Source organism: Bradyrhizobium sp. LTSP849 (genome assembly GCF_000938255.1).
Classification (GTDB): Bacteria; Pseudomonadota; Alphaproteobacteria; order Rhizobiales; family Xanthobacteraceae; genus Bradyrhizobium.
Genome location: NZ_JYMR01000031.1, coordinates 1 through 57,450 on the forward strand (window position 1 = coordinate 1; position 57,450 = coordinate 57,450).

Below are 57,450 nucleotides of genomic sequence, written 5' to 3' on the forward strand. Positions count from 1 at the left end.
TGGCATCAAGGACCGCCTGATGCATCGGCCCAACAAGCATCATCCCGAACTGCCGCCGCGGCAGAAGCTGCGCAACAAACTAATCGCCAAGGTGCGCGCCGCCGTCGAGCGTCCGTACGCCGTGTTCAAGGAGCATTATGGTCTCCGGCGGATGCGCTTCTTCAACTTCGAGCGCAATCAGGTGCACATCGTGCTGGCCTGCTGCGCCTACAACCTACGGCGTGCGGCCGGCGCATTGGCCGCACAACGCCAGGAGTCCGTCTCCGCATGAAAAAACAGAGGACAACAGGGGATGAAATGAGCAAAATGCCGCTCACTGTAGCGGGCTGACATCAAAAAAGCCCGCGACGCACCTCAAGCGCCCGCTCGCCCCTCTGTGCAAAGCCCTCACAAGGGGAGAAGGAAGAAAGGTCACCGCTTCTTCTTCTCTTTCGGAGCTGCCGCAGGCTTGCGCGGCGCGGCGGGGCGTTGTGCGCCTGGCAGGCGCTGCAAGCCGGGCTGGCGTTGCACGCCGCCTTGTTGCGGCTGGACCGCCGGCTGTGCGCCGGGCTGCAATCCGGTACGCGGTGCCTGCGGGGCCGTGCCCGGTTGTGCTGGCGTGGCTCCGCCAGGCTGCTGCGGAGTCTGTCCGCTGCGCTGGGGCTGCGTCAGCCCTGTGCCGCCGGGCTGCGTGCCTTGTCCGGTGCGCGGCTGGCCTGTCGGCTGTCCCGTACCTTGCTGACCTGGTTGCTGCTGACCCTGGCCCGCGCGCGGCGTGCCCGGTTGCGCGGCGCCGCCTTGCCGTTGCGGGGTCTGCGTTCCCGGCGGTTGCTGACCCGGACGGTTGTTCTGACCGGGCTGGCCGTTCGGCCGTTGCGGCTGTTGGCCCGGCGTTGTCGTCGGCCGCAATTGCTGCTGTTGTGGCGGCTGCGCCGGTCGCGGAATGCGGCTGCTTGCGGCAGGATTGGCGCGGCGGAAGTCGCGCTGCTCGGTGACGATCTGCCGGCCCGTGGCCTGCGCCGTATGCACCTGGCTGACGAAGCCGCGGTCGCGCGCAATCTGCTGCGGCGGAATCGTGATCGGCACCGCGGCAAAGCGCATGCCGCCGGGGCCGCCGGCACCTGGCCGGATCGCAAAGCCGCTCGAGGCCTGCGTCAGTGCGCCGAGCCGCGTGCCGCTGGCACGGTCATTGACGTCGATGTGCCCGACCCGGCCGTCGGCGTCGGGATAGAGCTTGATGTTGACGTTGTTGGCGGTGCTCGCGGCCGCGCCCTCGGGGACGTCGACGACGCCGGTGGTGCCGCGGATGCCGAGCGTTGCGGTCGGCGTCGCGATCTTCATGTCGCCGGTTTTCGCCACTGCCGCTGCAACGAAGGCGACCGTGCCCTTGCCGATGTCGAAGATCGCCGAATTCTGCTTGCCGCCGTCCTCATAGACGTAATTGTCGATGGTGATCTTGGCGCTGGCCGAGAGGTTGAACGTGGTCGCGTCGTTGAAGGTGATGCCGAGCGCGGAGTTCGAGGAGGTCTGCACGACGTCGTTGAGATAGATGTCGTCGCGCACTTTCAGCGGATATGAATTCTTGTCGCGGATCACGGTCGCGATCCCCGTGACGGTCGCGACGTTGCCGATCGGCTCGACGGCGGCAGATTGCGTATCCGCAGCCGGCGTCGGCGAGACTGATGGTGCCGGAGAGGGCGAGGGCGCCGGCTGTGCTTGCGGCTGCACCTGCGCAAGCTCGATCGCATCGGATGCGTACGCATTGCCCGCGTCGGCCAGCGGCAACGCCAGCAGCGGAACGACAAACACGAAGCGGCGCCAAGCCACCATCAAAGCCACAATGAAGTCCCGGTGAGAACGCGAGGCGAGATCGACCGATATCAGCCGGGGCCGGCTGAACGGCGGATGAACATCTGTCGCATGGGAGGGCCGAACGTTCAAACGCCACGTCCCCGTGTCAGGGACGTGGCGCCATTATAAAAACAAGAAAGCTTGTCAGCCGCGGGGGATGAAGCGGTCGCCTCAGCTCACCCGCTTCCAGGTCTGGCCGCCGCAGAACATGCCGCCGAAGGCGCAGCCCTGCACGCGCATCGTGCTCGGGCTCTTCATGGCGATCGTCGAGTCGTAGTTCTTGCCGGACTCGGGATCACGGATGGTGCCGCTCCACTTGGCGCCGTCGGGCTTCATGTTGATCAGGATGCGCTCGTTGTTCTTCTCGGCGTAACCGCAGAGATTGGTGCCGCACTGCTCGACGCGCACATTGCCCTTGTTATCCTCAACGGCCCACACGCCGATCGGTGTGTTCGTGGCCTGCACGGGCGCGGCCGCCACCGGAGCGGGCGCCGGCGCGGTCGCGGCCGGCGCGGGAGCCGCAACCGGCGCAGGCTGTGCGACCGTGTCGACGGACGACGCAGCGGCAACGGTGGTGGCCGGGGCAGCGGGAGCGGCCGGCGCGGCTGGCGCGGCCGCCTGCTGGACGGGCTGCTGCTGCACCGGCGCCGGCTGCGTGGTCGTCGTCGCCGGCGTGGCGTCGTCGTCGTCGTGCTTGGAGCCAAGGCCGTTGAGGTTGATGTTGCTCAGCTTGATCGGCTTGTTCGACAGGCCCGGTGCCACGATGGTGACGCAGTCGAGCGAGGCGCAGTTGCGCGATGTCTCGATGCGGATGTGCTGGCCTTCGATCTCGAACGAGATCGAATTGCCGGCATGGGCTGCGGCGGTCGAAGCGAGGAAGAGCGCGGTGGTGGCGATGTAGAGCTTGTTCATGACAACCTCCCAAAATTCGTGGTCCCGATCACCCAAAGTCGGTGAACGACTGGATGTGGTTCGACCCTATGCCGAGCCCGTCTCGCCTTCTGTGATGGACGTCACAACGGTCGCGCCGCCGCCTGGGTGAGCCAGCGCACATTCAGCGGCTGTTCATCTGCGTACCATCGTCGCGACACAGAGGGAGGCGTCGATGAAGCGGCTTTCGACTTTGCTTGGCACATTGATCGCACTGATGGCGGTCTCGCCCGCAGCCGAGGCCGGCTCCTATTCCTTCTCGATCAGCGGCCATCGGTTCCATGTCGAGGCGCCGCGAAACTGCCGGTCTACCTCGTGTGTCTCGGTGTCTTCCGAACGCGGTGTTCGGCCAACAGACGATGTTGGCGCGACCCCGGTTCCGCCTCCTGCGCCGACGCCGGTCGTCCTTCCGCCGCAGCCGGCCTGCTCTGTTGCTCCGGTCAGGCCGCCGCAAGCGAGCGTCGTCTACGCGCCATCCGCACCGGCTCCGCCTGCGCCCGTCCTTGCGGCTGCGACTTCCCAGCCCGCCGTCCTGCCGCCGGCACCGAGGCTCGAGCCGCCGCGGATCGAGCCGCCGCAAACCACGTCTCTCGATCCGCCACGCGTTGCCGCGCCGGTCGCCGTACCAAAGCCGGTGACGATCTCACAGCATAGCGACGATAAGCCCACGCCGCTTGGCCAATGGGAGAGTACGGGTGCCAAGGGCGTGGTCCGCATCGAGCCCTGCGGCACCGCGCTGTGTGGTTACGCGTTGACTGAAGCTTCGAGCAAGGGCGAGAGCGTACTCGTCAACATGAAGCCGAAATCGGACGGCGTCTGGACCGGCAACATCTACAGCCGCTCCAGCGGCAACACCTATTACGCAACCATGACGCTGAAGGCGTCCGGTAAGCTCCACGTCGAAGCCTGCGCGCTCGGCCACTTCTGGTGTTCAGGCAACGACTGGGCCCGCGTCGACGAGCAGCAGGAGAAGGTGATCACGACGTCGCGGCAATGGAGCGCGCGGTCGTAGTTTTTCGCTCACCCTCCCCTGGAGGGAGAGAGTGGAGCACCCCCTGTCCAATTTGTAATCGTCCTGCACCGAACCTGCCTCTCCCTTGCACGCGACCGATGGCTGACGACGCAAGCAAGGAGAGCTCATATGAAACGTCTCGCCCTCATCGCTGCACTGCTGATCGGCAGCGCGATCTCGGCTCACGCCGACACCGATATCTGGACCAACGTTCTGAAGCAGAAGCGCGGCGACGATGCGCTGAATGTCGACAGCGGGTTTTGTGATGCGCAGTTCGGCGCGCCGCAAAACGGCACGGCGACATCCGCAGACTACAGGCGCTGCATGCGCGCACGCGGTTGGCGCTTCAGCTATACGCGTCACGAGAGGGACGATCGCTATCCCGATCCCGACAATCCCGGGATGATGTGCCGCAGTTTCAAGATCGGCGGCATCACGGGATCGGACTGCTCGAATTTCTGAGCAGCACACAACGCCCGGCGGCCGGATGATCCGGTGCAGCCGGGCGAGCCCGTGATGTTGTCGATGAATGCTCTAGATCATCCCGAGCACGATGGCGCCGACAAAGGCCATGGCGAGGTACGCAGTGATAACGCTCAGTCTCCCGACGAACGTCATGACGTTGCTCCCTGAGATCCCCTTGGGATCACTCCCTCCGCGCGCCGCTTTGCACGCGACCATCATGGTTAACAGAGAGTGACCTTCCAAAAAAGTCAGCCTTGCTGTCGTTCACCCGGCGCGGCGACCTCACGCGTCGCGACCGGCATGGTTAAAGAAAGCTGAAATCAACACGTTGAAGAGTCTTTAAGTAAATTCACCGAACCTGCGCGCATGACGCGCGGAGTTCGTTTGTATCTCGTCGGCTCCATCGTCCTTGTTTCGCTTGCGGGTTGCGGACGCGGCTTTTTCCAGGCCGAACGTGAACCGTGGCGGGCCGAGGCCGAAGCGGCGTGCCTGAAATCCGGCGCGGTCAAGGAAAACGCGGACATCGTCCGCATCGAGCCGATCTCCGGCCCCGGCATGTGCGGCGCCGAGTTTCCGCTGAAGGTCGCCGCCATCGGCGATCCCTCGAGCAGCTATGGTTTCGCCGACGAGGAACTGCGCCCGCCCGGGAATGTTGGCAACCAGCCGCGCTGGCCGGTGAGGCAGCCGCAGTCGAATTATCCGGCGTCGTCCTATCCGCAGCGGTCGAACTATCCCGAGAGCGCGGTGCGCCAGCCGTCAGGCTATGGCGCATCCTCAGGCCCGGTTTCGCTCAGCGCGCCCGGCGTTGCGGCGCAGGAAGACGAGATCGATTTGCCGCCTGATGGCACCGACGCCGCGGGTGCCGCACGCTATATGAATGCGCCGAGCTATCCCGCGCGGCAGCCCGGTCCGTCACCTTACTCCCAGGCCCCTGCGCAACAGCCGCCGCCGCGGCTCGGCCCCGCGCAGGGCAATCCCGTCACCGCCGTCGGACCGGTCGCGATCAAGCCGACCGCGACGCTGGCCTGTCCGATCGTGTCCGAGCTCGACCGCTGGTTCGCCGACACTGTGCAGCCTTCGGCGATGCGCTGGTTCGGCGCCCGCGTGGTCGAGATCAAGCAGATTTCCGCCTATTCCTGCCGCGGCATGAACGGCAATCCGAGCGCCCACATTTCCGAGCACGCCTTCGGCAATGCGCTCGATGTCGCCGCCTTCGTGCTTGCAGACGGCCGCCGCATCAGTGTGAAGGACGGCTGGCGCGGCATGCCGGAAGAGCAGGGTTTTCTGCGCGACGTGCAGTCGGGCGCGTGCGCGCATTTCACTACCGTGCTCGCGCCGGGCTCCAACGTCTATCACTACGATCACATCCACGTCGATTTGATGCGCCGCGCCAGCCGCCGCCTGATCTGCCAGCCCGCAGCGGTCTCCGGCGAAGAAGTCGCCGCGCGCGCCGGCGGTCGCAGCCCTTACGCGAACTCGCGCGATCCCTCTGTGACCGGCGCGCTCGGTGCGCACAAGAGCAAGCACGAGAAGGTCAACGAGGAAGACGAGTTCTCGGACGATTAGCCGGACGCAATGTGCAATCAGATGCCTGCCGACATCGTCCGCTATCTCACCCACCCGCAGGTGCAAATCGATCCCGACGTGCCGGTGCCGCAATGGGGCCTGAGCCCGATCGGACGTGCGCGGACCGAGACGGTCGCGAATGCGAGCTGGCTTGCGCGCACCACGCAGATCGTCGCCAGCGGCGAGCGCAAGGCGATCGAGACCGCCGAGATCATCGCAGGCTCACTCGGCCTCATGATCGAGATCCGCGAGGCCATGCATGAGAACGATCGCTCGGCGACCGGCTTCCTGAAGCCGGCCGAGTTCGAGGAGGTCGCCGATCAGTTCTTCGCGCAGCCTCATCTCAGCGTCCGCGGTTGGGAGCGCGCCATCGATGCGCAGGCGCGCATCATCCGCGAGGCTGAGGCGGTGCTGGCGCGCAATCGGCCGGGCGATGTTCTGTTCGTCGGCCACGGCGCCGTCGGCACGCTGTTGTTCTGCCATACTGCCGGCCAGGCCATCGACCGCCGCCACGATCAATCCGCAGGCGGAGGCCACGTCTTCGCGTTCACACGCGACGGGCGGAAGATCCTGCATGGCTGGCGAAGACTGGAAGACATTTCCCAGCGTCGTCCCGGCGAAGGGGATCCATAACCACGAAATGCAGTTTGGCGAAGACTCGTGGTTGCCGGCCTCGCACCGCAACTTCTCTCTGGGAGTATGGGTCCCGGCCTTCGCCGGGACGACGGTGAGTGTTTGACGACGATCTCGCCTTACTTCGACCGATAGGCCGCCAGAAACATCCGCGTCGCGCTGTCGACGACTTCGGCCATGCGTTCTTCCGACGGCGGTGGTGCGGCCTGGAAGACGAAGGGGAGAAACAGCGAGGCCTTGGACAATTCCATGAACTGCGAGGCGGCGAGGTCGCAATCGTCGATCTCGAGATCGCCGGAGGCGACATGGGCTTTGAGGTAGTCGGACAGACGGTTGATGGTCTGGTCCAGCACGCGCAAATAATAGCGGCGGCCGACATCGGGCATGCGCTCGGCGATCGCCATCACGGTGCGGATCGCCGATCCGCCGCCGGGCCGGCAGAGCAAATGGATATAGCCCTGGCCGAAATCCTTTAGCGTGGTCTCGACGTCGCGCGCGGGGTCGAAATTGAACACGACCTGGCCGTACTGGAAGGCCTCCTGCTCGAGGATGGCTTCGAACAGGGCGGTTTTGTCGGCGAAGTAGACATAGAGCGTGCCCTTGGAGACGGCGGCGGCGCGCGCGATCTCGCCCATGCTGGCGCCGTCAAAACCCAGATCCATGAACACCTTGCGGGCGCCGTCCAGGATCTGGCGGCGCTTGGAGCTGTCCTCCTCTGGGATGATTTGCAGATGTTCGCGGCCGGCTACAACCATTGGTTCAGGGTCTCGGAAGGTTTTTGGATCGGGCCGCGGACAATGAACGCAAATAAAGGATTCGGGCCAGTACGGTTCGCCTGGGAATATTATCTATATTGACCGAACCGTTCGGTCAATGGTATTTGGGATGGGCGAGGGGGAAGAGGCCGTGCGACGGCCGTCCCTGATCGTGCTTTTTATTGGGGAGGCCTTTATGGCCGTATCGAGAGACCAAGCTGCGCGCGTCCTTCGCCAGGAAGCGGTGGAGACGAATTCGGCGAATGATGAAGCTGCGACCGAGAAATCGGCAGCGCTCGCCGAGCAGTTGCGCTCTCATGTGTCCGAAGAGGCCAAGCGCCGCACCAACGAGGCGCCGGAGAAGCCCGTGACCGACAAGCCGGCCCCCGCTGCGCCCACTGCCGCGCCCGCCGCTGCCGCGCCAAAATCCGGCAAGCGCAAATTCGTCATGATGGGCATCGGTCTGGTGCTGGCGCTCGCGGCCGCGAGCTATGCCGGCTACTACACGCTGGTCGGCCGCTTCTACGTGTCCACCGACGACGCCTATGTCCGTGCCAACAACACCATGCTGGGCGCGCGCGTTGCCGGCCATATCTCCTCGATCCTCGCCGGCGACAACACGCTGGTGCACGCCGGTGACACCGTCCTTCGCATCGACGACGGCGACTACAAGATCGCGGTCGATGCCGCCGCGACCCGGATCGCGACCCAGCAGGCCACCATTGATCGCATCGGCCGCCAGGTCGCGGCGCTCGACAGCCAGGTCGCGCAGGCCAGGGCGCAACTCGTCTCCGCGGAAGCGGGCCTCAAGCGCGCCGATCTCGATTATGAGCGCCAGCAGGCGCTGAGCAGCAAGGGCTTTGCCTCCCGCGCCACGTTCGAAACGGCGGAAGCCGGACGCGACCAGGGCGCCGCCGCGGTCAAGGCCGCGCAGGCCGCGTTTGACGTCGCCGTCAGCAATGTCGACGTCGCCAAGGCGCAGCAGGCCGAAGCACAGGCGCAGCTTGCCGAGCTCAAGACCACGCTCGCCAAGGCCGAGCGCGACCTCTCCTTCACCGCGGTGCGCGCGCCGGTCGACGGCATCTTCTCCAACCGCCTCGTCAGCGCCGGCGACTTCATCGCCGTCGGCCAGCGGCTCGGCAACGTCGTGCCGCTCGACGACGTCTATATCGACGCCAATTTCAAGGAAACCCAGCTCAAGCGCATCCGTCCCGGCCAGCCGGTGACGATCAAGGTCGATGCCTACGGCATGCGCAAGTTCTCCGGCGTCGTCGACAGCATCGCGGCCGGCTCGGGCTCGGTGTTCACGCTGCTGCCGCCGGATAATGCCACCGGCAACTTCACCAAGATCGTGCAGCGCGTGCCGGTCCGCATCCGCGTGCCGAAGGCGGTCGCGAGGCAGAACCTGCTGCGCGCCGGCATGTCGGTCTATGCGAGCGTCGACACCAACAAGGGCGCGGCCGACGCCGACAGCGAGATCGATCTCGACGATCCCACCATGATCCATCCGCAGTAGAGCACTTCAAGCGCTGCGAGGTCAGACCATGGCGAACGCCACGACTGCTTCACCTGCCATGATGGCGGCCGCCGCTTCGGAGCGCATTGCGCCGAAGCGGCTGATCGCCTTCATCATCATGGTGTTCGGGATGTTCATGTCGATCCTGGACATCCAGATCGTCTCGGCCTCCCTCAGCGAGATCCAGGCCGGACTGTCGGCAAGCTCCAGCGAAGTCTCCTGGGTCCAGACCGCCTATCTGATCGCCGAAGTGATTGCGATTCCACTGTCGGGATTCCTGTCGCGCGCGTTCGGCACGCGGCTGCTGTTCGCGGTCTCGGCCGCCGGCTTCACCATCTCGAGCCTGCTCTGCGGCTTTGCCACGACCATCGAGGAGATGATCCTCTGGCGCGCGCTCCAGGGCTTTCTCGGCGCCGGTATGATCCCGACGGTGTTCGCCTCGGCCTATACTGTTTTCCCGCGCTCCAAATTCCACATCGTCGGTCCCATCATCGGGCTGGTCGCGACGCTGGCGCCGACCATTGGCCCGACGGTCGGCGGCTACATCACCGATCTGATGTCGTGGCACTGGCTGTTCTTCATCAACATCGTGCCCGGCATCGGCATCACCATCGGCGTGCTGGCGCTGGTCGATTTCGACCAACCGAACTTCGCGCTGCTCGATCGTTTCGACTGGTGGGGCCTGATCTTCATGGCCGGCTTCCTCGGCACGCTGGAATATGTGCTGGAGGAGGGCCCGCAATATGAATGGTTGCAGGATACGTCGGTCGCGATCTGCGCCCTGATCTGCGTCATCTCGGCGATCGCCTTCTTCTGGCGCGTCTTCGCGGCGGCCGAGCCGATTGTCGATCTCCGCGCGTTCAACAACCGTAATTTCGCGGTGGGCTGCGTCTTGCAATTCTGCATCGGCATCGGGCTCTATGGCCTGACCTACATCTATCCGCGCTATCTCGCCGAAGTGCGTGGCTACAGCGCGCTGATGATCGGCGAGACTATGTTCGTCTCCGGCATCACCATGTTCCTGGTCGCGCCGCTGGTCGGCCGTCTCATGGTGAAGCTCGATATGCGCTACATGATCGCGTTCGGGCTGATCGTGTTCGCGATCGGCTCGTACCAGATGACCTGGATCACACGCGACTTCGACTTCTACGAGCTGTTGATACCGCAGGTCCTGCGCGGCGTCGGCATGATGTTCGCGATGGTGCCGACCAACAACATCGCGCTCGGCACGCTGGCGCCGGACCGGGTGAAGAATGCGTCCGGCCTGTTCAACCTGATGCGCAATCTCGGCGGTGCGGTCGGCCTCGCCGTCATCAACACCGTGCTCAACGACCGTACTGATCTGCATATCACGCGCCTCCAGGAGCGCGTGACCTGGGGCAATGCGACCGCGACCGAAACCCTGACCATGCTCACGCAGAAATTCCAGGGGCTTGGCGACGCCACGCTGATGGCGATGAAGCAGCTCAGCCAGATCGTGCACCGCCAGGCCGCGGTGATGGGCTATGGCGACGCCTTCTTCATCCTGACGCTGTTTTATTTGGGCCTCAGCCTGCTGGTCACGCTGCTGAACAAGCCGGCGTCCATGACCAGCGGCGGCGACGCGCACTAAGCCGGCTACACAACCGGTGTCATCGCCCGGCTTGACCGGGCGATCCAGTACTCCGAGACAGCTGTGATTGAACCGACGGGCCGCGGCGTACTGGATGCCCCGCCTTCGCGGGGCATGACGGCGGAAATCAGATCGGCGGCCGACGACGCGCTCAAATTGCAACACTCGCGCGTGATCTCGCGCGGGGCCCGTTGCAAATCGCAAACGACACATCTATAAAACGCACCTCATTCATTTGAACCGGGGAGGATTTGCATGATTTCGTCGCATTCGCAGATCGCACACCCGCGCTCGATGATGTTCTGGCTCGGTATGTGCGCGGCCCTTTAGAGGCCCTTTCCGCCAGATTCGATTGGGTTTTGTGTCCCGATCGCCTCGCTTCCCAAGTCAAAATCAATCCTAAGTGACGCTGTTTCGGCCCGCGCGGCCGGCCTGCGTCCATCGATGGAGCCGGCCCGCGCCAAAGCGGCCGGATGATGCCATGACCGCTCTGTCAAAAAAGCCCGCGGCGATACGCGTGGTGCTGCCCTTCGTGTTCCGGCACTGGCTGAAGCAGCCGGGGCGTACGCTCGCCATCGCGGTCGGCCTGTTGGGTGCGACTGTCGCCGACCTGTTCATGCCGGTGTTTTCGGGACATCTGGTCGACGCGCTGACGCGCGGCCCGTCCGATCCCGCCGCGCGCCACGCGGCGCTGGTGGCGTTGGGCGGCATCGTCATCCTGGGCGCGGCCTCGATGGTGCTGCGGCTGACCGGGCTCCAGGTGATCGTGCCGTTCACGCTGAAGATCATGTCCGATGTGGCGCAGGATGCCTTCCTGCGCGTGCAACGCTTCTCGACCGACTGGCACGCCAACTCCTTTGCCGGTTCGACCGTGCGCAAGATCACCCGCGGCATGTGGGCGCTCGACCTGTTGAACGACACCATCCTGCTGGCGCTTCTGCCTTCGCTGTTCGTGCTGATCGGGTCGATGATCCTGCTCGGCACGCACTGGGCCTCGCTCGGCGTGGTGATCGCGCTCGGCGCGGCCGCCTATGTCACGATGACGGTGCTGTTCTCGACGCGCTACATCGCGCCGGCCGCGCGCATCTCCAACGCCTGGGACACCAAGGTCGGCGGCACGCTGGCGGATGCCCTGACGTGCAATGCAGTGGTGAAATCCTTTGGCGCCGAAGCGCGCGAGGATGCGCGGCTCGCCCGCGTCATCAACCGCTGGCGCGTGCGGGTGCGGCGAACGTGGTTCCGCTATAACTACACTGCGATGACGCAGCTCTCCTTGCTGCTATGCCTGCGCGCGTCGGTGATCGGCGGATCGGTGCTGCTGTGGATGTCGGGGCATGCCTCGCCCGGCGACGTCACCTATGTGCTGACCAGCTACTACGTCATCCACGCGTACTTGCGTGACGTCGGCATGCACATCAACAACCTCCAGCGCTCGGTCAACGACATGGAGGAGCTGGTGGCGATCCATGACGAGCCGATCGGGATCGCGGATGCCGCCGCCGCGCAGCCGATCGCGATTGCGGGCGGCGAGATCGTGTTCGACGACGTCACGTTCCTCTATGGCGGTCATCGCGCACCGCTGTACGACGGGCTGTCGGTCACGATCCGTGCCGGCGAGCGGGTCGGCCTCGTCGGCCGTTCCGGCTCCGGCAAGACCACCTTCGTCAAGCTGGTGCAGCGGCTCTACGACGTCACGGACGGCCGCGTGCTGATCGACGGTCAGGATATCGCGCTGGCGACGCAGCAATCGCTGCGCAGCCAGATCGCGATCGTGCAGCAGGATCCGATCCTGTTCCACCGCTCGCTCGCCGAGAATATCGCGTACGGCCGGCCCGGCGCCAGCCTGGAGGCGATCGAGCAGGCGGCGCGGTTGGCGAATGCGCACGACTTCATCCTTCGCCTGCCCAAGGGCTACGGCACGCTGGTCGGCGAGCGCGGCGTCAAACTGTCGGGCGGTGAGCGGCAGCGCGTGGCGCTGGCGCGCGCCTTCCTGGCGGATGCGCCGGTGCTGATCCTGGACGAGGCGACCTCGAGCCTCGATTCGGAATCGGAGGCGCTGATCCAGCAGGCGATGGAGCGGCTGATGAAGGGCCGCACCTCGATCGTGATCGCGCACCGGCTGTCGACGGTCCGCAGCCTCGATCGCATCCTGGTGTTCGATCGCGGCGAGATCGTCGAGCAAGGCACGCATGCCGCGCTCGCCGGGAAGTCTGGCGGCATCTATCGCAGCCTGTTCGAGCGCCAGGTGGTGGAACTCGGGCACATCGCAGCAGCGGAATGACGCGCGTGTCCGGCAGATGAATGCCGGCCACGCCGCCAGAGGATGGAATGAGATGAAAGACCTGACGCACGGCTCCATCGTGAGACACATCCTGGCCATGGCGCCGCCGATCATGGCCGGGATGATCTCGATCATGATCTGCCAGTTGGTCGATCTGTATTTCGTTTCGGGATTGGGCGATGCCGCCGTTGCGGGTGTCGCCGCGGCCGGCAATGCCGGTTTTCTCGTCAATGCGCTGCTGCAGGTGCTCGGCGTCGGCGCGGTGGCGCTGATCGCGCATGCGGTGGGACGCAAGGATCGGCCGGATGCGAATCTGATCTTCAACCAGGCGGTCGCGCTGTCGGTGATCTTCGGCCTGTTGACCCTGGTCGCGGGCGCGGCGCTGTCGCGCCTCTACATGCGTTCGGTTGCGGCGGACCAGGCCACGGTCGAGGCGGGGACGACTTACCTGTTGTGGTTCATGCCGGCGCTCGCGCTGGAATTCATCATGCAGGTGATTGCATCCGCGCTGCGCGCGACCGGCATCGTGCGCCCCGCCATGCTGGTGCGGGTCCTCGCGGTTGCCATCAACATCGGGCTGGCGCCGGTGCTGATCTCGGGGTGGGGCACCGGCTATGCGCTCGGCGTGGCCGGCGCGGGGCTGTCGAGCTCGATTGCGGTCGCGATCGGCGTTCTGATGCTGCTTGTGTATTTCCGCAAGGTCGAGCGCTATGTCGCCTTCAATGCAACGCAGTGGCGTCCCCAGCCGCGCCATCTGAAGCGCATCCTCAACGTCGGTCTGCCGGCGGGCGGCGAGTTCGCGATGATGTTCATCTTCATGGCGGTGGTCTATTACGTTCTTCGCGATTTCGGCGCGGCGGCGCAGGCGGGCTTCGGGATCGGACAGCGCGTGCTCGGCCTGATCCAGATGCCGGCGCTTGCGGTTGCGCTCGCCGCGGGGCCGATTGCCGGCCAGAACGTCGGCGCCGGGAACGGCGAGCGCGTGTGGGAAACCTTCGTCAAGGCGGCGCTGATCACCAGTGTCGTGATGATCGGCTTCATGCTCCTCGCGCAGTTGAAGCCGGAGCTCCTGCTGGCCGGATTCTCCAACGACCAGGAGACCATGGCGATTGCCTTCCTGTTCTTGCGGATCATCTCGCTCAACATGGTGGCGCAGGGCCTGATCTTCACCTGCTCGAGCATGTTCCAGGGCCTCGGCAATACCAAGCCGGTGTTGTGGAGCTCGGCGACGCGCGTGTTCACCTATTCGCTGCCGGCGATCTGGCTCTCGACGCGACCCGGCTTCCGCATGGAGCACGTCTGGTACCTGTCGATCGCGGCGACCACGCTACAGGCCGGGTTGAGCTTGTGGCTGCTGCGCCGCGAGTTCAGGAAGCGCCTGGTGTCGCAGAAGAAGGCTGGGGAGCCAGCGAGCCCCAAGCCCGTCGCGCCTCTCGCACGCGAGCCTGCGTAACGACAGTCTGTTCCATCCCCTCGGCTCCGGCTAATTTGCCGGGCTGATGGGATGGCGGGCTGTAGTAGAGAGGCGGAATGAACGGAGTGACGAACGAGCAGCAGCCGGCATCTTGGCTTGCCGCGATCTGGGCGGCGCGCTACCGCACGCCGGCTCGTTTCGTCGCGCTGGTTGCGCTGCTGTTGCCGTGGACGACGACCGGGCTGACTTTCGCCCTCATCCCCTGGCTGATCGCTTTCGCCTTCGTCGATCTTCGCGCGTTTCCGCGCTCGCTGCTCCGTCCGGTCTGCCTGCTGCCGATCGCGCTGTTTGCGCTCGCCGTCGTCGGCACGCTCTGGTCGGAGGCAGCCTGGCCCGAGCGGTTGCATGCGATCGGGCCGTCGGCGAAGCTGCTGGTGCTGCCGCTACTGATCTACCAGTTCGAGCGCTGGCCCTACGGCGACTGGGTGTTTAAGGCCTTCCTCGCATCCTGCGCGCTGCTGATGCTGTACTCCTTCGCCGCCGCGATCGATCCCAATCTCTCGCTGAAACTCTATTTGTCGCGTGGGCCCTACAAGGTCGAGAGCGGGGTCGCGGTGCGCAACTATATCGACCAGAGTCAGGAGTTCGCGCTCTGCGCGATCGCGCTGGTCTATCCGATCGTGACGCTGTTCCGCGCCGGCCGTGTTCGTATCGCGGTGCTGCTCGCGGCGCTGGCGATCGGCTTCCTCGCCAACATGATGTTCGTGGTGGTGTCGCGTACGGCGCTGGTGACGCTGCCGATCCTCCTCGTGATAATTGCGCTCCTGCATCTACGCCGGCGCACGGCGCTCGTCGCCGCCGGTGCGCTGGTGCTGATGGCGGTCGTGCTGTGGAACGTTTCGCCGCATCTGCGAGAGACCATCGCGAAATTCCAGGGCGATTATGCAATGAGCGTGGAAGGCAACCAGGTCAGCGGGATGGGTTCACGCCTGGAATATTGGCGCAAGTCGGTGCAATTCATTGCCGACGCTCCGCTGTTTGGTCACGGCACCGGCTCGATCCGCGGCCTGTTCGCAAGCGTGGCTGCCGATGCGGAGATCGATCCGCTGCGCGGCGAGGTCGTCAGCAATCCGCACAATCAGACGCTGAGCGTTGCCGTGCAATGGGGCGCAGTGGGCGTCCTGGTTCTCTACGCGCTTTGGTTCGCGCACCTGTTGATGTTTCGCGGCGAGGGGCTGGCCTGCTGGATCGGCCTGCTTGTCGTCGTGCAGAACATGCTGTCCTCGCTGTTCAACACCCATCTGTTCGACTTCACGTCGGGCTGGATCTACGTGCTCGGCGTCGGCGTTGCCGGTGGCATGGCGCTCGCGAACAAAACGAAGGGTTAGGGCGCACTGAGGCTGTTCCAGACGAGGACGGCACCGGACAGGAACAACAGGCCGAGCACGACATCGCCGAAATGCTTGTCGCTCAGCGCGTGATAGACGCGCGCGCCGGCCCATGCGCCGATCAAGGTGCCTGGAAACGCGACCAGCGCAAGCCAGACCACCTTGAACGCGACCAGGCCTGATGCCGTCTGCAACACCAATGCGGTCGCCAGCACGGTGAAATTGAAGAGCTGGAAGATGCCGCGCCGCTCATGCTTGTTCCAGCCGCGGATGTTGGCCCACAGGATCGGCAGCGGCCCCGACAGTCCGGGAAGGCCGCCCAGAATGCCGCCGGCAAAGCCGATCGCGCCATCGGCGATCCGGCCGCCGAACGTGATGGCGAGCGGCCGCTTGTTCAAATAGAGCGCGGTCGAGAAGATCAGCAACAGCACGCCGACGCTCAGCTTGAATACTTTTGGATCGGCGGCAGCCACCAGCATGGTCCCTAGCGGCACGCCGATCAGTCCGCCGATCAGGAACGGCCACACCAGCGAGAGGTCAAAGCTCTTCCACATCGACGGCAGCGTCGAGGTCTGCGCGATCACCGAACAGATCAGCACCAGGGGCACCGCAAGCGAGGGCGGCAGCACGTAGAGCCAGATGCCCAGCGCCATCAGCGCCGTGCCGAATCCGGCCAGTCCCGAGACGAAGCCGCCGGCCAGCGCGCCGAACAGCAGCAGCGCAGTGTGGGACGTTTCCACCAAACAATTCCTGTCGTTACCGGCGATCCCGAGGCGTTGATCGCCGTTTGGCGCATAGCACAGATGCGGCCGGGGAGGTCAATTTCAAAACCGCACGCAAGCGTGATCCCCAAGAGCGGGGCAAGGGCGGGCGTTCTCGGAAGACGCGCCTACATGATGCTCGTACTTCAATCTGGGGGGCCGCCCGACGCCATCATGCGCTCCGGTTTGCCTGTCCCCGAACGAGATGATGGAGAATGACCATGACCCGCACGAAGATTGCCATTTCGGCCGCGTTGCTGTCGGCGGCGGCCCTGATGCCGACAATGGCGCAGGCGCAGTTTTCCGAGCCCGCTGCCTATCAGGCCGCCCATCCCGATCGCGACGTGCTGAACGGCGGACAGCTCACGCCGGCGGGGCGCGCGGCTCGCGGTGAGCCGGTCGTGTCGAGCGATGCCTACGCGGCCTATCCGTCGCCTGCGGTGCCGGCCCTCCGCCCCCGCCATCGCCGTCAGCATCAGTAATTTCTGCTAGACGATCTGCCTCGTATCGGCGGGCTTGTGCAGCGCGCCGACGAGGATGCGCAGCGCCTCCGTCAATTCCGATCTGTTGCGCGCCGCGCCCAGCGAGACGCGCGCGGCATGAGGCGGTGTCCCGTCGACTGCAAAGGCATCGCCGGCAACGACCGCGAGTCCATGTCGTAAGAGATGCGCCGCGACGTCGGGTCGACTATCCGGCAGCATGAGCCACAGATGATGGGCGGCTGGTTTTGCCCGGAACCGAAAGCCCTTCAGCGCGCGTTGCGCCAGTTGCTGGCGGCCGACGGCCTCGTTGCGGATCGCGGTGATGATGCGGTCGGCGATGCCGCTCTCGAGCCAGTGCGTGACCAGCGCGACCATCAGCGGCGCTGGCATCTGCACAGTGGCTTGCAACCAGCTCCGCATCTCCTGCTGCGAATTGCTGTCGGGCGTCAGCAGATAGGCGACGCGCAACGCCGACGCGATGCATTTTGACAGCGTGGTCGCCAGATACGTCCGCTCCGGAATGAGGTTGGCGATCGGCGCTGCCGCGCGATCGAGCAGCCCGTAGGCGTCATCCTCGATCAGCACCGTGTCGGCATCGCGGATGATCTTTGCAATCGCGCTGCGCCGTTCGGGAGCAAGCGTTGCCGTGGTCGGATTGTGCAGCGTCGGAATGAGATAGACGGCCTTCGGTCTGTGCGTGCGACAGGCTTTCGCCAGCGCGTCTGGAAGAACACCATTTTCATCCATCGCCACGCCGACCAGCTTGACGCCGAGCCGCGTTGCGGCGGCCTTGATGCCGGGGAAGGTGAGCGCCTCCGTCAGCACGACCTCGCCGGGTCGCGCGAGATGGGCGAGCAGATTGAACAGAATGGTCTGCGTGCCCGGAAAGATCACGAGCTTGTCGGCATGCGCATGCGGAACGCGTGCGCGCATCCATCGCGCCGCGACCTCGCGCTCATGCGCGCTGCCGCCGGGGGGCTGGTAGTTGAGATGCGCGGTCAGGCCCGATTGCGCGCGGATCGCCTCCAGCCCTGCGATGATGCGTTCGTCGAGCTGCGCTTCGAGCGGATGTGGCGGCACGTTCATCGAGAGGTCGATCGCGACCGGATGCGGCATGTCGACCGCGCGGCGCGCGCTGGTCTCCGATACGAACGATCCCTGACCGACCCTGGCCTCCATGATGCCGCGGCGCCGCGCCTCGGTGTAGGCGCGCGTCACAGTGGTCAGGTCGATGCCGAGCGCTTTGGCGAGCGCGCGTTGCGTCGGCAGTTGCTGTCCCCGCACCAGTCGGCCGGCGGCGATGTCGGCCTCCATGGCTTCGACGATGCGCTGATAGCGCGGCCCGCTCAGCTCCGAGATTGTAGGGGTCCAATCCATGCAATTTAGGCCCATATCCTTTGAATGTATGGATACAACATATTATTGTATGGATCATCGAAAAGGAAGAGGTGATGTCATGGCGACCGGTTCAATCTCTCTCGCACAGGCGATGTGGCGCGGTTTTCGCGGCAAGTGCCCGAACTGCGGCGAAGGGCACATGTTCGGGCGCTTCCTCAAGGTCGCCGACGCTTGCGATCATTGCGGCGAGGAGCTGTTTCACCAGCGTGCCGATGACTTTCCGGCTTATCTGGTGATGGTCGTGGTCGGACATCTCGTCGTGCCCGCGATCCTCGCGGTCGAGACCGTCTACGCGCCGCCGGTCTGGCTGCAATTGGCGGTGTGGCTGCCGGTGACGCTGTTTGCTTCGCTCGCGCTGCTGCAGCCGACCAAGGGCGCCATCGTGGGCCTGCAATGGCAGATCGGAATGCACGGTTTTGAGGCGAGTAAGCTGCGGCGGGAAGGTGGCCAGCTTGCACCCGTGCTGATGAAAGCGAACACGCGCGCCGCTTGACGCGCGGCGGCGTTTACATCGCGAACTCGGCCGCTACACTCCATCGTATCAACAAAAACGATGGAAACGCCGATGGCCGCGCGCTCGAAGACCTTCCTGCTTTGTCACGGCGCGTGGTCCGGCGGATGGGCCTGGAAGAAGATGTATCCGCTGATGGCGCAGGCCGGCCATCGCCTGATCGCGCCGACCTACACCGGGCTCGGCGAGCGATCGCATCTCGCCAGTCCCGCGATCGACCTCGAGACACACATCCAGGACATCCTCAACGTCATCAAGTTCGAGGATATCAGTGATATCGCGCTGCTCGGCCACAGCTATGGCGGCATGGTCGCGACCGGCGTTGCCGACCGCGCGCGCGAGCGCGTGACGCAATTGATCTATCTCGACGCCTTCGTGCCGCGCGACGGCCAGTCGCTGTTCGACCTCAACGAGAGCGGGCGCGAGCCGATGCGCAAGGCGGCAGCTGCGGGTGACGGCTATCGCATTCCGCCGAACCCGCCGCCGCCCGATACGCCGCAAGCCGATCTCGATTGGCTCAACGCACGCCGCATCAACATGCCGCTTAAATGTTTCGAGACCAAGCTGAAGCTCCAGCACGGCGAGCCGGCAATGCCGCGCAGCTACATCTATTGCAAACGCATTCCGCCCGGCGATGTGTTCGGACAGTTCGCGAAGCGGGCCAAGAGTGAGGAGGGCTGGGGCTATTTCGAACTCGACGCCAGTCATGCGCCGAACGTGACGGCGCCGGAGGCGCTAATGGGCGTGTTGGGCGAGATCGTCGGCTAGCTCCTTCGTCACCAAAAATGGTGAGGGGTCCGATGCGTTAGCATCGAACCCCTCGTCACTTTCTTAGTAAGACGCGTTTCCTTCACGCGAACCGGAAGACCACTTCGCTCGAAAACGCTTTAGAATATCAGCCGGCCTGTAAGCCGGGTTCTGTAAGGCACCGCCCGCTTGCGCGAACGATACGTGACGGCCATTCCTCTGGGACAATGTTTGCACATTGCCTCGAGCAACCTACCCGGACGGCGGGCCTGACATCGCCCCGCGGCGTTATCGCTTGCGCGATCGGCCCGCATTTGCCGTCCCTATTCGGTTTTGCTCCCGGTGGGGTTTACCATGCCGACCCCGTTGCCGGAGCCGCGGTGCGCTCTTACCGCACCTTTTCACCCTTACCCGCCTACGCTGCTTGCGCAGCTTCGGCGTGGCGCGCCTTGCGGGCTTGTCACGCCATAGCCCCGTTAGGGGCGACGGCGGGCGGTTCGTTCTCTGTGGCACTTTCCCTGGGGTTGCCCCCGCCGGACGTTATCCGGCACCGTATGTCAAGGGAGCCCGGACTTTCCTCCCCGGCGGCCTTTCGGCACCTACAGGGGCGGCCGTCCGGCCGACTGACGGCCTACGCATGGGCATTTGTGACGGTTTCGTCAAGCAGAGATCGCCGCGCACGCGGCTTGCAAATAATTTATCCTGAAGATGTCGTTTGGTGTGTGCCCGGTTCGACTGGATGTCGGTGATCCCCCGAACAACAGGAGTTAAGCCATGCAGTATCTGCTGCTGATCTACCGGAACGAAGCGGAATTGAGCAAGATGACTCCCGCAGACCGTCAGGCGATGTCGGCGGAGTACGGCACTTACACGCAGTCGATCGTCCAGAGCGGCCATTTCAAGGCCGGTGACGGGCTTCAGCCGACCACGACGGCGACCACCGTGCGCGTGCGTGAGGGCAAGACCCTGACGACCGACGGTCCGTTCGCGGAAACCCGCGAGCAGCTTGGTGGCTACTATCTGGTCGAGGCCAAGGATCTCGACGCCGCCATTGGGCTGGCTGCGCGGATTCCTGGGGCCAAGGCAGGCTCGATCGAGATCCGGCCGGTCATGATCTACAAGTGATCTCTTCCGCCGACATCGACAAGATCTTCCGCGACGAGGCGGGGCGGGCGCTGGCCACCCTGATCCGCCTCGTCGGTGATTTCGATCTTGCCGAGGACGCGCTCCAGGATGCCTTCGCGGTTGCACTGGAGCGCTGGTCGGCCGGCGAGGTGCCCGACAATCCACGTGCCTGGCTGGTCAATGTCGGCCGCAACAAGGCGATCGACCGTGTCCGGAGGCAGGCCGTCTTCCGCGGCAAGCAGCAGGCGCTCGTGCACGAGCTCGAGCTCAACGCGCAAGCACCCGCCGAGCCGCCGACGATGGTCGATGACGACATGCTGCGGCTGATCTTCACCTGTTGCCATCCGGCGTTCGCGGCCGAGGTGCAGGTCGCGCTGACGCTGCGCACCGTCTGTGGGCTTTCCATGGCGCAGGTTGCGCGCGCCTTCCTCATCAGTGAGGATGCGATGGCGCAGCGCCTCGTTCGCGCCAAGCAGAAGATCAGGCTCGCCGGCATTCCCTATGAAGTGCCGGAGCACGCCGCGCTGGCGCCGCGGCTCAACGGCGTGCTCGCCGTGATCTATCTCGTCTTTACCGAAGGCTATGTCGCAACTTCAGGCGCGGATCTGATGCGGCCCGATCTCGCGGTCGAGGCGATCCGGCTCGGCCGGTTGCTCGACCGGCTCATGCCGGATCGCGCCGCGATCAAGGGCCTGCTTGCGCTGATGCTGCTGCACGATGCGCGCCGCGCCGGGCGCGAAACGGCGGCGGGCGACATAGTCCTGCTCGAAGAGCAGGACCGTTCGCTCTGGGACCGTGCGCAGATCGAGCAGGGATTACGGCTGGTGGACGACGCGCTGCGCGTGCCCGGCCGGCCGCAGCCCTATGTGGTGCAGGCCGCGATTGCCGCGCTGCATGCACGCGCGCCAAGTTACGAGCAGACCGACTGGCCGCAGATCGCCGGGCTCTATGAGGTGCTGATGCGCATCAATCCGTCGCCGGTGATCGAACTCAACCACGCTGCCGCAGTCTCGATGGTCGATGGTCCCGCGCGCTCTCTCGATCTCGTCGATGCGATTGCCGCGCGCGGCGGGCTCGATGGCTACGAACTGCTGCCGGCGGTGCGCGCGGATCTGTTGCGGCGGCTTGATCGCAAGGAAGAGGCGCGCGAGGCCTATCGCGTAGCGACGGAGGTGACGCAACTCGAGCCGTTGCGAAGACTGTATGCGCGAAGGGTGAGGGAGCTTGGTTAGAGCGTGGACGGCAATCAGATGCCGAGCGCGCTCTGGTAGGCGAACAGGGCGGGCGCGCCGCCTGTGTGCAGGAAGATGACATCCTCGTCGTTGCGCCAACGGCCTTGGCGGATCATCGCGATCAGACCGGCGAGCCCTTTGCCCGAATAGACCGGGTCAAGCGCAAGAGCCTCCGATTTTCCTGCAAGCCGGATCGCTTCGATCGTGGCCTCGTGCGGTACCCCGTAGGCTGGTCCGGCATGACCGGCAACGACTTCCACCATGGCCTCGTCGATGCCTGCGCCAAGCAGGTCCGCCGCTTGCCGTGCAAGAGCCACCACATCAGCGCGCACCCGCGCGGGCTCGGCATCGATATCGATCCCGACGATTCTCGTGCCCGGCATGGCCACGGCCGCGCCGACGACGAGACCGGCCTGCGTGCCGGCGCTTCCGGTGCAATGCACGATCGCGGCCGGCGCGAAGCCCGCCAGCGCCGCCTGCTGCTCGATTTCGGAGATCGTGGTGGCATAGGCGACCGCGCCCAGCGCATTCGAGACGCCGTAGGGCACGAAATACGGCCTGCGCCCCGACGCCCGGAGATCGTCGACCAGCGTGCGGATGGCCGCATTGCGATCGCCGGTCCATGGCACGTCGTGCAGGTGCGCGCCGAACAGCCGGTTGAGAAAGGCGTTGCCCGAGGTTTCGTATTCCGGCGTCGGCGGCGCGAGTCGACCGTGATAGACGGCGAGATGACAGGCCAGCCCGAGCTTTGCTGCAACCGCGGCAACCTGCCGCTGGCTATTCGATTGCACGACACCGCCTGAGACGATCGTATCGGCGCCCTCTAGAACCGCATCGTGCAGGACGTAGTCGAGCTTGCGCAATTTGTTGCCGCCAAATCCGAGCCCGGTCGCATCGTCGCGTTTGACCCACAGTCGCGGCCCGCCGAGATGATCCGTTAGCCGCTTCATCGGTTCGAGTGGCGTGGGAAGATCGGCCAAGCCCAGGCGAGGAAAAGCTGCGAGTCGGTCAATCAGCGGCTTGCGATCAATCTGCGTCATTTCGTTCGCCCCGCTCGCACATGACCGTCGGACAATAGCCCGACGCCCGCAATTGCGGCGACGATCGCGTGATCACATTCAAGCGAACAGCGGAAGAATTCTTACCGCGAAGGACGTGCGTTACTTCGCAGCCACAGTCGTCTCCTCCGCCGGCAGGCTGGCCAGCAGCGCCTGTAGCGTCGACAGTGTCGAATGATCGGCGACACCATCGAGCCGTGCTGGGCGAAAATGGCGTTGGAAGGCGGTGACGATTTCCATCGTCGATGCGTCGTATTTGCCGGTCAGCGGCACGCCATAGCCATATCGTGCGAGCGCCTGCTGAAGGCTCAGCACTTCGTCGCTGATGGTGCCGAGCATCAGGCTCTCGCCGCGCACGACCGGCGCGGGCGTCACCCAATGACCGACGCCCGAATTGGCCAACGAATGCCACGGAAACTTTTCGCCAGGGTCCTTCTTGCGCGCGGGCGCGACGTCGGAATGACCGAGCACCCGTTGCGGCGCGACCTTGCGGCGGAGCATGATGCCGCGGCACAGCGCGATCACGGCGGCGATCTGGCGCAGCGGATATTCCGGGTAACCCCAATCGTGCCCGCGATTGATGATCTCAATGCCGATCGAGCAGGAGTTGATGTCGTCCTCGCCGGCCCAGGACGAGACGCCGGCGTGCCAGGCGCGCCTCGCCTCCGGCACGCATTGCACGATGCGGCCGTCCTCGAGCACGACGTAATGGGCCGAGACTTCGGTGCCTGCCGTGCACAGCCGCGCGAGCGCGCCCTCGACGTCGGGCATGCCGGTGTAGTGCAGCACGATCATGTCGGGCTGCCGTCCCTTGTTGCGGTCGCCATGATTGGGCGAGGGGATGATGTCGGAGACGATCGAGGAATCCGGCTCGAACGTCCGTATGTTCGCCGCGGCCTTGGGAACCGGGAGAACGCGTTGACGCTTCGAATCAGTTCCAGATGGCGTGGACGAACCGGACGACATATACCGCTCAAGTCGGACAGAAGAGGTGGGCCAAGCCCTTCTCTTTACTATTCCTTTACCCTTCGCTTCGCGCAATCGCGCGTCACGGTTAACGGGCGCATTTTGGGGTCACTGTGTGGATGAAGCATCACCGCTCCTTCACCTTTTCGACTTGTAACCGAGCGATCAACGCTTTCTTAACGCTAAGGGCCGTTACTGAGAGGTGAAGAGCCGACCCGCGTCCGGAGGCGGCCAAAGCGTTTTTGGCTCGAAATCCCATGGCTGCCCGACAAATTCCACTGGGAACACCGGGGGTGCCACCTGGGACGACCGGGCTCGGTTACCGTGCTGCACAGGGGTTGGGTCGTGGAACCGCCGCGACGCGGAATTATTCGAGGCGTAATGGGCTGGCTCGCCCCCGATTTCACCTGTCCGTTCGACAGGCGTGGCGCATGAGCTCCGCGCCTCACATTCCCGTGCTTGGCCGCGAGGCGATCGATCATCTCGCGCCGCGCGAGGGCGGCATTTATGTCGACGCGACCTTCGGTGCCGGCGGCTACAGCCGTGCCATCCTCGACGTGCCGGGAACCCGCCTGATCGCGATCGATCGCGACAGCACGGCGATCGCCGGCGGTGCCGAGCTGGTCGAGCGTTCAGGCGGCCGGCTGACGCTGGTCGAGGACCGCTTCTCGAATCTCGCCGAGGTCTGCTCGGCGCAAGGCATCGATGCCGTCGACGGCGTCGTGATGGACGTCGGCGTGTCCTCGATGCAGCTCGACCAGGCCGGCCGCGGCTTTTCGTTCCGCCTCGATGGTCCGCTCGACATGCGGATGGGCCAGGAGGGACCGACGGCCGCCGATGTCGTCGCGCGCGCCTCGGAGAGCGATCTCGCCGACATCATCTATCTCTTCGGCGAGGAGCGGCATTCGCGCCGTGTCGCCCGCGCCATCGTGGCGGACCGGCAGGAGACGCCGTTCACGACGACGCGTTCGCTCGCGGATCTCGTCGGCCGGGTGGTTCGCTCGAAACAGGGCGATATTCACCCCGCAACGCGGACGTTTCAGGCGCTGCGCATCTTCGTCAACGAAGAGCTCGAAGAACTCCAGACCGCGCTTGCGGCGGCCGAGCGCGTGCTCAAGCCCGGCGGCCGTCTCGTAGTCGTGTCGTTCCACTCGCTGGAAGACCGCATCGTCAAGAATTTCTTCTCAGAGCGCTCCAAGACCGGCGGCGGCTCGCGGCATCGGCCGGAAATGGCGCAGACTGCGCCGAGCTTCCAGCTTCTGACGCGACGGCCCGTGATCGCCGGCGAGGAGGAGGTTGCGCATAACCCGCGCGCTCGCTCAGCAAAACTGCGCGCCGCCGAGCGCACTGATGCGCCCGCACATGACGATCGCGAGCCCTCGTCATGGCCACAACTCTCCGAAATCATGAGGGGTGGCTAGCGCATGCGCTTCATTCACCTCCTCGTCATTGGCGCGCTGATCTTCGCGGCCGCCTATGTCTACCGGATCAAGATGGACTCCACCGCCCGCACCGAGAAGGTGCTGCGGCTGCATGCGGAGATCCGCGAGCAGCGCGATGCGATCGCGTCGCTGCGGTCCGACTGGGCCAGGCTCGACGCGCCCTTGCGCCTGCAAGGCCTGTCCGAGCGGCATCTGCCGCTCAAGCCCGTCAACGCCACACAATATGACTCGTTGAAGAACCTGCCGGAGCGGCCGCCGCGGATGTTCAGGCAGGGTGAGCCTGATCCGATCGGGTCCATGATCAACACCATCGAAGCCGCAAGCGATCCCGATACGGTGACGGGCTCCGTGCCTCAGTCCGAGGACAAGCAATGAGCCCGGCGACGCCTGCAAAACCGACCGAACCTTGGCGGCAGCGTCTGATCCGCAGCCTGCTTTACGGGCGCAACGTCGATCGCGCCGCGAAAGCGCGCGCGCGCGTCGGGCTCGCGATCCTCGCCTTCGCCGGGGTCTACGCCCTGATCGGCGGCCGGCTCGTGATGTTCGCGATCGGCGCCGACGCCCACAGCGCACGGCGCGCCGCGGCGCAGGAGGTGGTCGCCACCGCGCGGCCTGATATCGTCGACCGCAACGGTGCGATCCTCGCAACCGACGTCAAGGCGGCGAGCCTGTTCGGCGAGCCGCGCCGCATCATCGACAAGGACGAGGCGATCGAGCTTCTGACCGCCACCGTACCCGACCTCGACGAGGCCGAGGTGCGCGAGCGGCTGTCGTCGCGGAAAGGTTTCGTCTGGCTCAAGCGCGAGATCACGCCGAAGCAGCAGCAGGACATCCACAAGCTCGGCCTTCCCGGCGTCGGCTTCCTGCGCGAGAACAAGCGCGTCTATCCGACCGGCAACGAGGTCGCCCACGTCATTGGTCTGGTCAACATTGACAACCAGGGCATCGCCGGCATGGAGAAGTGGCTCGACAATCAAGGGCTCGCCGATCTCCACCGCGCGGGCTTTGCTACCGACCGGCTGCAAAAGCCGATCGAGCTGTCGGTCGATTTGCGCGTCGAGCACGCGCTGCGCGACGAGCTTCAGAAGGCCAAGGAGAAATTCCACGCCAAGGCGGCGTCCGGCATCATCTCCAACGTCAAGACCGGCGAGATCGTGGCCATGGTCTCGCTGCCGGACTTCGATCCCAACAATCCGAAGGAAGCGCACGATCCCGATCGCATCAACCGCTTGACCACAGGCGTCTATGAAATGGGATCGACGTTCAAGTCGTTCACGCTGGCGATGGCGCTCGATTCCGGAAAGATCAACCTGAACTCGTCGTGGGACGCCCGTGGGAACCTGCACTACGGCAAGTTCACCATCCATGACAGCCACTCGCTCGGGCGTTTCATCAACACCAAGGAAGTGTTCACCTACTCGTCCAATATCGGCGCAGCGCGGATCGCGCTCGGCCAGGGCGTCGAGGCGCACAAGGCGTTCCTCGCCAAGATGGGCCAGTTGACGCGGCTGCGTACCGAATTGCCCGAGAGCGCGGCTCCGCTGGTGCCGCGTCGCTGGAGCGAGCTGAACACGGTCACCATCGCGTTCGGTCAGGGCCTGTCGGTCGCGCCGCTCCAGGCGGTGATGGGCATCAACGCCCTGATGAACGGCGGCTACCTGATTCCGCCGACATTCCTGAAGCGCAGCGAAGCAGAAGCGCAGGCGATGGCCAAGCGCGTGATCAAGCAGGAGACCAGCGACAAGATGCGGTATCTGATGCGGCTCAATGCCGAAATCGGTACCGCCAAGTCCGCCGATGTCAAAGGCTACTATGTCGGCGGCAAGACCGGCACGTCGGAGAAGGTCATCAACGGCCGCTATGCCAAGAAGCGGGTGCTCAATTCCTTCACCGCGATCATGCCGTCGGACGATCCAAAATATCAGATTCTCGTCATGCTGGACGAGCCGCAGGCGCTGCCTGAAACGCATGGTTTCATCACCTCGGGCTGGAACGCCGTGCCCACGGGCGGCAAGGTGATCGAGCGGATCGCGCCGCTCTTGGGCATCGAGCCTCGCTTCGATTTGCCGCCGTCCGACCGCCTTATTCTTGCAGCATCCAGGGCAACCCAGTAATCAACGGGGTGGGCCACTGCCGCTGCTGAGTCGGGATTTTCCCGAAGATTCGGCTTTCCGGCATGTCGACTGGAAGACCATGAAGCTGCGCGATCTTCTTGGCAATGATGCCGCAATCGAGCCCGCTGTCGCAGCGCTCGACGCGACTTGCGCGCTGGAGGTGACGGGGATTGCGCTGGACAGCCGCGTGGTCAGGCCCGGCGACCTCTTTTTTGCGCTGGCAGGCAGCAAGACCGACGGCGCGCGCTTCATTGAGGCTGCAGTTGCCGCGGGTGCGTCGGCGGTCGTCGGCGATCATGCGCCAGCCGCCTGCAAGGTGCCCTTCATCGCTGTCGCCAATCCGCGCCGCGCGCTGGCGCTGGCTGCGGCAAAATTCTTCCCCGCGCAGCCTGCGACCATCGCGGCGGTGACCGGTACCAGCGGCAAGACCTCGGTGGCGGCGTTCACGCGGCAGATCTGGGAGCGGCTCGGGCATGCCTCCGCCAGCATAGGCACGATCGGCTTGGTCTCGCCCAAGCGCACGGTCTACGGCTCGCTGACGACGCCGGATCCGATCGCGCTGCATCGGCAGATCGACGAGATCGCACACGATGGCGTCACGCATCTTGCGTTCGAGGCATCTTCGCACGGGCTCGATCAATATCGCCTTGACGGCGTGCGTGTCTCCGCCGGCGGCTTCACCAATCTTTCGCGCGACCACATGGACTACCATCCGACCGTCGCGCATTATCTGGCGGCCAAGCTGCGGCTGTTCCGCGAGCTGGTTCCGCCGGGCGGTGCTGCCGTGATCTCGGCCGATCATGATTGTTCGGCCGAAGTGATCGACGCCGCCAGGACGCGCGGCCTGCGCGCGATGGCGGTTGGCCGCAACGGCGACGGAGCAGGCGAGGGCATCCGTCTCACTGAAGCCGAGGTCGAAGGTTTCTCGCAGAAGCTTGCGCTTGAGCATGGCGGCAAGCGTTATGCGATCCGGCTGCCGCTGGTCGGCGAATTCCAGATCGAGAATGCGCTGGTGTCGGCCGGTCTTGCGATCGGGACCGGCAGCGATGCCGCCAATGTGTTTGCGAGCCTCGAACATCTCGAAGGTGCCAAGGGCCGGCTCGAGCGTGTCGGCGAGCGCAATGGCGCGCCGATCTTCGTCGACTATGCGCACAAGCCCGATGCGCTGGCGAAGGCGTTGCAGGCGTTGCGTCCCTACGCCAAGCGCAAGCTGGTCGTCGTGTTCGGTGCCGGCGGCGATCGCGATGCCGGCAAGCGGCCGATCATGGGCGAGATCGCGGCTGACAACGCCGACCGTGTCATCATCACTGACGACAATCCGCGCAGCGAGAAGCCGGAAGCCATTCGCGCCGCGATCCTCGCCGCCGCCAAGGGTGCCCGCGAAATCGGCGACCGCGCCGCCGCGATCCGCGCTGCGATCGAGGAACTTGAAGAAGGTGATGCGCTGCTCGTCGCAGGCAAGGGACATGAGACCGGGCAGATCGTCGGCGGAGAGGTGCTGCCCTTCAGTGATCACGAGGCGGTCGCCGCCGCATTAGCGTCGAGGGTCGCATGAGCGCGCCAATTTGGACGGTGGCCGAGGTGGCGCGCGCGCTGGGCGTGGTCGGATCGTTCCCCGATACGCCGATCGACTTCGTCACCCAGGACAGCCGGCTGGTGAAGCCGGGCAGCCTGTTCGTGGCGCTGAGCGGCACGCCGAGCGGCGGCTTCATCTCGGCCTTCGCCAGCGCGCGCGACGGATGGGAGTTCGCGGACAAGGCGGAAGCCTCGGGCGCGGTTGCGATGATCGTGCCGCACGAAATCGCGGGCATCGGTATTCCGCAGATCGTCGTGAAGGACACGCTGATCGACGGGCTCTGGGGCCTCGCGCGTGCCGCACGCGCGCGCTTCAACGGGCCGGTGATCGGGCTCACCGGCAGCGCCGGCAAGACCAGCACCAAGGAATTTCTCGCGGCCTATTCAAACGCCTATGCGAGCCCGTCGAGCTTCAACAATTTCTGGGGCGTGCCGCTGACGCTGTGCAACGCCCGGCCCAATGCGAGCCTCTGGGTCGTCGAGATGGGTATGAACCAGACCGGCGAGATCGCGCGGCTGAGCGAACTGACGCGGCCGACCGTCGCGCTCGTCGTCAACGTCCAGCCGGTGCATCTGGAAAAGCTCGGCTCGCTCGAGGCGATCCGTCGCGAGAAGGTGTCGATCGCGCTCGGCCTGCCCGAGGGTGGTGTGCTGGTGCTGCCGGCCGGGATCAAGGCGCCGGACTGGAAGGGCAAGGTAGTCCGCTTCGGCGAGAAGGCCGAGGTGCATGAGATCACCCACGCGCCGCATGGCGAGAGCTGGCAGGTCGTGGCCGGGATCGGCAAGAAAGAGATCGCGTTCAGCCTGACGCCGGGCGCGCCGCACCGCGTTCAGAACGCGCTGGCCGCGCTCGCGTCGATCCATGCCGCCAAGCTCGAAGTTGCGATGCTTGCGATCAAGCTCGACCGCGTCGGCATCATGACCGGCCGCGGCGTCGAGCAGGCGGTCGGCGGCGTCACCGTGATCGACGACAGCTTTAACGGCAATCCGGCCAGCGTGGCTGCTGCACTGCAAAGTCTCCAGGCGCGTCACATGACCGGCGGCCGTCGCATTGCGGTGCTCGGCGACATGCTGGAGCTGGGCGGCGACGCGCCTCACTATCACACCGCCCTTGCCGCGCATCTTGCCGGCATCGACGGCGTCTATTGCGTCGGGCCCCTGATGCGCCACCTCTATGATTTGCTTCCCGCCGGCAAGGGCCTCGGCTGGCACCACGACCCTGCCACGTTGAATCCGAGCGATGTTGCGGCGCTTCTGAAGGCAGGCGATGTGGTGGTTGTCAAGGGCAGCAAGAAGATGTTCTGGGTCAACAAGTTTGTGCCGGGCCTAGTGGCCGCCTTGCAGGCAAAGGCGTAAACTGCTTGGAAGGCACTGTTCCTGATCCCACCTATTTGCGGCGCGCAACCATCAGGTTTCTTGCAGTCCGGTTTTTTGGAGGTCATCCGACCCATGATGAAGACCAGCAAATGCGCGTGAGGCGAAATCTGCGTCTGAAAAAGCCCGCGTGCGGAAGGCGCCATAGGACCGTCTGAATGTTTTACTGGCTGATCGAGCTCTCCAACACATTTCCAGGCTTCGGTGCGATTCGCACCGTCTTGAACGTCTTCCGCTACATCACGTTCCGCACCGGCGGCGCCGTCGTCACCGGCGCGCTGTTCGTGTTCCTGTTCGGACCCTGGATCATCGACCACTTACGCATCCGCCAGGGCAAGGGTCAGCCGATCCGGGCCGACGGTCCGCAATCGCATCTGAGCAAGAAGGGCACGCCCACCATGGGTGGGCTGATGATCCTGTCCGGCCTCACGGTCGGCACGGTGCTGTGGGCCAATCCACTCAATCCCTATGTCTGGATCGTGCTCGCGGTCACGCTCGGCTTCGGCTTCGTCGGCTTCTATGACGATTACCTCAAGGTGACCAAGCAAACCACGACCGGGTTCGGCGGCAAGCTGCGCCTGCTGATCGAGGCGCTGATTGCGCTGGTCGCCTGCTATGCGCTGGTGCGGCTGAACCGCGATCCCGCGTCGACCGCGCTGACGATTCCTTTCTTGAAGGATACGGTGCTGCATTTCGGCTGGTTCTTCGTCGTGTTCGGCGCCTTTGTCATCGTCGGCGCCGGCAATGCGGTGAACCTCACCGACGGTCTCGACGGCTTGGCAATCGTGCCCGTGATGATCGCGACTGCGAGCTTTGCGATGATCGCCTATCTCGCCGGCAACGCGGTGTTCGCCGACTATCTCCAGATCAAATATGTCGCCGGCACCGGCGAGCTCGCGGTGCTCTGCGGCGCGCTGTTGGGTGCCGGCCTCGGCTTCCTCTGGTTCAACGCGCCGCCTGCCTCGATCTTCATGGGCGACACCGGCTCGCTCGCGCTTGGCGGCATGTTGGGTTCGATCGCGGTCGCGGTGAAGCACGAGATCGTGCTTGCGGTGATCGGCGGCCTGTTCGTGCTGGAGGCGGTCTCCGTCATCGTGCAGGTTGTGTCGTTCAAGCTCACGGGAAAGCGCATCTTCCGCATGGCGCCGATCCACCACCATTTCGAGCAGCTCGGCTGGACCGAGCCGCAGATCGTCATCCGCTTCTGGATCATCTCGGTGATGCTGGCGCTCGCCGGCCTCTCCACGCTGAAGCTGCGGTGATCGATCGATGATCCCGGTCACGTCCTTTGCCGGCAAGACGGTCGCGGTGTTCGGCCTCGGCGGCTCGGGGCTGGCGTCCTGCCACGCGCTGCAGGCCGGTGGCGCCGAGGTGATCGCGGGCGATGACAGTGCCGAGAATATCGCCAAGGCTGCGCAAGCCGGCTTCATCACTGCGGATCTGCGCAACGTCTCCTGGACGAATTTTGCGGCGCTCGTGCTCGCGCCCGGCGTGCCGCTCACCCATCCGGTGCCGCATTGGAGCGTGCTGAAGGCGCGCGAGGCAGGCTGCGAGGTGATCGGCGACATCGAGCTGTTCTGCCGCGAGCGGCGCCGGCACGCGCCGGATGCGCCCTTCGTCGCCATCACCGGCACTAACGGCAAGTCGACCACGACGGCGCTGATCGCGCATCTCACGAAAGTCGCCGGCTACGACACCCAGATGGGCGGCAATATCGGCACCGCGATCCTGTCGCTGGAGCCGCCGCGCATGGGCCGCGTCCATGTGATCGAGATGTCGTCCTACCAGATCGACCTCACGCCCTCGCTAGATCCTTCCGTCGGCATCTTGCTCAATGTCAGCGAGGACCATATCGACCGCCACGGCACCATCGCGCATTACGCGGCGGTGAAGGAACGCCTCGTCGCAGGCGTGCAAGGAGGCGGCACCTCGATCGTCGGCGTCGACGACGGCTTTTGCCGCGACATCGCCGACCGGCTCGACCGCGCCGGCAAGAAGGTCGAGCGCATCTCCGTCAAGAATCCGCTGGCGAGCGGCATTTATGTGGAGCACGGCACTATCGTGCGCGCGTCAGGCGGTGCGAAGAGCGAGGTCGCAAAGCTCGGCGGCATCGGTTCGCTGCGCGGCCTGCACAACGCGCAGAACGCGGCCTGTGCCGCGGCCGCTGCGCTCGCGATGAGCATCAGTCTCGATGTCTTGCAGAACGGCCTGCGCAGCTTTCCGGGTCTGGCCCACCGCATGGAGCAGGTCGGCCGCCGCGCCAACGTGCTGTTCGTCAACGACTCCAAGGGCACCAACGCCGACGCCACCGCGCATGCGCTGTCATCCTTTTCGGAAATCTTCTGGATCGCTGGCGGCAAGCCGAAGGCCGGCGGCATCACTGGCCTCACCGGTTTCTTCCCGCGCATCCGAAAAGCCTACCTGATCGGCGAGGCGGCACAGGAGTTTTCCGGCACGCTCGGCAGTGTGGTGGCGCACGAAATCAGCCAGACGCTCGACGTCGCGGTTGCGCATGCCGCGCGCGACGCGGAAGCCTCGGGGCTCTCTGACGCGGTCGTGCTGCTGTCGCCGGCCTGCGCTTCCTTCGACCAGTACCGCAACTTCGAGATCCGCGGCACCAAGTTCCGCGAATTGGTGCAGGCGCTGCCGGGTGTGAAACCGGTGGTGTAGGGCTCGCTTGCTCCTCATTCTTTGTCGTCGCCCGGCTTGACCGGGCGACCCAGTATCCAGAGGCGGTGCTTGAGCTGAGGGGCCGCGGCGTACTGGATGCCCCGCCTTCGCGGGGCATGACCAGCATTTGAGGTGCGCTCCCCCGCTATCTCCAAACATCCGCATTCCCTTAACCCCCCGGTAACCAACCTCGGCGACCAATGGACCATCTCTGTCCGAAAGTCGGCCGCGCATGCTCTCCCGTGAAGAACGCACCCCCTTTACCGAGTGGTGGTGGACCGTCGACAAGCCGCTGCTCGGCGCGATCCTGGTGTTGATGCTGACCGGCGTCATTCTGTCACTGGCGGCGAGCCCGCCGGTTGCGACCCGCATCGGGCTCGATCCCTTTCACTTCTTCAGCCGGCACGTGATGTTCCTGGCGCCGTCCTTCATGGTGCTGGTCGGCGTCTCCTTCCTGTCGCCGCGGGCGATCCGCCGCTCGGCCCTGATCATTTTTGCCGCCAGCATCATCCTGATCGTGCTGACGCTGGCGGTTGGCCCCGAGGTGAAGGGCTCGCGGCGCTGGATCACGCTGCTCGGCGTCAACATCCAGGCTTCCGAAATTGCAAAACCATCGTTTGTCGTCATCGCGGCCTGGTTGTTCGCGGAATCGACCAAGCGGCCGGAGATGCCGGCAACCTCGATGGCGCTGGTGCTGCTGTTGATGCTGGTTTCGCTCTTGGTGATGGAGCCCGACTTCGGCCAGACCATGCTGATCCTGATGGTATGGGGCTCGTTGTTCTTCATCGCGGGCATGCGCATGATCTGGGTATTCGGCCTTGCCGGCATCGGCGCGGCTGGCCTGTTCAGCGCGTACTTATTCGTTCCGCACGTTGCGGGCCGCATCAAGCGCTTCATGAATCCGGGCTCGGGCGACACCTTCCAGGTCGATACCGCCATGGAGGCCTTCTATAACGGCGGATGGTTCGGGCTCGGACCGGGCGAGGGCATCGCCAAACGCAGCCTGCCGGACAGCCACACCGACTTCGTGTTCGCGGTTGCCGCCGAAGAGTTCGGCATCATCCTGTGCCTTGCGATGCTGGCGCTGTTCGCCTTCGTCGTCATCCGCACGCTGTCGCGCGCCTATGCCAACGAGGACATGTTCTCGCGCTTCGCCGCCTCGGGCCTCGCGATCCTGTTCGGCGTACAGGCCGCGATCAACATGTCGGTCAATCTCCAGCTCATCCCCGCCAAGGGCATGACGCTGCCATTCATTTCCTATGGCGGCTCCTCGATCGTGTCGCTGTCTTATGGCGTCGGCATGATGCTGGCGCTGACGCGGCTGCGCCCGCGCACCGAGGTGGAGTCGATCGGCCGCGCCGAAGCGATGCGGAGTTACGCGTAGTTTTTCGTCGTTGCGAGCACAGCGAAGCAATCCAGGCTGTCTCCTCGCAGGTAGTCTGGATTGCTTCGCTTCGCTCGCAATAACGGGAGAGACATTGTAAAAGCTGTCTCCATGGACAAATCCCCCTTGATTCTTCTCGCCGCGGGCGGCACCGGCGGTCATCTGTTTCCGGCCGAGGCGCTCGGCGTCGAATTGATCCGGCGCGGCTTTCGCGTTCGTCTCGTCACGGATGAGCGCGCGTTGCGCTATAGCGGGCTGTTCACCAAGGACATGATCGACGTCGTTGCAAGCGAGACCGCGCGCGGCCGCAATCCGTTGCAGATCGCCTATGCCGGCCTCACGCTCGCCACGGGCACGCTGTCCGCTTACGGCTTGATCAAGCGACTGAAGCCGGCCGCCGTCGTCGGCTTCGGCGGCTATCCGACATTGCCGCCGCTGGTCGCTGCGAAATTCGCCGGCGTGCCCGGCATCATCCACGACGCCAACGCGGTGCTCGGCCGCGCCAACCGGTTTCTCGCAAGCCGTGTCCGCGCCATTGCGACGTCGTTGCCCGGCGTGCTCGATCGTGATCCGGCGCTCGCCGGCAAGACCACGACGGTCGGCACGCCGATGCGGCCCGCGATTCTTGCCGCTGCCGCCGTGAAATATGCCGCACCCGAAATGAACGGACCGCTGCGCCTGCTCGTCGTCGGCGGCAGCCAGGGTGCGCGCATCATGGCCGATATCGTGCCGGGCGCGATCGAGCGGCTCGAGCCTGCGCTGTGGGGCCGGCTGATCCTCACCCAGCAGGTGCGCGACGAGGATACGGCGCGCGTGCGCGCGGTCTACGACAAGCTCAAGATCAATGCGGAGCTCGCGCCGTTCTTCACCGACTTGCCGGCGCGGCTCGCCTCCAACCATCTGGTGGTGTCGCGCTCCGGCGCCGGCACGGTCGCCGAGCTCGCCGCAATCGGTCGGCCCTCGATCCTGGTGCCGCTGCCGGGTGCGATCGACCAGGACCAGTTCGCCAATGCTGGTGTGCTGGCCAAAGTCGACGGCGCGATCCGCATCCCGCAGGCCGAATTTACCTCCGATCGACTGGCCGCCGAGATATCCGCCTTCGCCGCCGAGCCGGCGCGCCTGGCCGCCATGGCCGATGCCGCCCACAGTGCCGGCCGGCTCGATGCCGCTGAGCGTCTGGCCGATCTGGTGGTCAAGGTCGCGGGAATCTGAGGGCTCGGCTCTTGCGCAACCATCAGTAGCGCGTCGATCTCGGAACATGCTAAGAATGATCTGAGTTTTTTTCTTCCTGCCTTCGCGCGACGGTTTACCCCTTCATACTCATGACGCAGTTGTTGCTTCTGCCCTTGATGGTCTATGCCGCGTGCGGCCTCGTGCTGAGTTTGGCTGCCCACATTCTCTCCCTGTTCGGGGTGGAGTTTGGCACAGCGCTGTTCTTTGCTCTGCATGTCGGGATTTTTCCGCTCTGGATTCCAGTCGTTTTTCTGTCGATGAAGATGGCCAGCGGCACAAGCCGTAGGGATTTCTGGAAGGTCGCGCTCTCAGGGTGTCCTCCCTGGATGCGGTACATGACGCGCGGGTTCTTCATCTATGCGATCGTGAATTTTGCGATCTTCTTTTTTCTCGCGGTCGGGCATCCCTCTGTTAAGCAGGTCAGCGGAGCTCCTTCGGCTGTCGAGCTTCACGGCTTTTCCGGCCATTGGATGGCATTCTATTCCGCGGGTCTCGCGGTCCTGACCACGGCCTATCGGCGAGGGCTTTCGAATCTCCAGCGACACTGCCCGTTCGGCCACGACGTTGGCTGGAGCGACAAGTTTTGCCCGACATGCGGCGCCTCGATTCCTGCCGATTCGAGCCTGTCGTAACGGCAGATTTGTCTTGTCATGACCGGCGAAAGCGGGGCATCCAGTAGTCATGAATGCGGCTGATTTGATCCGCAACCTTTAGCCAAGGCTGCCCCTGTGGCGGTGAGGTCAGGGAACAGAGCATGAGACTGCCGCGCGAGATCGGACCCATCCACTTCGTCGGGATCGGCGGGATCGGCATGAGCGGCATCGCCGAGGTGCTGGTCAATCTCGGCTATGCGGTGCAGGGCTCGGACGCTTCCGACAATTACAATCTCGACCGTCTCCGCAAAGCGGGCGCAAAGGTCTCGGTCGGCCACAAGGCGGAGAATGTCGACGGCGCCGATGTCGTCGTGGTGTCCTCGGCGATCAAGCGCGACAATCCGGAATTGATGGCGGCGCGCGAGCGGCGCATTCCCGTGGTGCGCCGCGCCGAGATGCTGGCCGAACTGATGCGGCTCAAAAGCTGCGTGGCGATCGCCGGCACCCATGGCAAGACCACGACGACGACGATGGTCGCGACGCTGCTCGATGCCGGTGGGCTTGATCCCACCGTCATCAATGGCGGCATCATCAATGCCTACGGCTCCAACGCGCGGCTCGGTGCTGGCGAGTGGATGGTGGTGGAGGCCGACGAGAGCGACGGTACATTTTTGAAGCTGCCGACCGAGGTCGCGATCGTCACCAATGTCGACCCCGAGCATCTCGACCACTTCAAGACGTTCGACGCCGTGCAGGACGCGTTCCGAAACTTCGTCGAGAACCTGCCGTTCTACGGCTTTGCCGTGATGTGCATCGATCACCCCGTGGTCCAGACCCTCGTTGGCAAGATCGAGGATCGCCGCATCATCACCTATGGCGAGAATCCGCAGGCCGATGCGCGGTTGCTCGATCTGACCCCGATGGGCGGCGGATCGAAGTTCAAGGTCGCGTTCCGCGATCGCAAGACCGGCGCCGTGCACGAGATCGTCGATCTCATGCTGCCGATGCCGGGGCGCCACAACGCCTCCAACGCGACGGCGGCGATCGCGGTGGCGCGGGAGCTCGGCGTGTCTGACGAAGCCATCCGCAAGGCAATCGCCGGCTTCGGCGGCGTCAAGCGCCGCTTCACCAAGACCGGCGAGTGGAACGGCGTCACCGTGATCGACGATTACGGCCATCACCCCGTCGAGATCGCTGCGGTCTTGAAGGCTGCGCGGGAATCCACCAACGGCAAGATTGTCGCCGTGGTGCAGCCGCATCGCTACACCCGCCTGCAATCGCTGTTCGAGGAATTTTGCACCTGCTTCAACGATGCCGATTCGGTGATTGTTGCAGATGTCTATGCTGCCGGCGAGACGCCGATCGAAGGTATCGACCGCGATCATTTTGTCGCGGGCCTGCGCGCGCACGGCCACCGTGAGGTGATCCCGCTGCCGGCAGCGCCGGAGCTCGCGGGCATCGTCAAGGGATTGGCGAAGTCGGGCGATCTCGTCGTGTGCTTAGGGGCCGGCAACATCACGCAATGGGCGTATGCCTTGCCGGGTGAATTGAAAGCGTTGGGGTGAGGGCGAGCGGATGTCGAGTCATCATCGATCACTGCCCGTGTGGCCACCCCTCTCCCTAACCCTCCCCCGCAAGGGGGGAGGGAACCCATCCGCCGGTGCCTCCCTGACTCTCGCAAAGGAGCAGAGCGCAGCTGTGGCGCTAGGTGAGGCGAGCACGCTGGTCAAGCTCCCTCCCCCCTTGCGGGGGAGGGTTGGGGAGAGGGGTAAGCCCCGGGCGCTGGCGGACAACGTCACGCGACGCAATCTCAATCCAGCTCGCATTTGGGTCTGCGGGCCATGAGCTTTCCCGACATCACGCCCGACCTCAAAGCCGCGATGCCCGATCTCCGTGGCCGGCTGCTCGCCAACCAATCGCTCGCTGAACTGACCTGGTTTCGCGTCGGCGGTCCGGCGCAGGTGCTGTTCACGCCGGCCGATGAAGACGATCTTGGCTATTTCCTCGCGCATCTCGCCAGCGACATTCCCGTTTATGTCGTCGGTGTCGGCTCCAATCTCATTGTGCGCGACGGTGGCATTGCGGGCGTCGTGATCCGGCTGGCTCCGCGCGCTTTTGGTGAGGCGAATGCCAGCGGCGACATCGTCACGGCGGGCGCATCTGCGCTCGACAAGCGCGTGGCGGAGGTGGCGGCTGGCGCTGATGTCGGCGAGCTCGAATTCTTCTTCGGCATTCCCGGCACGATCGGCGGCGCGCTGCGCATGAATGCGGGCGCCAATGGCGGCGAGACCAAGGACGTGCTGATCGAGGCGACCGGTATCGCCCGTGACGGCAGCAAGCATGTCTTCTCCAACGCCGAGATGAAATTCGTCTACCGCAACAGCGGCGTCGATCCGTCCATCATCTTCACCTCCGCGCGCTTTCGCGGCGAGATCAGGGACGCTGATGCGATCCGTGCGCGCATGGCGGAGGTGCAGAGCCATCGCGAAACCGCGCAGCCGATCCGCGAGAAGACCGGCGGCTCGACCTTCAAGAATCCGCCCGGCCATTCCGCCTGGAAGCTGGTCGACGCCGCCGGCTGCCGCGGCCTGCGTGTCGGCGGCGCGCAGGTGTCCGAGATGCACTGCAATTTCCTGATCAACACCGGCGAGGCCACCGCGCACGACATCGAGACCCTGGGCGAGACTGTGCGCGAACGGGTGAAGGCAAATTCCGGAATTGAGTTACATTGGGAAATCAAGCGGATCGGGGTTTCCGGTTGAACGACGCAGACGGGCGAGAGAACATGCGCATCACCATCCTCTTCGGCGGCTCCAACCGGGAGCGTCTGGTTTCCGTGGCCTCAGCCCAGGCGCTGCATCAGGCGCTGCCCGAGGCCGATCTCTGGTGGTGGGACGTCGAGGACAAGGTACACACCGTCCAGTCGAAGCAGCTGCTCGAACATGCCCGTCCGTTCGAGGACGAGTTCAAGCCGGGCACGCGCGGCATTCCGCTGGAGCAGGCGCTCGACCAGGCCAAGGCGGAGGACCGCGTGCTGGTGCTCGGCCCGCATGGCGGGCGTGCCGAGAACGGCGAATTGCAGGTGATGTGCGAAGCGCGCGGCGTGGCCTTCACCGGATCGGGCTCGGCCTCCTCACATCTCGCCTTCGACAAGATCGCCGCCAAGCGGTTTGCCGCGCTCGGCGGCGTGACGCCGCCGGCAAGCGTGGCGCTGGACAATATCGATGAAGCCTTCGCCAAATACGGCCGGTTGATTGCAAAGCCGGCGCGCGATGGTTCGAGCTACGGCCTGATCTTCGTCAATGCCAAGCAGGATCTCGTCGCCGTCCGCAATGCGGCGAAGCACGAAGAATATGTGATCGAGCCCTACATCGCCGGCATCGAGGCGACCTGCGGCGTGCTGGAGCGCACCGACGGCTCGATCATCTCGCTGCCGCCGATCGAGATCATTCCGGGTGAGGGCAATTTCGACTACGCCGCAAAATATCTTCTGAAGTCGACCCAGGAGATCTGCCCAGGCCGCTTCACGGTGGAGATCACCGCCGCGCTGAAGGAGCAGGCGATGCTGGCCCATCGGGCGATGTCCTGCACCGGCTATTCCCGTTCCGACTTCATTGTCTCGGACAAGGGGCTGGTCTATCTCGAAACCAACACGCTGCCCGGGCTGACGAAGTCCTCGCTCTACCCCAAGGCGCTGAAGGCCGAGGGCATCGCGTTCGTCGACTTCCTGCGGGGCCTGATCGAGCTCGCCGAGCGGCGGGTACAGAAATAGTTAGGATTGGTTAACGGCCAAACCGGCGAAAACGCCCGGTTCGACGGCCAAAACCGGTAAAATGCCGGACATCGTGGCATAACTGCCTCACACGGCTGGGCAAAAAGCATCGGCCGTTAACGAACTTTACCTTTTGTTTACCAGGAAGTCCGAAGGTTAACGCTGGCGGCGCATATGGCGTTTTGGCTGCCGGCGCGTGAACTGTTGCGGATGTCTCCGACAGCAGCGAACGCTTTGATGGGGAGAGGCTTCTTCTGCTGAAGACCAGTACCCGGCCCGGCAAGACCGAGACGTCATGTTCGCCAGGACCCGCGCGATGTCGCGGGCAAACTGTTGACGAGCTCGTGCAATGGATGGAGCAGGAAGCCTCACCCGGTCGTTTTTCAGATCGCTGAGGCCCCAAGCTGACCTGAAGGCGGCCGCTATCGGAGCGGTCGTGCTTCTGCGCGAGTGGGTGCAGGACAAGCGCCAGGAACGACTTCAAGAAAAGCGCGCTGTCGCCAAGCAAAAGGCCAAGGCCGTCGTCGAACGCACGCCGCCGCCGCGCGTGATCGCGCTGGTCGAGCGCTATCTGCCGCGCCGGGTCGGGATCAGCATGACCGTGCTGCTTTTGATCGGTAGCTGCGGCTTCGGCATCGTCAAGGGCGGCCATCTCCAGGATTTCATCACCGCCGTCAGCGACGCGCGCAATGCGATGGCCAATTCCGCCGGCTTCCGCATCACCTCGGTCGTAATCAACGGCCGCAAGCAGCTCAGCCAGGACGAGATTCTCGCGATCGGCGGCGTCAGCGGTCGCTCCTCGCTGCTGTTCCTCGACGCCGACAGCGTTCGCGACAAGCTGAAGGCCAATCCCTGGATCGCGGATGCGACCGTGCTGAAGCTCTATCCGGGCCGGCTCATGATCGAGATCACCGAGCGCCAGGCGTTCGCGCTGTGGCAGGAGGGCGGCCGGCTCTCCGTCATCGCCGACGACGGTGCCCTGCTCGAACCCTATGTCTCGCGCCGGTTCCTGTCGCTGCCGCTCGTGGTCGGCAAGGGTGCCGACGCGCAGGCCCGCGACTTCCTCGCGCTGCTGGCGCGCTATCCGCAGGTGAATTCGGTGACCAAAGCTGCAATCCTGGTCGGTGAGCGGCGCTGGAATCTGCGGCTGAAGGATGGCCTCGACATCCGCCTGCCCGAGCAGGACGTCGGCAACGCACTTGCCGCGCTCTCCAAGCTCGACAAGGAGGACAAGCTGTTCTCCCGCGATATCGTCGCGGTCGACATGCGATTGCCCGATCGCCTGGTGGTGCAGCTGTCCGACGACGCCGCCAAGGTGCGTGAGGACCTGTTCAAAGACAAAAAGAAAAAGAAGGCCGGGGACGCCGCATGACCGGTCTTGATCGCACCCAGACGCCGAAGACGCGCCAGATGCCGCACAAGCGCGGCGGCCTCGTCGCCTGCCTCGACATCGGCACCAGCAAGATCGCCTGCATGATCGCGCGGCTGAAGCCGTCGGCTCCGAGCGAAGCCCTGGGCGGCCGCACCCATGCGGTGGAGCTGATCGGTTACAGCCAGATCCAGTCGCGCGGCATGAAGGCCGGTGCGGTGGTCGATCTCGCCGAATGCGAGCAGGCAGTGCGCCAGGCCGTCGGGCTTGCCGAGAAAATGGCCAAGGTGCGGGTCGAGTCCGTGCTGCTGTCGGTCTCCGGCGGTCGGCTCTCCGGCCAGCTCGTCGAAGCCGCGGCCGACATCCGCGGCGGCGCAGTGACGCCGGCCGACGTCAGCCGCGTCACCTCCACTGGCATGCGCCACGCCACCGGCGATGGCCGCACCGTGCTGCACGCGCTTCCGGTCGGCTACACGCTGGACGGGGTCAAGGGCATCCGCGATCCCCGCGGCATGGTCGCGCGCCAGTTCGGCGTCGACATGAACGTGGTCACCTGCGACGCCACGGTGGCGCGGAACCTGATGCTGGCGGTGGAACGCTGCCACCTCAACGTCGAAGCCATGGCGGCGAGCCCCTATGTCGCCGGCCTGTCGGTGCTGACCGACGACGAGGCCGATCTCGGCGCCGCCGTGGTCGAGATGGGCGCGGGCACCACCACGATCGCGGTTTATGCCGGCGGCCGCTTCGTGCACGCGGCCGGTTTTGCGGTCGGCGGGCAACACATCACGATGGATCTCGCGCGTGGACTCTCCGCGACCATTGCCGATGCCGAGCGAATCAAGACTTTATACGGCACCGTCCTCACCGGCGGATCGGACTCGCGTGAGCTGATGTCTGTACCGACGGCCGGTGATGAGCAGGATCTGCCGCAGATCGTTTCGCGCGCCACCATCGCCAACATCGTCAAGCACCGTGCTGAGGAAGTCTTCGAAATGGTTCGGGACAAGCTGAAGGATTCGCCCTTCGCGGCAGAGCCCAAGGGCCGTGTCGTGCTCTCGGGCGGCGCCTCGCAGCTCACCGGTCTCGTCGAACTCGGAACGCAAATTCTCGGCCGGCCCGTGCGGGTCGGACGTCCGCTCGGTTTTGGCCGGCTGCCCAACGAGGCGAAGAACGCCGCGTTCGCGGTGCCGGCCGGACTTCTCGTCTACCCGCAATATGTTCACCACGAACATGTCGAACCGCGGCATACGCGGCAGCAGGTCAAGACAGGGACCGGCGGTTATTTCGGAAAGGTCGGACGATGGCTACGCGAGGGCTTTTGATGACTCCTTTCCGCAATTCCCGACTTTCACCAACTCCCGCGGCCGCCGGCCGGGGCGAACCCACGCGCGCGTGATCGAGAGGCAAACATGACCATCAGTATCAATGCTCCTGATATTCACGAACTGAAGCCGCGGATCACCGTGTTCGGCGTCGGCGGCGCCGGCGGCAATGCCGTCAACAACATGATCACGGCCGGCCTCCAGGGCGTCGACTTCGTGGTCGCCAACACCGACGCGCAGGCGCTGACGATGTCGAAGGCGCAGCGCATCGTGCAGATGGGCACGGCGGCGACGCAAGGGTTGGGCGCAGGCTCGCAGCCGGTCGTCGGCGCGGCCGCGGCCGAAGAGGTGATGGACGAGCTCCGCGACCATCTCTCCGGCGCCAACATGGTGTTCGTCACCGCCGGCATGGGCGGCGGCACCGGCACCGGTGCAGCTCCCGTCATCGCCAAGATCGCGCGCGAGATGGGCATCCTCACCGTCGGTGTGGTGACCAAGCCGTTCCACTTCGAGGGCGGTCGCCGCATGCGCACCGCGGAAGCCGGCATCAACGAGCTGCACAAGGTGGTCGATACGCTCTTGATCATCCCGAACCAGAACCTGTTCCGGGTCGCCAACGAGAAGACCACCTTCGCCGACGCCTTCGCGATGGCCGACCAGGTGCTCTACTCGGGCGTTGCCTGCATCACCGACCTGATGGTCAAGGAAGGCCTGATCAACCTCGACTTCGCCGACGTGAGAGCGGTGATGAAGGAAATGGGCAAGGCGATGATGGGCACGGGCGAAGCCTCCGGCGACAAGCGCGCGCTGACCGCCGCTGAAGCCGCGATCGCCAACCCGTTGATCGACGATAGCTCGATGAAGGGCGCCAAGGGCCTTCTGATCTCGATCACGGGCGGCAAGGACCTCACCCTGTTCGAAGTCGACGAAGCCGCGACCCGCATCCGCGAGGAAGTCGACCAGGACGCCAACATCATCGTCGGCGCCACCTTCGACGAAGCGCTCGACGGCCTGATCCGCGTCTCGGTCGTTGCCACCGGCATCGAGCAGGCCGCGATCGCCCGCAACACCCAGGCCAGCAGCGCTCCGGTTGCGAACGCGGCCCCGCAGGCCCAGCAGGCCCCGGCGCCTGCTGTGGCTGCCGAGAGCCGTCTCGCCGATCTGACTGCACGGCTCCGCGCCGACAACCAGCGCATGGCCGAACGTGCCCAGAAGCTGGAAGGGCAGGTCCCGGCCGCGCCGCGTGCCAATGTCGAGCGTGCAGCGCTCGCGGCCATCGCCGCCGCCGTTTCCGAAGTTCCGCAGGCGCCCGCGCCGATGCAGACCTATGGCGACGTCACCGTGCGTCCGATCGCACAGAAGCCGACGCTGTTCCCGGAGCCCGAGCAGGCGCCGATGGCGATGCATGAGCCGATGATGCCGGAAACATTCATCCCGCCGCAGGCCGAGCGTGCGCCGGTGCGTGCGCCGCGGATGCCGCGCCTCGAGGAACTGCCGATGCCGGCCCAGGCCGAGATTCGTCAGGCCCGTGGCGAAATGGAGGACGAGACGCCGCAAAAGACCCGGCTGTCGCTGCTCCAGCGCCTCGCCAATGTCGGCCTTGGCCGTCGCGACGAGGAGACCGAGGCACCGATCGCAGCCCGATCCGCTGCTCCGGCGATGCCGGCGTTGCCCGATCGCAAGCCGCAGCGCTCCGTTGCGCAGCAGATCGCAGCCAGCGAGCCGGTCTCCGAGTATGCCCGCCGGCCCGCGCCGCAGGGTCTTGACGCCCATGGCCGCCCCGCGCCTGTTGCGCCGGCGCCACAGGGAGACGACCATCTTGATATCCCGGCCTTCCTGCGGCGGCAGGCGACCTGAGGATTGTTACAATAAGGCGGACGAAAAAAGGTCCCGGCAGCAAGCTTGCCGGGACCTTTCCTTTTGTCCGGTGCATGCCCGGGTTGCGCGCGCAAGCGACTGATTTTAAATCATTAATTACTTATTCGGTGGTTCAGTAAAGTTGCCGATAACGGCCCCAAACCCCGGCGTAATTTGGTTAAGCCTTGGCGCGAATACGGCAGGTTTGGGGTAACAATCGGTAAAAAAGCGTGAGTTGGCGCTGTTTGAGGCAGTGACTATGGTTTGGCGTGACTTGGGGATACGGATTCGGACGGTCGGCCTTGGCCGGTTAATCGGGTCTTGTATAAGTCGCGTTGGGTCGTAGTGGGGCGGGTTCCTGATGAAATTTAGCCGGCAAACAACGCTTCGTGCGCAAGCCAGTGTGGCCGGCGTCGGCGTTCATTCCGGTCTTCCCGTCACGCTCACGCTCGGACCTGCGCCTGTCGATGCAGGTTATGTTTTTGTCCGCACCGGCCTCGAGGGAAGTGACCGCGAAGTTCAGGCGACTGCCGAGCAGGTGATCGCGACCGATTTCGCGACTGTCCTCGGTGACCGCAGCGGTCCGCTGGTCTCGACCGCCGAGCACGTGCTTGCTGCGCTGCGGGGCATGGGCGTCGACAACGCCATTATCGAGATCGACGGTCCGGAAGTGCCGATCATGGACGGCAGCGCCGCGGCCTTCATTGCGGCGATCGATCAGGCCGGCATCGTCAACCAGCCGGCACAGCGCCGCTTTATCCAGGTTTTGAAGCCGATCTCGGTCAAGATCGGCGACTCCTTCGGCGAGATCCGGCCCTACGCCAACGGGTTCCGCGCCGAGGTCGAGATCGACTTCACCAATCCCGTCATCGGCCAGCAGAGCTACGGCTTCGACCTCAGCCCTGAGCGTTTCCGCCGCGAAGTCGGCCGCGCCCGGACTTTTGGTCTGATGGGCGATGTCGCCCGGCTCTGGAGCGCGGGCTATGCGCTCGGCGCCTCCTTCGACAACACCGTCGTGTTCGACGAAGAGCGGCTGCTCAACACCGAGGGCCTGCGCTACGCCGACGAATGCGCCCGTCACAAGGTGCTGGACGTGATCGGCGATCTGGCGCTGGCCGGCCTGCCGCTGCTCGGCGCCTATCGCTCGGTGCGTGGCGGCCACAAGCTCAACCACGCCGTCCTGACCGCGCTGCTCGCCGACCGTACCGCCTGGCGGGTGGTCGAGGGCGAGGCGGCCCGCCGCACCACGCGTCCCGTTGTCGAGATCGGCAGCGGCATGGTCGGTGGCCGGATTGCCGCGGCCTACGGCCCGGACGTATCCTGAAGATCTGTTGTCGCTAGCGGTTGGCCGCTGCTTCCCCCGGGAAACTCCCGGTAACCATGATCCACTAGGATTGCGGCACGTTCGCCTTAATCCGGGCGGAATGCCTGCCTATCCCGTTGGTTAACGATCGTTTTTCGGTTACATCGGCGTGGTCGCATGGCAGGTACCACGGTTACATTTTGCGCCCATGACGGGATTCATGGGCTGGCGGGCACCGCATCACAGGGCGTCAGGTCTTAAATTCATGTCGGCACAGCGTATGACGCGCGGATATCTTTCAGTTTCGCCAAAGGCTCGCGGGCTGCTCCAGGCTGCGACCTTCTTCTTGCTCGCGCTGCCGCTTGGCGGCTGCGGCACCGGCGCGCTCTGGGACAAGTTCACCGCCAAGGACGACACCTTCGTCGAAGAGCCTGCCGACAAGATCTACAATGAGGGCCTGTACCTCATGAACGAAAAAAAGGACATGAAGGCGGCGAACAAGAAGTTCGAAGAGGTCGACCGCCAGCATCCTTATTCCGACTGGGCGCGCAAATCGCTGCTGATGTCGGCCTATGCGTCCTACCAGGGCGGCGACTATGACGGCTGCATCGGTGCGGCCACCCGCTACGTCACCCTACATCCCGGCAGCCCGGACGCCGCCTACGCGCAATATCTGATCGCCGCCTCGCACTACGACCAGATTCCGGACATCAGCCGCGACCAGGCCCGGACCGAGAAGGCGATCGCCTCGCTGGAAGAGGTGAACCGCAAATATCCGAACTCGGAATATGCGACCTCCGCCAAGGCCAAGATCGAGGGCGCCCGCGACCAGCTCGCCGGCAAGGAAATGAATGTCGGCCGCTACTACATGCAGAAGAAGGACTACACGGCTGCGATCAACCGCTACAAGGCCGTGGTGACGCAGTATCAGACCACGCGTCACGTCGAGGAGGCGCTGTACCGCCTCACCGAGGCCTATATGGCGATCGGCATTGTCGGCGAAGCCCAGACCGCCGCCGCCGTGCTCGGGCATAATTTTCCTGACAGCCGCTGGTACAAGGACGCCTATAATCTTGTAAAATCCGGCGGTCTCGAACCGAGCGAGAATCAGGGGTCCTGGATCAGCCGGACCTTCAAGAAGATAGGTCTCGGCTAGGAAATTTGGTTCCATGCTGGCGCGTCTGTCGATCCGTGACATCGTCCTGATCGAAAGGCTCGATATCGAATTCGCCACCGGCCTTGCGGTTTTGACTGGCGAGACCGGTGCGGGCAAATCCATCCTGCTCGATGCCTTTGCGCTGGCGCTCGGCGGCCGCGGCGACGCCGGCCTCGTGCGCCACGGCGCGGAGCAGGGGCAGGTCACTGCCGTGTTCGATGTCCCCAAGAATCACCCCGCGACGAAGATCCTCGCCGAGAACGGGCTGGACGATACCGGCGAGATGATCCTGCGCCGGGTCCAGCTTGCCGACGGCCGCACCCGCGCCTTCATCAACGACCAGTCGATCAGCGTGCAGACGCTGAAGGCGGTCGGCGCCGCGCTGGTCGAGATCCATGGCCAGCATGACGAGCGCGCGCTGGTCGATGCCGCCACCCACCGCCGCCTGCTCGATGCCTTCTCCGGACTGGAGAAGGATGTCGTGGCCGTAGAAGCTCTCTGGGACGCGCGCCGTACTGCGAACACCGAACTCGAGGAGCATCGCGCGGGCATGGAGCGTGCCGCGCGCGAGGCCGACTATCTGCGCCATGCCTCCGACGAACTGAAGCAGCTCGCGCCTAAGGACGGTGAGGAAACCTCGCTTGCCTCCCGCCGCACCACCATGATGCAGGGTGAGAAGATCGCCTCCGACCTGCGCGAGGCGCAGGAGGTCGTTGGCGGCCACAATTCGCCGTCCGCGGCTCTCTCGGCCGCGGTGCGCAGGCTGGAGCGCCGCGGCGTCAATTCGCCGGCACTGGTCGAGCCCGCGGTGAGGGCGATCGATATTGCGATCAACGCGCTGGAGGAGGCCGATCAGCATCTCCAGGCCGCACTTGCCGCAACCGATTTCGATCCGGCTGAGCTCGAACGCATCGAGGAACGGCTGTTCGCGTTGCGCGCGGCCTCGCGCAAATATTCGACGCCGGTCGATGGCCTGGCCGCGCTCGCCGCCAAATACGCCGCCGATGTCGTGCTGATCGACGCGGGCGCCTCGCGGTTGAAGAAGCTGGAGCAGGCCGCGATCGAGGCCGATGCGCGCTATGCTGCTGCCGCCAAGAAACTGTCGCTGGCGCGGCAGAAATCGGCCGAGAAGCTCAACAAGGCCGTCAATGCCGAGCTTGCCCCGCTCAAGCTCGAACGCGCAAAATTCATGACCCAGGTCGAGACCGACGAGAGCGCGCCGGGGCCGCAAGGCTTTGATCGCGTCGAGTTCTGGGTGCAGACCAACCCGGGCACCAAGCCGGGCCCGCTGATGAAGGTCGCCTCCGGCGGCGAACTGTCGCGCTTCCTGCTGGCGCTGAAGGTCGTGTTGTCCGACCGCGGCTCGGCGCCGACACTGGTGTTCGACGAGATCGACACCGGCGTGGGCGGCGCGGTCGCCGACGCCATCGGTGCGCGGCTCGCGCGGTTGGCCGGCAAGGTGCAGGTGATGGCCGTGACCCACGCCCCGCAGGTCGCAGCCCGTGCTGACCAGCATCTGCTCATTTCCAAGGATGCCCTCGACAAGGGCAAACGCGTCGCCACCCGCGTCAACGCGCTGGCCGCCGACCACCGCCGCGAGGAGATCGCGCGCATGCTCGCGGGCGCCGAGATCACGGCTGAGGCGAGGGCGGCCGCGGACCGGCTGCTCAAGGCCGCGACGGCTTGATTTCTTGTCCCGGACGCGCCTAGCGCGAGCCGGGACCCAGAATGCCGCCCCATGGGCCCCGGCTCTGCAGCGCATCGCTAAACAGCGCTGCGCTGCGTCCGGGGCACGAGATTTCCACACGCCTTTACCGTCCTACCCGCTCCGTCGTATTCAACCATCATGGCAAGAGCAGCAAAATCCAAACCAAAGCCGCTTCGCGACGTCGGCGACCTCACCAAGGCGCAGGCCAAGGTCGAGCACATGCGGCTCACGCTCGAACTCGAAGAGCACGACAAGCGCTACTATCAGGACGACGCCCCGACCGTTACTGACGCCGACTATGATGCGCTGCGTCAGCGCCTCAACGCGATCGAGAAGCGCTTTCCTGACTTCGTCAGCGCGGAGTCGCCGTCACAGAAGATCGGCGCCGCGCCGTCCGGCCGTTTCAAAAAAGTCCGGCATGCCGTTCCCATGCTGTCGCTCGACAACGCCTTTGCCGAGGAGGACGTGCGCGACTTCGTCGGCCGCATCGTGCGCTTCCTGAAGCTCGCGGACGACAAGGTCGATTTCTCCGCCGAGCCGAAGATCGACGGCCTCTCGATGTCGCTGCGTTACGAGGGCGGCGAGCTCGTCACCGCGGCGACGCGCGGCGACGGCGCCGAAGGCGAGGACGTCACCGCCAACATCCGTACGCTCGAGGACGTGCCGCAAAAGCTGAAGGGTCGCAATGTCCCCGACATCTGCGAGGTGCGCGGCGAGGTCTATATGACCAAGAAGGCGTTCCTTGCCCTCAACAAGAAGCAGGTCGAGGCGGGCGAGGCGCCCTTCGCCAATCCGCGCAACTCGGCGGCGGGCTCGCTCCGACAGAAAGATCCCACCATCACTGCCTCGCGTCCGCTCGGCTTCTTCGCTTACGCCTGGGGCGAGATGAGCGCGATGCCGGAAGAGACGCAGAGTGGCATGATCCACTGGTTCGAGCGCTGCGGCTTCACGACCAATCCACTGACGAAGCTGTGCCATTCGGTCGAGGAGCTGATCGCGTTCCACCAGAGCATCGAGGAAGAACGGGCCGAGCTCGACTACGACATCGACGGCGTCGTCTACAAGGTCGATCGCCTCGATTGGCAGGAGCGGCTCGGATTTGTCTCGCGCACACCGCGCTGGGCCATCGCGCACAAGTTTCCCGCCGAGCGCGCCATGACGGTGCTGCGCGACATCGAGATCCAGGTCGGCCGCACCGGTTCGTTCACGCCGGTCGGCAAGCTCGAGCCGGTCGGTGTCGGCGGCGTGATCGTGCAGAACGTCACGCTGCACAACGAGGACTACATCAGGGGCATCGGCAACAAGGGCGAAGTGCTGCGCGAGGGGCGCGACATCCGGATCGGTGACACTGTCGTGATCCAGCGCGCCGGCGATGTCATTCCTCAGGTGGTCGACGTCATCATCGACAAGCGGCCGAAGAGCGCCAAGGAGTTTCACCTCCCGAAGAAGTGCCCGTGCCCGCTGCACACCGACGTCGTGCGCGGGGCGACGGCGGCGGGCGAGGAGGAGTCGCGATCCCGTTGCACCGGTGAGTTTGCCTGCCCCTATCAGAAGATCGAGCACTTGAAACTGTTCGTGTCGCGACGCGCCTTCGACATCGACGGCCTTGGCGAGAAGCAGCTCCAGTATTTCTTCGACGAGGGTTTTGTGAAGGAGCCTGCCGACATCTTCACGCTCGAGAAACGCAATTCAAAGCTCAAGCTCGAGGAGATCGAGGGTTACGGCGAAACCTCGGTGCGTAATCTCTTCGGCGCCATCGAGAGCCGGCGTAAGATCGCGCTGGAGCGCTTCATCTACGCGCTCGGCATGCGCCATGTCGGCGAGACGACGGGGCTGGCGCTGGCGCGCGGCTACGGCTCCTGGGATGCTTTCCATGACGCCAGTCTCAAGGTCGCCAAGGGCGACGAGGAGGCGATCGCCGAGATGGATGCGCTCGACCAGATCGGCGATACCGTGATCAAGAGCATCGCGGATTATTTCGGCGAGAGCCACAACCGCGGTATCGTCGAGCGGCTGACCAAGGAAGTCGAGATCGTCGACGCCGAGAAGCCGAAGAGCAACTCGGCTGTCGCCGGCAAGACGGTGGTGTTCACCGGCTCGCTGGAGAAGATGACGCGGGATGAAGCAAAGGCGACCGCGGAGCGGCTAGGTGCAAAAGTGTCGGGCTCGGTGTCGAAGAAGACCGACCTCGTGGTCGCTGGTCCCGGTGCGGGCTCGAAGCTCGCAGAGGCCAACAAGCACGGCGTCAAGGTGTTGACCGAGGATGAGTGGCTGACGCTGATCGGAGAGTGAGGAGGGTGTCCTGACGCCTCACGCTCCGCTGTCATTCCCCGCGAAGGCGGGGAATCCAGTATTCCAGAGGCAGAGCGAGGATACGGAGAGGCTGCGGCGTACTGGATGCCCCGCCTTCGCGGGGCATGACACTGTCATTGGAGACGCGCCGCGCACCCCTCACATCATCCCGCTCTCTTCCTCCTCCGCCTGCTCGATCAGCGTCTCGCTCACTACCACCTCGCGGCGGGGGACGATGAAGATCATGGTGCAGGCGCAGAGCAGCGAGATCGCGAGGACGGCTGAGGTCAGCGGCAGCGTTGTGGCGGAGTGGCCGCCGAGATAGGCGCCGAATTGCGAGATTAGCGCGCCGATGCCCTGCTGGAGGAAGCCCATCGCGCCAGACGCGGTGCCGGCCGCTTCGGGCCGGATGCTAATGGCGCCCGCGGCCGAATTCGCCATCACGAAGGCATTGCCGACCATCACGATCATCTGCGTGCCGAACAGCCAGCCCGGTGCCTCGTTCCATCCGGTAAAACTCCAGAGCAGGTTCAAAAAGCTGCCGCACAGCTGCAGCCCGAGCCCGAACCAGATCAGTTTTTCCAGCGAGTGTCGCGGCGCGAAACGCACGCAGAGTAGATTGCCGACCAGATAGGCGAATCCCGTCGTGGCGAACCATGCGCCGTATTCCGCGCTGGTGCGCCCCATCTGGGTGACCACGATGTAGGGGCCGCCACCGGCGAATGCGAAGATGATCTGCGAAGCCAACACCTGACACATCACATAGCCGACGAACGCGCGGCTCTTGATCAGCGTGCCGACGTCGCCGCGAAAGCCGCTGCCGGCGGCGCGGCTGCGGCGCGTCTCCGGCAGGGCCAGTGCGATGCCGATTGCGACCGCGATCGCGCCAATCGTGACGGCGTAGAAGATGGCGCGCCAGCCGAACGCGGTCTCGATCAGGCCGCCGGTCAGCGGAGAGACCATCTGGCCGATCATCAGGGCGGCGACCACGAGGCTGATCATGGAGGCAACGCGGTCGCGCTCGTAGATGTCGCGGATAATGGCGCGGCTCACCACCATGCCGGAGGCGCCGCCCAAGGCCTGGAAGAAGCGCGCCGCGATCAGTTGCGGCAGGGTTTCGGCGAAGATGCAGGCGATGCTGGCGGCGACCATCAGCGTGAGGCCTCCAAGCAGCACCGGGCGTCGGCCGAATTTGTCTGACAACGGCCCCATGATCAGCTGCGACAGCGCGATGCCGACCATGTAGAGCGACACCGTCATCTGCGCGATCGAGATGTCGCGCCCAAACGTCGTCGCAAGCACTGGCAGTGCCGGAACCAGGATGTAGAGCGAGATCGGTGCGATCCCGGTCATGACGACGAGCAGCAGCAGCACCAGGCGCGAGGTCGCGAGGTTTGTCGTCGCCGTTCCCGGCGGCTTGCTGATCATGCCGTGCATGCGTGTCCGTCTTTCGAATTCGAATCGGACTGTAGCGTGCTCGCACAAGACGGATATCGGCGTTTCGGAATGCGGCTATACGGATTCCGGGACGGTTATAATAACAGCGCGATGGCGACGAATTGGGCGCGTTGCTCTCGCTGCTGTCTCCGCTGTCATTCCCCGCGAAGGCGGGGAATCCAGTATTCTAGAGGCAGAAGTCGTATACGGAGATGCCGCGGCGTACTGGATGCCCCGCCTTCGCGGGGCATGACAGTCATGGTGGTGAGGAAGCAGCCTTGCGCAAATCGCGTAGCACTATGCGCGGCGTTATTTCAGCTCCGCCGTCGCCTGATCGAGCCAGGCCTTCGTCGCCTCATCCAGCGCCGGCCGTACTTCGGCCCTCACACGGGCGTGGTACGCATTGAGCCAGTCGAGCTCGTCCCTGTTCAGCATCGCGACATCGATCAGCCGGCGGTCGATCGGCGCCAAGGTCAGCGTCTCGAACGCGTTCATCGATTTCTCGGCGCCCTTGATGTCGGCGGCGACCACCAGCTCGAGATTTTCGATGCGGATGCCAAAGCCGTCGGTCTTGTAATAGCCGGGCTCGTTGGAGAGGATCATGCCGCGCTTCAGCGGCGTGGTGCCGAGCTTCGAGATCCGCGCCGGCCCTTCGTGCACCGAGAGATAGCTGCCGACGCCGTGGCCGGTGCCGTGCTCGAAATCGACGCCGGCCGCCCAGAGATATTGTCGCGCCAGCGTGTCGAGCTGCGCGCCGGTGGCGCCGTCGGGAAACACCGCGCGCGCGATCGCGATATGGCCGCGCAGCACGCGGGTGAAACGGTCGCGCATCTCATCCGTCGGCTCGCCCACCGCCATGGTGCGGGTGACGTCGGTGGTGCCGTCTTCATATTGCGCGCCGGAATCGATCAGCAGCAGATCGCCGCGCGCGATCCGCCGGTTGCTCTTGCGGGTGACGCGGTAGTGCACGATGGCGCCGTTCGGACCGGTGCCGGAGATGGTCGGAAACGAGACGTCCTTCAGCGCGCCGGTGTCGCGGCGGAATGTCTCCAGCGCCTCGACCGCGTCGATCTCGGTGAGCTTGCCGCTTGGTGCCTCGCGATCGATGAAGGCGAGGAAGCGCGCCAGCGCGATCGCGTCGCGCCGATGCGCCGTCCGCGTACCCGCGATCTCCGTCGGGTTCTTGACCGCCTTCAACAGCGCAATCGGATCGCTGCCACGCACCGGCTTGCCGCCGGCTCCCGAAATCAATCGGCTGAGTGCGTCGGCTGCCGTGGCATTGTCGAGCGCAATCGCGGCACCGCTCTTGGCCAGCGCCATCAGCGTCGGCGCCAGCGCGTCGGGCTCGCGTACGTCGGCCGACTGCTCGAGATGGTCGCGCGAGAGGTTGGAGAGTTTGCGATGGTCGATGAAGATCGTCGGCCGGCCGTCCTTCGGCACCACCGCGTAGGACAGCGGCAGCGGCGTATGCGCGACGTCGGCGCCGCGGATGTTGAAGGTCCAGGCGACCGCGTGGCTGTCCGAGAGCACCAGCGCGTCGACGCCGAGCCTGTCGATCTCGCTCTTGATCTGCGTCAGCTTCTCAGCCTCCGCGACGCCGGCATGTTGCAGGCCGTGGACCGCGACCGGGGCGATCGGCTGCGGCGGCCGGTCCTGCCAGATCGCGTCGACCGGATTGCTGTCGACGGCGACCAGCTCGGCGCCAGCCTTGGCGCAGGCGGCTGACAATCGCTCGGCTGCCGCAAAAGTGTGCAGCCACGGATCAAATCCGAGGCGGTCGCCAGGCTTTAGGTGCGCCGATACCCAGCTTTCCGGCGACGGATCGATCAGCGATTCCACCGCCCAAGCTCTTGTATCGACCTGCTTGGGCGCCTGAAGCGTGTAGCGGCCATCGACGAACACCGCGGCCTTTTGGGTCAGAACGACGGCAAGTCCCGCCGATCCGGTAAAGCCGGTCAGCCAGGCGAGCCGCTCCTCCGATGGCGCCACGTATTCGTTCTGCTGCTGGTCGGCGCGCGGAATGACGAAGCCGGTCAGCTTGCGGCGGGCGAGTTCTTCACGGAGTGCAGAGAGCCGGGCGGTCAATGCGACGCCGGCCTCGGGCTCCTCGAATGTCTGGAAGTGTGCTTCGAACATGGCTCAGTTTAGGATCATGGGGATCAGTCCGCAATGTGGACGCATTTGAGGTCGCATCTGGCACGGACTGTGCTTGAAAAAGTTCCATTCGAATTGAGTGGAGTAAAAGGATGCGGCTGTTGCGCTTCGTCCAGATAACAGGGAAATTCGAGCAAGTGGTTCATCTCAACGGCGAGAGGACACACGATGCCAGCGTTCACGTTTGAGAAGATTTCGCCGCCGGTGCGCCGCGCGCCCGTGGTAGCGACCCCGAAGAAGCCGCGCGGCCTCATCAGCCAGATGATCGGTCGTTTTGCCGAGCGCCGCGCGCGGCGTGCCTTGCGCGCATCTGCGCCTGGTCACGAGAAGCCGGCGAAGTAGCACCACGTTGATGATGCCGTAGGGTAGGCAAAGGCGCGAAGTGCCGTGCCCACCATGTTTCCTCGATCGCAATGAATTTGGTGGGCACGCTTCGCTTTGCCCACCCTACGCAGCTCACCCAACCTTCCTTAGCAATAGACTGCTCCACCCCTCGATCCGCAGGTGCCGCAGCGGCACGAGGCCGCGTGCGCGATAGGCAGCGATCACGGCGGGCGCCTGGTGCGTCAGCAGGCCGGAGAGGATGACGCGAGCGCCGGGCGCGAGGTGCCGCGTCATCGGACCCGCCAATTGTCGTAACGGATTGGCAAGGATGTTGGCCAGCACCAGATCGAATGGGCCGGCCTTGCCAAAGTCCGGCGCGGCAAACCCGGTGGCGCGGATCGCCCGCACGTGGTTGCGAACTTCATTCAGGGCCGCGTTCTCGGCCGCGACCCGCACCGAGGGCGGGTCGATGTCGGAAGCCAGCACCGCGCGATGCAGCGCCTTCGCAGCCGCGATTCCCAATACGCCGGTACCGGTGCCGAGGTCGAGCACGCGCTTCGGCCGCGCGTGTTTCAAGACATGGTCAAGCAGCAGTAAACAGCCACGGGTGGTGCCGTGATGGCCGGTGCCGAAGGCGAGTGCCGCCTCGATCTCGATTTTGAGCTTGTTTGGCGCCACGCGGTCGCGGTCGTGGCTGCCATGGACGACGAAGCGCCCGGCCGGCACCGGGACGAGATCTTCCAGGCTCGCCTTGACCCAGTCCTTGGCCTCGATCGTGTCGAAGGCGAGCGTTGCCGCGATCTCGTTTCCTGCTGAAGTTACAATGAGTTCGCGTAAGCCCACCTGATCCGGCGCCTCGGCAAAATGCAGCGTGACGTCCCATTCTCCGTCTGGCCGTTCGAACGCGGCAACCGCGGCATCACCCTCGAAAAAGACCTCCGTGAGCACGTCGACGACGCGCCTGGCGGCGGCCTCGTTGCCGATCGAAAAACTGGCGCGATGGGTAGGTGAAGGCTGCATCCTAGGGTTCCGCTCGGTTCAATTTTTGGAACTTTTGTTCCAAATTTTCCGCATAACTTGCAATTCCAAGATTAATCTACCCGTAGGTTGTATTCCGTAGTTTTCCGGGTGTTGGAACCAACCAACACACCTTGAAATGGAAATGGAGGCGAGTCTTGAAGCGCATGGTTTCGAAGTTCTGGTCCGATGAGTCCGGTGCGACTGCGATCGAATACGGCCTGATCGCGGCCGGTATCGCGCTGGCGATCATCACCGTGGTGAACAATTTGGGCACCAGCTTGAACGACAAGTTCGGTTCGATTAGCAGCTCCTTGAAGTAATTTCTGCCTCCCATTTCCCAGCGGGGGCTCCTTTCTTCATAGACAGCTTTTTTGACACGCGCCCGCTGGGGGAATTGCCTTCCGGCGGGCGGAGTCGTTTTGGGGCTTCTCACCGGAAATGCTCGTTAGCGTCTCAGTTTGAAATTCTCTCGACCTGGACGCCGTCGAAGTTTTGATAATGAATCAGGCCCGCCTCATCGGTATCGACGAGCGTCCCTACTTCAAGATAGGCCCATTGCTCGGCAGGGTAATCTGGAGAAAATCTGCCCTCAGAGATTAGTGCGACGACACGGCCAGTCATACCGTCGATTCGAATGCGGTCGCCGATCTCCATGCTCCCAGCCTCCAATTTCAAACTGAGACACTACCGAATGCCCACAGGCAGTCCGCTCATTTTTCGCATGCTGTCCACGGCCTTATCCCGCCGCTCATCCCCAGGTTTTCCACCGCCTTGTACCCAGTTTGGTCGGGCCGGCGCGCACCGCCTTCTCACAGCTCTCCCAACAGCCTGTCCACAGCCCATCCACAGGCCTATCCACGGCTTGCGAACAGACCGCGGTGATCCCGCAAAATCGCGTGCGCCGCGTTGTGGCCGGGGGCGCCGGTGACGCCGCCGCCGGGGTGAGCGCCGGAGCCGCAATGGTAGAGGCCCTTCAAGGGGCCGCGGTAGTCGGCATGGCCGAGCATCGGTCGCGCCGAGAACAGCTGGTTCAGCGTCAAGGCGCCGTGGAAGATGTCGCCGCCGAGCAGGCCGAATTGTCGTTCGAGATCGAGCGGCGAGAGGATCTGGCGCCCGAGCACGCTTGTCCCAAAGCCCGGCGCGTAGCTGTCCACCGTCGCGATCATGAGATCGGCGACCTCGTCGCGGTGGTCGTCCCAGGATTTTCCGTCGGGCAGTTCGGGCGCGACGTGCTGGCAGAACAGGCTCGCGACGTGTTGTCCCGCTGGCGCCAGCGTGTCGTCGAGCGTCGAGGGGATCAGCATCTCGACGATCGGCTGCCGGCTCCAGCCCTGCGCCCGCGCGTCGAGATACGCACGGTCCATATAGCCGAGGCTCGGCGCCAGGATGATACCGGAGGAGAGGTGATCGCCATCGCCGGGCAACGCCGTGAAGGAGGGCAGGCGGTCCAGCGCCACGTTCATGCGGAAGGTGCCGGAGCCGTTCTTCCAGTGGCGGATGCGCGCGAGGAAATCGGACGGCAGGGCGTCGGCTGCGATCAGCCGCGTATAGAGCAGCTTTGGATTGACGTTGGCCGCGACATATTTTGCGCGAATGGTTGAGCCGTTCTCCAGCACCACGCCGACGGCGCGGTCGCGCTCGACGACCACCTCGCGCACGCCGGCATCGG

The 57,450-nt window shown here is 64.8% G+C and carries 49 protein-coding genes and 1 other RNA gene (1 of these 50 only partly in view); 37 read left to right on the forward strand and 13 right to left on the reverse strand.

The features are described from left to right. A partial coding sequence (locus tag UB31_RS20045; RefSeq protein WP_045009670.1) for a transposase occupies positions 1–271 on the forward strand: 271 nt, incomplete at its 5' end. 140 nt (positions 272–411) lie between these two features. Here the strand turns inward: UB31_RS20045 and UB31_RS20050 are convergent. Further along, a complete protein-coding gene (locus UB31_RS20050) occupies positions 412–1,809 on the reverse strand; it encodes a FecR domain-containing protein (protein ID WP_050044803.1) in 1,398 nt (465 codons plus the stop codon). A 192-nt stretch (positions 1,810–2,001) separates the two neighbouring features. After that, positions 2,002–2,742, reverse strand: coding sequence for a DUF2147 domain-containing protein (locus UB31_RS20055; RefSeq protein WP_045012149.1), 741 nt, complete (start codon positions 2,740–2,742; stop codon positions 2,002–2,004). 193 nt (positions 2,743–2,935) lie between these two features. Between UB31_RS20055 and UB31_RS20060 the strand changes: the two genes are divergently transcribed. The 4 genes from UB31_RS20060 to UB31_RS20075 all read left to right on the forward strand — a co-directional run bounded on the left by UB31_RS20060 (position 2,936) and on the right by UB31_RS20075 (position 6,436). Then, positions 2,936–3,772, forward strand: a complete 837-nt coding sequence (locus tag UB31_RS20060; protein WP_045012150.1) for a DUF2147 domain-containing protein — start codon at positions 2,936–2,938, stop codon at positions 3,770–3,772. A gap of 129 nt (positions 3,773–3,901) precedes the next feature. Next, positions 3,902–4,234 carry a hypothetical protein gene (locus UB31_RS20065; RefSeq protein WP_045012151.1) on the forward strand — a complete coding sequence of 111 codons (333 nt, stop codon included), beginning with the start codon at positions 3,902–3,904 and terminating at the stop codon, positions 4,232–4,234. Positions 4,235–4,603: 369 nt separating this feature from the next. Further along, a complete protein-coding gene (locus tag UB31_RS20070) occupies positions 4,604–5,803 on the forward strand; it encodes an extensin-like domain-containing protein (protein WP_045012152.1) in 1,200 nt (399 codons plus the stop codon). Positions 5,804–5,824: 21 nt separating this feature from the next. Beyond that, entirely contained in the window at positions 5,825–6,436 is a 612-nt protein-coding gene (locus UB31_RS20075; protein WP_045012245.1) for a histidine phosphatase family protein, read from the forward strand. Between the two features lie 119 nt (positions 6,437–6,555). Here UB31_RS20075 and UB31_RS20080 read toward each other — a convergent pair whose 3' ends face one another. After that, positions 6,556–7,191 carry a TetR/AcrR family transcriptional regulator gene (locus tag UB31_RS20080; protein ID WP_045012153.1) on the reverse strand — a complete coding sequence of 212 codons (636 nt, stop codon included), beginning with the start codon at positions 7,189–7,191 and terminating at the stop codon, positions 6,556–6,558. Positions 7,192–7,387: 196 nt separating this feature from the next. On the opposite strand from UB31_RS20080, the gene UB31_RS20085 reads away from it, so the two are divergent. The 5 genes from UB31_RS20085 to UB31_RS20105 all read left to right on the forward strand — a co-directional run bounded on the left by UB31_RS20085 (position 7,388) and on the right by UB31_RS20105 (position 15,402). Then, on the forward strand, positions 7,388–8,707 hold the full coding sequence (locus tag UB31_RS20085) for an HlyD family secretion protein (protein ID WP_045006110.1): 1,320 nt from the start codon (positions 7,388–7,390) through the stop codon (positions 8,705–8,707). Positions 8,708–8,735: 28 nt separating this feature from the next. Beyond that, positions 8,736–10,319, forward strand: coding sequence for a DHA2 family efflux MFS transporter permease subunit (locus UB31_RS20090; protein ID WP_045012154.1), 1,584 nt, complete (start codon positions 8,736–8,738; stop codon positions 10,317–10,319). Between the two features lie 481 nt (positions 10,320–10,800). After that, positions 10,801–12,600 (forward strand): ABC transporter ATP-binding protein, encoded by a 1,800-nt coding sequence (locus UB31_RS20095; protein ID WP_045012155.1) that lies wholly within the window; start codon positions 10,801–10,803, stop codon positions 12,598–12,600. A 52-nt stretch (positions 12,601–12,652) separates the two neighbouring features. After that, positions 12,653–14,053, forward strand: coding sequence for an MATE family efflux transporter (locus tag UB31_RS20100; protein WP_045012246.1), 1,401 nt, complete (start codon positions 12,653–12,655; stop codon positions 14,051–14,053). 77 nt (positions 14,054–14,130) lie between these two features. Next, positions 14,131–15,402 (forward strand): O-antigen ligase family protein, encoded by a 1,272-nt coding sequence (locus UB31_RS20105; protein WP_045012156.1) that lies wholly within the window; start codon positions 14,131–14,133, stop codon positions 15,400–15,402. Here the strand turns inward: UB31_RS20105 and UB31_RS20110 are convergent. Then, positions 15,399–16,142 carry a sulfite exporter TauE/SafE family protein gene (locus UB31_RS20110; RefSeq protein ID WP_045012247.1) on the reverse strand — a complete coding sequence of 248 codons (744 nt, stop codon included), beginning with the start codon at positions 16,140–16,142 and terminating at the stop codon, positions 15,399–15,401. The two genes, UB31_RS20105 and UB31_RS20110, sit on opposite strands and share 4 nt — an antisense overlap. 242 nt (positions 16,143–16,384) lie before the next feature. On the opposite strand from UB31_RS20110, the gene UB31_RS20115 reads away from it, so the two are divergent. After that, complete coding sequence (locus UB31_RS20115) at positions 16,385–16,645, forward strand: hypothetical protein (RefSeq protein ID WP_045006271.1); 261 nt, start codon at positions 16,385–16,387, stop codon at positions 16,643–16,645. Positions 16,646–16,651: 6 nt separating this feature from the next. On the opposite strand, the gene UB31_RS20120 is transcribed toward UB31_RS20115, so the two are convergent. Next, positions 16,652–18,022: an aminotransferase-like domain-containing protein gene (locus UB31_RS20120; protein WP_045012157.1), complete on the reverse strand. Its 1,371-nt coding sequence runs from the start codon at positions 18,020–18,022 to the stop codon at positions 16,652–16,654. A gap of 49 nt (positions 18,023–18,071) precedes the next feature. On the opposite strand from UB31_RS20120, the gene UB31_RS20125 reads away from it, so the two are divergent. Further along, complete coding sequence (locus UB31_RS20125) at positions 18,072–18,536, forward strand: DUF983 domain-containing protein (protein WP_082078566.1); 465 nt, start codon at positions 18,072–18,074, stop codon at positions 18,534–18,536. A 72-nt stretch (positions 18,537–18,608) separates the two neighbouring features. Beyond that, positions 18,609–19,322, forward strand: coding sequence for an alpha/beta fold hydrolase (locus UB31_RS20130; RefSeq protein ID WP_045012248.1), 714 nt, complete (start codon positions 18,609–18,611; stop codon positions 19,320–19,322). A gap of 123 nt (positions 19,323–19,445) precedes the next feature. On the opposite strand, the gene rnpB is transcribed toward UB31_RS20130, so the two are convergent. Beyond that, an RNA gene (gene rnpB / locus UB31_RS39925) (RNase P RNA component class A) lies at positions 19,446–19,928 on the reverse strand. Between the two features lie 147 nt (positions 19,929–20,075). Between rnpB and UB31_RS20135 the strand changes: the two genes are divergently transcribed. Beyond that, on the forward strand, positions 20,076–20,426 hold the full coding sequence (locus UB31_RS20135; protein WP_045012159.1) for a YciI family protein: 351 nt from the start codon (positions 20,076–20,078) through the stop codon (positions 20,424–20,426). Further along, complete coding sequence (locus tag UB31_RS20140; protein ID WP_156175460.1) at positions 20,423–21,658, forward strand: RNA polymerase sigma factor; 1,236 nt, start codon at positions 20,423–20,425, stop codon at positions 21,656–21,658. The genes UB31_RS20135 and UB31_RS20140 overlap by 4 nt, the downstream gene beginning before the upstream one ends. Before the next feature lie 14 nt (positions 21,659–21,672). Here the strand turns inward: UB31_RS20140 and UB31_RS20145 are convergent, their stop codons facing one another. Both UB31_RS20145 and UB31_RS20150 read right to left on the reverse strand, forming a co-directional pair. After that, positions 21,673–22,698 (reverse strand): D-cysteine desulfhydrase family protein, encoded by a 1,026-nt coding sequence (locus UB31_RS20145; protein ID WP_045012160.1) that lies wholly within the window; start codon positions 22,696–22,698, stop codon positions 21,673–21,675. 120 nt (positions 22,699–22,818) lie between these two features. Beyond that, positions 22,819–23,682 carry an N-acetylmuramoyl-L-alanine amidase gene (locus tag UB31_RS20150; RefSeq protein ID WP_245306026.1) on the reverse strand — a complete coding sequence of 288 codons (864 nt, stop codon included), beginning with the start codon at positions 23,680–23,682 and terminating at the stop codon, positions 22,819–22,821. Between the two features lie 431 nt (positions 23,683–24,113). Between UB31_RS20150 and rsmH the strand changes: the two genes are divergently transcribed. The 20 genes from rsmH (at position 24,114) to ligA (ending at position 50,846) form a co-directional block, all read left to right on the forward strand. Next, a complete protein-coding gene (rsmH, locus tag UB31_RS20155) occupies positions 24,114–25,103 on the forward strand; it encodes a 16S rRNA (cytosine(1402)-N(4))-methyltransferase RsmH (protein WP_045012161.1) in 990 nt (329 codons plus the stop codon). 3 nt (positions 25,104–25,106) lie between these two features. Beyond that, positions 25,107–25,499, forward strand: a complete 393-nt coding sequence (gene ftsL / locus UB31_RS20160) for a cell division protein FtsL (RefSeq protein WP_045006120.1) — start codon at positions 25,107–25,109, stop codon at positions 25,497–25,499. After that, on the forward strand, positions 25,496–27,238 hold the full coding sequence (locus UB31_RS20165; protein WP_045006121.1) for a peptidoglycan D,D-transpeptidase FtsI family protein: 1,743 nt from the start codon (positions 25,496–25,498) through the stop codon (positions 27,236–27,238). The genes ftsL and UB31_RS20165 overlap by 4 nt, the downstream gene beginning before the upstream one ends. 79 nt (positions 27,239–27,317) lie before the next feature. Beyond that, complete coding sequence (locus UB31_RS20170; protein ID WP_045012162.1) at positions 27,318–28,793, forward strand: UDP-N-acetylmuramoyl-L-alanyl-D-glutamate--2,6-diaminopimelate ligase; 1,476 nt, start codon at positions 27,318–27,320, stop codon at positions 28,791–28,793. Continuing rightward, the gene (locus tag UB31_RS20175; RefSeq protein ID WP_045012163.1) at positions 28,790–30,169 is read left to right on the forward strand and encodes a UDP-N-acetylmuramoyl-tripeptide--D-alanyl-D-alanine ligase; all 1,380 of its coding nucleotides are present in this window, start codon (positions 28,790–28,792) and stop codon (positions 30,167–30,169) included. The genes UB31_RS20170 and UB31_RS20175 overlap by 4 nt, the downstream gene beginning before the upstream one ends. A 176-nt stretch (positions 30,170–30,345) precedes the next feature. Next, the gene (mraY, locus tag UB31_RS20180) at positions 30,346–31,449 is read left to right on the forward strand and encodes a phospho-N-acetylmuramoyl-pentapeptide-transferase (RefSeq protein ID WP_045006124.1); all 1,104 of its coding nucleotides are present in this window, start codon (positions 30,346–30,348) and stop codon (positions 31,447–31,449) included. Between the two features lie 7 nt (positions 31,450–31,456). After that, the gene (gene murD / locus UB31_RS20185; RefSeq protein ID WP_045012164.1) at positions 31,457–32,857 is read left to right on the forward strand and encodes a UDP-N-acetylmuramoyl-L-alanine--D-glutamate ligase; all 1,401 of its coding nucleotides are present in this window, start codon (positions 31,457–31,459) and stop codon (positions 32,855–32,857) included. 232 nt (positions 32,858–33,089) lie between these two features. Then, positions 33,090–34,241, forward strand: coding sequence for a putative lipid II flippase FtsW (gene ftsW, locus UB31_RS20190; RefSeq protein ID WP_045006126.1), 1,152 nt, complete (start codon positions 33,090–33,092; stop codon positions 34,239–34,241). A 111-nt stretch (positions 34,242–34,352) separates the two neighbouring features. After that, positions 34,353–35,453 carry an undecaprenyldiphospho-muramoylpentapeptide beta-N-acetylglucosaminyltransferase gene (murG, locus tag UB31_RS20195; RefSeq protein WP_045012165.1) on the forward strand — a complete coding sequence of 367 codons (1,101 nt, stop codon included), beginning with the start codon at positions 34,353–34,355 and terminating at the stop codon, positions 35,451–35,453. 134 nt (positions 35,454–35,587) lie between these two features. Then, positions 35,588–36,106 carry a hypothetical protein gene (locus tag UB31_RS20200; RefSeq protein WP_156163181.1) on the forward strand — a complete coding sequence of 173 codons (519 nt, stop codon included), beginning with the start codon at positions 35,588–35,590 and terminating at the stop codon, positions 36,104–36,106. A 122-nt stretch (positions 36,107–36,228) separates the two neighbouring features. Continuing rightward, positions 36,229–37,632, forward strand: a complete 1,404-nt coding sequence (gene murC / locus UB31_RS20205) for a UDP-N-acetylmuramate--L-alanine ligase (protein WP_045012166.1) — start codon at positions 36,229–36,231, stop codon at positions 37,630–37,632. Between the two features lie 276 nt (positions 37,633–37,908). Next, on the forward strand, positions 37,909–38,829 hold the full coding sequence (gene murB, locus UB31_RS20210) for a UDP-N-acetylmuramate dehydrogenase (protein WP_045012167.1): 921 nt from the start codon (positions 37,909–37,911) through the stop codon (positions 38,827–38,829). Positions 38,830–38,852: 23 nt separating this feature from the next. After that, the gene (locus UB31_RS20215; protein WP_045012168.1) at positions 38,853–39,839 is read left to right on the forward strand and encodes a D-alanine--D-alanine ligase family protein; all 987 of its coding nucleotides are present in this window, start codon (positions 38,853–38,855) and stop codon (positions 39,837–39,839) included. A 349-nt stretch (positions 39,840–40,188) separates the two neighbouring features. Then, positions 40,189–41,211: a cell division protein FtsQ/DivIB gene (locus tag UB31_RS20220; RefSeq protein WP_045012169.1), complete on the forward strand. Its 1,023-nt coding sequence runs from the start codon at positions 40,189–40,191 to the stop codon at positions 41,209–41,211. Then, positions 41,208–42,530 (forward strand): cell division protein FtsA, encoded by a 1,323-nt coding sequence (gene ftsA / locus UB31_RS20225; protein WP_045006132.1) that lies wholly within the window; start codon positions 41,208–41,210, stop codon positions 42,528–42,530. The genes UB31_RS20220 and ftsA overlap by 4 nt, the downstream gene beginning before the upstream one ends. 87 nt (positions 42,531–42,617) lie before the next feature. Then, positions 42,618–44,387: a cell division protein FtsZ gene (ftsZ, locus tag UB31_RS20230; RefSeq protein ID WP_045012170.1), complete on the forward strand. Its 1,770-nt coding sequence runs from the start codon at positions 42,618–42,620 to the stop codon at positions 44,385–44,387. 361 nt (positions 44,388–44,748) lie between these two features. After that, positions 44,749–45,711, forward strand: coding sequence for a UDP-3-O-acyl-N-acetylglucosamine deacetylase (gene lpxC / locus UB31_RS20235; protein WP_045012171.1), 963 nt, complete (start codon positions 44,749–44,751; stop codon positions 45,709–45,711). A gap of 244 nt (positions 45,712–45,955) precedes the next feature. Beyond that, positions 45,956–46,846 (forward strand): outer membrane protein assembly factor BamD, encoded by an 891-nt coding sequence (locus UB31_RS20240; protein WP_045012172.1) that lies wholly within the window; start codon positions 45,956–45,958, stop codon positions 46,844–46,846. 13 nt (positions 46,847–46,859) lie between these two features. Beyond that, positions 46,860–48,533 carry a DNA repair protein RecN gene (gene recN / locus UB31_RS20245; protein WP_045012173.1) on the forward strand — a complete coding sequence of 558 codons (1,674 nt, stop codon included), beginning with the start codon at positions 46,860–46,862 and terminating at the stop codon, positions 48,531–48,533. A 159-nt stretch (positions 48,534–48,692) separates the two neighbouring features. Continuing rightward, positions 48,693–50,846, forward strand: coding sequence for an NAD-dependent DNA ligase LigA (ligA, locus tag UB31_RS20250; protein WP_045012174.1), 2,154 nt, complete (start codon positions 48,693–48,695; stop codon positions 50,844–50,846). Positions 50,847–51,005: 159 nt separating this feature from the next. Here the strand turns inward: ligA and UB31_RS20255 are convergent, their stop codons facing one another. Further along, on the reverse strand, positions 51,006–52,283 hold the full coding sequence (locus UB31_RS20255) for a multidrug effflux MFS transporter (protein ID WP_045012175.1): 1,278 nt from the start codon (positions 52,281–52,283) through the stop codon (positions 51,006–51,008). Positions 52,284–52,592: 309 nt separating this feature from the next. Next, positions 52,593–54,419: an aminopeptidase P family protein gene (locus UB31_RS20260; protein ID WP_045012176.1), complete on the reverse strand. Its 1,827-nt coding sequence runs from the start codon at positions 54,417–54,419 to the stop codon at positions 52,593–52,595. Between the two features lie 186 nt (positions 54,420–54,605). Between UB31_RS20260 and UB31_RS42215 the strand changes: the two genes are divergently transcribed. Next, the gene (locus tag UB31_RS42215; RefSeq protein ID WP_197087366.1) at positions 54,606–54,779 is read left to right on the forward strand and encodes a hypothetical protein; all 174 of its coding nucleotides are present in this window, start codon (positions 54,606–54,608) and stop codon (positions 54,777–54,779) included. 114 nt (positions 54,780–54,893) lie between these two features. On the opposite strand, the gene UB31_RS20265 is transcribed toward UB31_RS42215, so the two are convergent. After that, entirely contained in the window at positions 54,894–55,781 is an 888-nt protein-coding gene (locus UB31_RS20265) for a 50S ribosomal protein L11 methyltransferase (protein ID WP_045006139.1), read from the reverse strand. A gap of 164 nt (positions 55,782–55,945) precedes the next feature. Between UB31_RS20265 and UB31_RS20270 the strand changes: the two genes are divergently transcribed. Further along, entirely contained in the window at positions 55,946–56,101 is a 156-nt protein-coding gene (locus tag UB31_RS20270) for a Flp family type IVb pilin (protein ID WP_502691264.1), read from the forward strand. A gap of 133 nt (positions 56,102–56,234) precedes the next feature. Here UB31_RS20270 and UB31_RS20275 read toward each other — a convergent pair whose 3' ends face one another. Together UB31_RS20275 and UB31_RS20280 are read right to left on the reverse strand one after the other, a co-directional pair. Then, positions 56,235–56,435, reverse strand: coding sequence for a hypothetical protein (locus UB31_RS20275; protein WP_045006141.1), 201 nt, complete (start codon positions 56,433–56,435; stop codon positions 56,235–56,237). A gap of 197 nt (positions 56,436–56,632) precedes the next feature. Continuing rightward, on the reverse strand, positions 56,633–57,450 hold the 3' portion of the coding sequence (locus UB31_RS20280) for a phytoene desaturase family protein (RefSeq protein ID WP_045012177.1). It continues 793 nt past the right edge of the window; only the last 818 of its 1,611 coding nucleotides appear in the window; its start codon lies off the right edge, out of view; it ends in the stop codon at positions 56,633–56,635.

What these genes read in the sequence shown, in the direction of transcription:
- UB31_RS20050 (WP_050044803.1), bottom strand. Translation starts at nt 1,809, where the DNA reads ATGGTGGCTTGGCGCCGCTTCGTGTTTGTCGTTCCGCTGCTGGCGTTG.
- UB31_RS20055 (WP_045012149.1), bottom strand. Translation starts at nt 2,742, where the DNA reads ATGAACAAGCTCTACATCGCCACCACCGCGCTCTTCCTCGCTTCGACC.
- UB31_RS20060 (WP_045012150.1), top strand. Translation starts at nt 2,936, where the DNA reads ATGAAGCGGCTTTCGACTTTGCTTGGCACATTGATCGCACTGATGGCG.
- UB31_RS20065 (WP_045012151.1), top strand. Translation starts at nt 3,902, where the DNA reads ATGAAACGTCTCGCCCTCATCGCTGCACTGCTGATCGGCAGCGCGATC.
- UB31_RS20070 (WP_045012152.1), top strand. Translation starts at nt 4,604, where the DNA reads ATGACGCGCGGAGTTCGTTTGTATCTCGTCGGCTCCATCGTCCTTGTT.
- UB31_RS20075 (WP_045012245.1), top strand. Translation starts at nt 5,825, where the DNA reads ATGCCTGCCGACATCGTCCGCTATCTCACCCACCCGCAGGTGCAAATC.
- UB31_RS20080 (WP_045012153.1), bottom strand. Translation starts at nt 7,191, where the DNA reads ATGGTTGTAGCCGGCCGCGAACATCTGCAAATCATCCCAGAGGAGGAC.
- UB31_RS20085 (WP_045006110.1), top strand. Translation starts at nt 7,388, where the DNA reads ATGGCCGTATCGAGAGACCAAGCTGCGCGCGTCCTTCGCCAGGAAGCG.
- UB31_RS20090 (WP_045012154.1), top strand. Translation starts at nt 8,736, where the DNA reads ATGGCGAACGCCACGACTGCTTCACCTGCCATGATGGCGGCCGCCGCT.
- UB31_RS20095 (WP_045012155.1), top strand. Translation starts at nt 10,801, where the DNA reads ATGACCGCTCTGTCAAAAAAGCCCGCGGCGATACGCGTGGTGCTGCCC.
- UB31_RS20100 (WP_045012246.1), top strand. Translation starts at nt 12,653, where the DNA reads ATGAAAGACCTGACGCACGGCTCCATCGTGAGACACATCCTGGCCATG.
- UB31_RS20105 (WP_045012156.1), top strand. Translation starts at nt 14,131, where the DNA reads ATGAACGGAGTGACGAACGAGCAGCAGCCGGCATCTTGGCTTGCCGCG.
- UB31_RS20115 (WP_045006271.1), top strand. Translation starts at nt 16,385, where the DNA reads ATGACCCGCACGAAGATTGCCATTTCGGCCGCGTTGCTGTCGGCGGCG.
- UB31_RS20120 (WP_045012157.1), bottom strand. Translation starts at nt 18,022, where the DNA reads ATGGATTGGACCCCTACAATCTCGGAGCTGAGCGGGCCGCGCTATCAG.
- UB31_RS20125 (WP_082078566.1), top strand. Translation starts at nt 18,072, where the DNA reads ATGGATCATCGAAAAGGAAGAGGTGATGTCATGGCGACCGGTTCAATC.
- UB31_RS20130 (WP_045012248.1), top strand. Translation starts at nt 18,609, where the DNA reads ATGGCCGCGCGCTCGAAGACCTTCCTGCTTTGTCACGGCGCGTGGTCC.
- UB31_RS20135 (WP_045012159.1), top strand. Translation starts at nt 20,076, where the DNA reads ATGCAGTATCTGCTGCTGATCTACCGGAACGAAGCGGAATTGAGCAAG.
- UB31_RS20145 (WP_045012160.1), bottom strand. Translation starts at nt 22,698, where the DNA reads ATGACGCAGATTGATCGCAAGCCGCTGATTGACCGACTCGCAGCTTTT.
- UB31_RS20150 (WP_245306026.1), bottom strand. Translation starts at nt 23,682, where the DNA reads ATGTCGTCCGGTTCGTCCACGCCATCTGGAACTGATTCGAAGCGTCAA.
- rsmH (WP_045012161.1), top strand. Translation starts at nt 24,114, where the DNA reads ATGAGCTCCGCGCCTCACATTCCCGTGCTTGGCCGCGAGGCGATCGAT.
- ftsL (WP_045006120.1), top strand. Translation starts at nt 25,107, where the DNA reads ATGCGCTTCATTCACCTCCTCGTCATTGGCGCGCTGATCTTCGCGGCC.
- UB31_RS20165 (WP_045006121.1), top strand. Translation starts at nt 25,496, where the DNA reads ATGAGCCCGGCGACGCCTGCAAAACCGACCGAACCTTGGCGGCAGCGT.
- UB31_RS20170 (WP_045012162.1), top strand. Translation starts at nt 27,318, where the DNA reads ATGAAGCTGCGCGATCTTCTTGGCAATGATGCCGCAATCGAGCCCGCT.
- UB31_RS20175 (WP_045012163.1), top strand. Translation starts at nt 28,790, where the DNA reads ATGAGCGCGCCAATTTGGACGGTGGCCGAGGTGGCGCGCGCGCTGGGC.
- mraY (WP_045006124.1), top strand. Translation starts at nt 30,346, where the DNA reads ATGTTTTACTGGCTGATCGAGCTCTCCAACACATTTCCAGGCTTCGGT.
- murD (WP_045012164.1), top strand. Translation starts at nt 31,457, where the DNA reads ATGATCCCGGTCACGTCCTTTGCCGGCAAGACGGTCGCGGTGTTCGGC.
- ftsW (WP_045006126.1), top strand. Translation starts at nt 33,090, where the DNA reads ATGCTCTCCCGTGAAGAACGCACCCCCTTTACCGAGTGGTGGTGGACC.
- murG (WP_045012165.1), top strand. Translation starts at nt 34,353, where the DNA reads ATGGACAAATCCCCCTTGATTCTTCTCGCCGCGGGCGGCACCGGCGGT.
- murC (WP_045012166.1), top strand. Translation starts at nt 36,229, where the DNA reads ATGAGACTGCCGCGCGAGATCGGACCCATCCACTTCGTCGGGATCGGC.
- murB (WP_045012167.1), top strand. Translation starts at nt 37,909, where the DNA reads ATGAGCTTTCCCGACATCACGCCCGACCTCAAAGCCGCGATGCCCGAT.
- UB31_RS20215 (WP_045012168.1), top strand. Translation starts at nt 38,853, where the DNA reads ATGCGCATCACCATCCTCTTCGGCGGCTCCAACCGGGAGCGTCTGGTT.
- UB31_RS20220 (WP_045012169.1), top strand. Translation starts at nt 40,189, where the DNA reads ATGGATGGAGCAGGAAGCCTCACCCGGTCGTTTTTCAGATCGCTGAGG.
- ftsA (WP_045006132.1), top strand. Translation starts at nt 41,208, where the DNA reads ATGACCGGTCTTGATCGCACCCAGACGCCGAAGACGCGCCAGATGCCG.
- ftsZ (WP_045012170.1), top strand. Translation starts at nt 42,618, where the DNA reads ATGACCATCAGTATCAATGCTCCTGATATTCACGAACTGAAGCCGCGG.
- lpxC (WP_045012171.1), top strand. Translation starts at nt 44,749, where the DNA reads ATGAAATTTAGCCGGCAAACAACGCTTCGTGCGCAAGCCAGTGTGGCC.
- UB31_RS20240 (WP_045012172.1), top strand. Translation starts at nt 45,956, where the DNA reads ATGTCGGCACAGCGTATGACGCGCGGATATCTTTCAGTTTCGCCAAAG.
- recN (WP_045012173.1), top strand. Translation starts at nt 46,860, where the DNA reads ATGCTGGCGCGTCTGTCGATCCGTGACATCGTCCTGATCGAAAGGCTC.
- ligA (WP_045012174.1), top strand. Translation starts at nt 48,693, where the DNA reads ATGGCAAGAGCAGCAAAATCCAAACCAAAGCCGCTTCGCGACGTCGGC.
- UB31_RS20255 (WP_045012175.1), bottom strand. Translation starts at nt 52,283, where the DNA reads ATGCACGGCATGATCAGCAAGCCGCCGGGAACGGCGACGACAAACCTC.
- UB31_RS20260 (WP_045012176.1), bottom strand. Translation starts at nt 54,419, where the DNA reads ATGTTCGAAGCACACTTCCAGACATTCGAGGAGCCCGAGGCCGGCGTC.
- UB31_RS42215 (WP_197087366.1), top strand. Translation starts at nt 54,606, where the DNA reads ATGCCAGCGTTCACGTTTGAGAAGATTTCGCCGCCGGTGCGCCGCGCG.
- UB31_RS20265 (WP_045006139.1), bottom strand. Translation starts at nt 55,781, where the DNA reads ATGCAGCCTTCACCTACCCATCGCGCCAGTTTTTCGATCGGCAACGAG.
- UB31_RS20270 (WP_502691264.1), top strand. Translation starts at nt 55,946, where the DNA reads ATGGTTTCGAAGTTCTGGTCCGATGAGTCCGGTGCGACTGCGATCGAA.
- UB31_RS20275 (WP_045006141.1), bottom strand. Translation starts at nt 56,435, where the DNA reads ATGGAGATCGGCGACCGCATTCGAATCGACGGTATGACTGGCCGTGTC.